This is a genomic window from Pirellulaceae bacterium (assembly GCA_029243025.1).
In the GTDB taxonomy this organism is placed as follows: Bacteria; Planctomycetota; Planctomycetia; order Pirellulales; family Pirellulaceae.
Window position 1 is genome coordinate 1 of the sequence record JAQWSU010000036.1, and the last position, 57671, is coordinate 57671.

Consider the following 57671-nt stretch of genomic DNA (forward strand, 5'->3'; position numbering starts at 1 on the left):
GCTGACACCGTGCTGACACCGTGCTGACACCGTGCTGACACCGTGCTGACACCGTGCTGACACCGTGCTGACACCGTGCTGACACCGTGCTGACACCGTGCTGACACCGTGCTGACACCGTGCTGACACCGTGCGAACGTCTGGCAATTCGGCAAGACGGTTTTCGTCCCAACGATGGTGGCCTGGTCACCTTGAAGACCGCCGACGGTCAGGAGTTTTTCGATGCACATCGTGTTGCGGATCGAATAGTAGGTCGGTCGGCGCGGCACGATGGACGCTGGTTGTATGCCAGCGAACCAACTCCTGGAACGGAGAACCTGTTTCAGTGGCAAGACGATATTGTGATCAACGAAATCATGTTTCACGCGGCGGACACACCAACCAATCACAGTCTGCCGGAAACGGTGGAACGTCACAGCGTACTGGATTTTGACAGGGATCAGTGGCTCTACAACCAGTCGGGCGATGGCCTGGAAGCAGGTTGGTGGGACACTCGATACATACCCGATGGCGAGAAATGGTTTCAGCGACAGGGCCTGATCGGTTTCGACACGACCCCATTGGCCATGTTCATCAACACGGAACTAAATAACCCCCGTGATACGGCGCCGCAGGTTGTCACCTATTACTTCCAAACCGCCTTTGAAATGACGGTGGACCAATTGCGGGAGGGGAACGAATTTGAGCTGTTACACTTCATCGAATCCGGCGCGGCGTTTTATCTCAATGATCAGGAGTTTCACCGTTTTAATCTCAGCCAAGACGCCGATTCACAAACACTTGCTCTTCCCAGTGTCAACAACGCCATAGCCAATGGACCCTATAAGATCCCGACCGAAAGGTTCAACGATGTGACGGAGGAGTCCCTTCAGATTCGCCTTAGAGCTGCCCCAATTGAACCGACGGGAAAGACCGTTTTGTCGGCGGAACAACTGAACGCTGGTGATCGGGTTATTGTAAATTGGAAAGAATCATGGTGGCGAGGGAAGGCGTTGGAAGTTTTTGCGAATGACATGGTGAAGGTTCACTACATTGGTTGGTCCGACAATTGGGACGAGGTCGTTCAAGTAGCACGAATTCAGCTTCCAGCGGAAGGCAATTAGCAACAACCTTCATACGTTGAGTCGACGCACTATGGAAATTGCCTTTTGACACTCTTTTTATTCGCGGGGCGCGTTGGCAGAGGCCGTGGTCAGTTTCGATATTTGTGCAGGGCTCTCGACCGATTTATTGTGCCGCATCCGTATGACGACTTCGTTCGGTGAGGCAAGCTGACTGGTTCGCGTGAGAAAGGTTTCAACCAGCACTCATGGTCTTTGTGACGGGGTAGGGCGCTGTTTTCGATCGTCTGATTCATCAAACACGCGTTCCAAGCTTTGGAGGTCGAGCGTTATTTTCTTGCTCGCTCTGTCCGTTTCAATCGTGACATCGGTTTTGCCGCTTTCCTTCCACTGGTCGGAGGACTGTAGAGGTGAACGTTCAGATACGAAATAGAGTTGATCAATGGCGGCGACCGTTGACGTCGGCAGTATTTTGACTGCTGCAAGGGCTTGGTCGACGTAGCCGCCAATCGTAAATGCTAGTACCAAGTCAGACGTTGTGAAATCACCGTCGCCATTCCAATCACCTTCGGCGAACGTTGAATTGCCGGCAATGTCATCTTCAAATTCTCCCGCCTGCAGGATGGCGATCAAGTCGTTTGAGTCGAAGCTTCCATCGCTATTTGCATCACCTGGACGACCTGTAGCCACACCGGGTGAACCGCCCGGGATACCGCTGGGACTCCATGCATCGGGTTGGTTCCACATTGCGAGATCGGCGTCTGGGTCGATGATGACAAGTGATTGGCCGCCGCCGTCGCTGGCTGGGTACCAGGCATCCTCGAAGGCGAACTGCTGAATTGTTTGCAAACCGGCTCGCAACGTAATCGCTTCACCCGCATTGCTGAGCTGGCCGTTCCACTGACCAGCCACGGGCAGATCGTCGCCATATCTTGTGCGGAAAGCGAGTGAATCTTCGACCACCAAAACGCTTTCGCCCGGAGCCAATTCGGTGACCGCGCTCGTCGCGAAATCAAAATCAACTCCCATGCCGTCAACGGTGACCAACCGAGCGTCCGTCAGTTGAATCGTGTCAGGCCCCGTGTTCAGCAGTTCCAAGTACTCGAAATCGTCGTTGTTGTTATGACCGTTCGTAAGCTCACTGGTAGTGGGATCGGCCGGGTTGTACATGATCTCGGTGACCCGTAAATATTGCTCGAGCGGACGGTCGGTTACCGTACTTGTTACGTTGATCGTACTGGCACCGACCAGCTCGCCACGCAGGTTGGTGGCTTCCAATATCAGGTCGGTTGGACCGGCGGGCACCGGCAAAGTCAGCTTCCAAATCGTATTGTCATGCCAGACGACGTTTAACGGTTCTTCGGCACCCCGGACGCGAATGTCCCGGACGTCGATCCAGCCGCTCCCCGTCAGCGTTACGAACGCGTCATCCGTCGTGATAGGTCCCACCGTGTCGATGGCAAAGTCGACAGAATCTGGCAGTCGATCTAGCACAAATGCACGACGTTTTTCGATGTAGTCCCTGATTTCTACTGTGGCATCGAGACGCACGAATTCCGAGTAGTGTTCGATCCACGGGCCTAAGTAATCGACGTTGTAAGTCGTTGACATGATGTCGTGCAAATGGCCAAAATAATGATGTCGGTTATTGGGGATCCGGATGATTTTTGCGAAATTGCTACCGCTACCCAGCGGGTTCAGCCGCGGCGAATGGTGAAACGTCAAGTCTTGATCCCAAGGCATCGCGACGACTCGCTGATCTTCCGGTCGCACGAATAACATGAGGTTGTGGGGTAAACCTTGATGGTAAGTATCGTTGACGCCACCCAATGATGAATATGCGAAATTTCGCAGCCATTGGTCAACGTCCATTGTTTGTTGCGACTTGATATCGATTTCGCTACCGTTTCCACCATTGGGAAGGTCAAATGTTTTTCCGAGCTCGATGATCTGTGAGTAGTCGTCTCGCTGCCGGTGGTTTTTGATTAAAAGGTTCCAGCGGTATGCCTCCTTGTTGGGTCCCATATCCTCGATGTCAACACCGAGCACTGCATTGGGGGTTAGCTTGAGACCTTCTACGCTGCCATCGACCGTACGATTAGTGTGATAGATCAATTCCAATTCGAACCGCGTTCCATCGCTACCGTTTGCGAATGAGGCATCTAGAAATTCGCTGTCGTAGCGCGCCATTTGTAACTGCGCGGGACCGGTAAATGAATTGTCCGGCGGTATGACATAGATGAGGTCGTCGTACATGCCGTGGATTCCGCCGGCGGCTGTCGCGATATGCTTGAGCACAATTTCGCGATGACTTGCGCCTGCACCAAATTGATTGTCCTTGCGGTCGATCGCGATCGTTTCGTGCACACCACGGAAGAGTTGATCTGGATGGAACTGAATATTGTAGCCTCGAGTTGATCCTGTTCGCCCGAATCCGCTTCCCTTAAGTCGAACGGCAACATCATAATAGGCCTTGCCATCGGTGATAATTGTCGCGCCCAAACGATGATTTGATAAAAGATTGGTGTTTTTATTTTGCAAGGCGACATCGGCAGCTGTCATGACCAAACGAAAACTGTGTTGACTTGTCGAACGATCACGACCGTCATTGACAACGAACATCGACCGCGACTCGGGCCCCTGTGGCGGAAAGGTGGAACGCGCGTCGCGGCCGTCGGTGCCTTCCGCATAAAACTGTACGACCGTTGCTGATGAATGCGGTGGGATCACGGCTGCATACTCGCCTCCATCTTTCGCTGACATGGCGACTCGGTGCCACTTGCCTCCATCTGCCGCGTACCACAAAGACATTGATGCAACAGTGTCCGGGTCTGCAGCTCGGAGTGAAACTGTTACTTCGTCCGTCTTACTTGGTATGAGCGGAGTGTGCTTTAAGTCCGAGTAGGTAGGGCCTTGGTTGGATACGATCTTGGAGTTTTGTGCGCCCGGCGTACCGTTTGCCTTCGGTACGTCCAACACAGAAGTCCGTGCGAGTTTATTAAAATAGAGTCGGGTGTTGACTTGGCTCGAACCGGCTAGCCAGCGTGCTCGGTAGGAGATTTCGTAGTCCAATCCAGGTTGGATCGTTGTGTTGTCCACGAATGTGGTCTCGACATGGTTCGACATATGCTCGGTGGCGCCGGTCGCGACTAGATGCAAAACAGGATTGTCGGGATCATCCGGATCGGCAACGACTCGCGACAACCCATGGGCTCCATGGTTCCCGACCAATCGATAGTGCTCTAAACCGTTGTCAAAAGTACCATTCTGCATCATCTGGCGTGCGTGGCCGTCCGGATCCTCAATGACGGAAATGTCATCGATCATTATCTCACCCGCCTCAAGCAGGCCGAAAATGAGCTCGTTCCAGATGTGAGGGTCGTTTGTTTCGGGGAAATCTCGTGTTGAACCTTGGTAAGTAATTTCTTGCCAATCGGATTTATCGCTCTCATCACTGGCGGTCCATGATTGGGCTCGCGCGTTTTCCGCATGGGGGTCGCGTAGTTCTAATGTCGAGCCATTTCCATCGGCCATTGATGACCAGTATCCACCGTCGAAATACGGAACTTCGTCCGCGACATTTTGTTGGTTGTCCAACAGCACAATGAGGTCGGACGAATTGCCCAGGCTGCCCTCATATCCCCCCGTCACGTGGGTCAATTGAGGATGGCTTTGCCGAAAAGCATTTACGTCTTTTGCAACGACCAGATAATCGCTAGGTCGGATTATCGTTCCGGGTTCAAACTCGAATCGTACTGCTTCATTCAAATTCCAGCCTGTCAAATCAACCATCTGATCGCTGCGATTGTATAACTCGATCCATTCTTCATTCGATTCCACATACGGTTCGCCGGGGATCACATCGGTGAGCGGTTCGGCAATTGACAGCTGGGCTCCGAGTACCATATCGAAGCTTGAAAGGGTCCGCTGGTGCAATTCCACGGACAGCACATTTTGGCCGATCTGGAGCGCATCCGTCGGGATAATTACGGGGCCGATCGTTTCCACCTGACCCACGTTGGTATCTGCCAACACCTGGTAATCGAGCGGACCTTCGGGAAGATGATGCCGTTTGATTTCGATACCGTTCAAATAAAATGCCGCTCCATCGTCAATCAGATGCGAGAGTTCAAGTTGCAGCTCAGGCCGGCTAAGATCACCAGTGAAATCAAATTGGGTCTGAAAATAAAACGTCGCCACGCGAGGGTCATTTGACTTCGGGTCGTTCAACTGCGTTTTAATTAGTTTGCCCGTTGTACCTCGACCGAAACCAAGCGGTGCTGGACCGGAAAACCAGTTGATATTGTCCTCTTCAAACGTCGTCGTAAACCAGTTCGCGCCTAAGTCTCGACCCGATTCATCGTACAACCAGGTTGCGTCGAATGAGACTAATCTCTTTCTGGAAAACGTGGCCGGAGTTGCAGGTTTTTCGACTGTCGGGCGGGCATGGTATTGAATTTCATTGATGACAATCTCGTCGTGAAATGCGAATTGATTGGTTGCTCCGGGTGTTGCTTTGGATGGATTCATCCATCGTCCCGCGTGCTGCGCTGATCGTCCCTTGAGTTGATTGGCAACGACCTGGCCATCAATGACGGATGTTTCGCCGAAGTTGTACAAGAAAAGATGATCGCCGACGCTTGGTTGAAAGCCTAGATCCGTTGCTTCGATTTTCAGAAACTGTCCAGCTGCAAGCTCATGTGCCGATAAGGTGTGCTTTGAGTTGTCTGCTGAACTTTGAATCACGAATCCTTCTAGATTGACTTCATGATCACCGAGGTTGATGAGTTCGACCCAGAATTCGGGATCGGTAGCGGCAGCCATTTCGTTGATGCGTATTTGTGGTGGTGTCGTAAGAATCGGCGTTTCCAGAATGGTTAATTTCGCGTCAAATTGTATGTCGTCCTGGTCGCCGTTTGCTCTGTGAACTTCGACGGCTAAGACGTTTGTGCCAAGTTGAAGATTCTCAGCCATGATTTCGAACGGACCGACTGGCATGGCATTCGCGATTTCACGAGTCGCACGTGTCGCGAAGTCGATTTCACCGTCCGGCATGTTGTGTCGATAGACTTCTTGTCCGTTTAAGTAGAAAACGGCGCCGTCGTCAACCAGCGCGCTGAGTTCCAATGCAAGCTCTGTGTTCGGCGTGCTGTCGTAGTCGAAAGTCTGGCGGAAATAGTAGCTGTTCGTATGGTCTTGCAAACGTGAGTTCGTCGCCAGCGGGAAAGCTGTGCCTTCTAATTGGACGCGTAGTCCAGACGGGTTGGGATCGACACCACCATTGGTGAACATGAATTCGAGGTTGTTTAGGTTTTTCAGGAATCCGTGGTTCACCGTAAAGGGGCCTTGAAATCTGGTGAAGCCGGATGCTTTGATGTCTAAGCTTTTACCATTCAAAAGCACATCATCCAGTCGGTCGTCAGCGGCCACCTGAATCGTGATGGAAGCGGTGGATGCGTCCCATTTGCTCAGGTCGAATTCATGGCGAAAGGAGTAGGAGCCGGAGGCGACGGATTGAGTTCCTTGACCGACAAGTCCGATCCAATTGGACTCGGCGTTGTTGGAAATCCACGCTGGATGACCGAGCATGGTTAGCAACGCTTCGCCATTCTCATTGTTTCGCCAATGATCATCTGGTTCACCTGGATCGAGAGGTTTACCAAGATCGTTCATGCCTGTGCTAAAAAGCGTGGTGATTGCAGCCGGTTGGGCATTGTCGATCACGTCGCGACCGGCGACGAATGCGGCCTGGTCGATTGACCACTGACTGTCATCAAAATTAGACTGTCGCCATTCCGATCCAAACTCGGTTCCACGGTCATCAAAACGCCACGTCGAGCCGAGTGGAATTGGAGTCGTGCGAATAGTAGAAGGGTCAAATTCGAGAAAATTCTTTTTGCCCGGCGTTCCAAAGAGCTGGCTGCTTCCGATCCAATTGATGGGTTGCGCGCTCCCGGTCATCGGGAATTGTTTCGCAAGCGTGACTCCTGACCCGTCCGGTACCACTGGCCAAGGATACTGGTCATCGTATTCCAGTCGATCCATTGTTCGATTGCTGTTGTTTCGCAGTTCGATCGTTTCGCCACCGTTCGAGAGTTTTCCATTAAACGGGCCCAGCACGTTGTCAGGCCCGTCCGGCTGTTGAAACTTGTTCGGTTCGGCGGCAATCACCAAGTATCCACCGCCTGGGATTCGAGTTCCGGATGGAAACGTGAAGTTGACCCCTTCGGCGAGTTTCCAACCCGAAAGGTCAACGTCGACGGCTAACTGATTAAATAATTCGATCCATTCCTGCCCGCTCGTTTCGTTGGGCGGATGATACATGACCTCGTTAAAAACGACGGTGCTGTCAAGGAGATGTCTCGGTTCTAGGTATTCGATGAAACTGCGATTTGGTCGGTGCGTTCTCGCTTGCGATCGACGCGGACGTGTTCGAAACGTCGAAACGAATTTTCGGCTGAAAAACTTCATGAATTCGGCCCATGCTCCAGATTTGGCAGTTTGAGTTAACTATCCGCATTTCGCAGCATTGAACAAAACAGCACGATGAAGTTAACCTTCATCGTGCTGCGGTTCGGTCACCTTGTGCGGGGCCCATGCTATGATCGAATTGATCGAAAACGTAAGACGGCGAGTAAACCAATTCCAGCGATAATTATGGCGGATGGTTCCGGTACTGCAGCTGGCGACTTCAGACCTTTTTCGTATCCACCATCGGAAAATGCGGCGACCATATCACCCGAATTGAATACGCGGTCGGCGGTCCAATCACCTTCATCCCAAGTGGCCGGACCATCTGTCTCGTATTTACCGCCACTAAACACTCTGACCAGGTCAGACGAGTTGAACTCACCATCCAAATTGGCGTCGCCGATCCAGGTGTTTAACTTACTGCTGTCACCAATAAAGAAGTTCAGATCGTCTCGGTCGACGCGTGAATCGTCGTTCACATCGAACTTGCTATCGGTGTCTCCGGCGAAAATGGCAGCGGAAAGAATGTTGACGTCACCCAATCCCAGCGAACCATCGCCATCATAATCGCATGGATCGCCAATCTGAGGCACCAATGTCATTTGATTCCATGTCGTCAGATCGCCAATCGTGTTCACGCCTTCGCCTGCATCCCACAGGAGCGTTGGGTCACTGCCAAACTCTTCGCCAATCATCAAGAATCCATAACCATGCTCGTCACCCACTTGAGGGATGTAGGCTGGATTAACGTCATCCATGGCGATCGACCAAGGTAGTGCGAGCTCCAACGTGTACCCGATCTGATCGCCGTTTGCATCGACCTGAATCGTGCCAGCCAGCCCGCCATCAAGGATTTGATCACGCTGACCGTCTTTGAAGAGAGCACCATGTCGATAGATGTCTGGCCCAAATTCATCCCGGGTTTCCACGGCAACGTCATAGATCGCTCCGGGACCACCTCCCGGGTCGGGAGGGAAAAAGGCATCGTGATCATTATTGGGATTGAACATGGGCTGAATGATGTCATTCGCATTCATTGGACCGCCGGAATCGCAGCAGTCATAGTATGGTGTGTTGTCCAATGCGACGGCCGAGATATAAAGATTGGTTTCATCCCAGGAAGTGTAGAATGTCGCACTGACATTCTCGTGCTCGGTTCCCGATTGCGCGACAACTAGCGTACCACCCGTTTCCTCAATTTCGGGATACCCAATAAAGGTTGGTAACTGTCGCGACATTTCCTCAGCGGTGACGATCCCATCGATCGTCGGTGTGTGAAATGGAACCTCGTAGTTAATTTGCCCGAAGGTGACGGCTGTGCAAGCGAGTGTAGCAAATGCAGCGGAAAAAAAAACAAGCATCTTCATCCTACTACTCCCATATCTAATGTGAAAGTGAAACGACAAAACGGCTGAGCGCTCTCATATTGAACATCTCTTCCGCAGCGTTGGTATGAATTATGCAGAGTTGTGAGTTACCGAGATCTTAGCTAGTGCTGAATCAATTCACAACTTTTTTTGCCAGTTTATTGCCATGCGTACCGGTTTTAGGGGGGCAAGGAAATCGCTCCCAAGAAGATGGACTCAGATCCGGAATTTTAAACGCCCTCTGGCAGCAGCAGTCGAGAGTATTAGGAAGTGCAATTTCGTTCAGGATCCGGGAACGCAATGCCGTTACTCCGACGTCGGATATTGTCGGGCGGATCGCTACAACGTTAGACGATATGGCTGTGTTCGATCAGATTCATCGGAATGATGGCATGTCGGATGAAAGCGAATCCTTTCTAAGGCTTTTGTTATCGAGATGCGGCGATCACACACATCGAAAGCGCGTTGGAAGTTCTATGGGCTGAGATCGTTTCGGGGAATTGTTTCAGAGTCCGGCTTGGTTAGAGTGTTGATCGGTACGGCTGATATGTTAATTTTCGAGTTGTCGGGGGAAATCGACCGATTGTCGTATGGAATTAACAAGCGAAAATTTGCATGGAACGAAACGCTAAGATCCTCGTTCTTGCTGGGGAAACGTGAGCACATCATGGACAAGATCAATAAACGTGAATTTATCAAGACCACGGCTATGATTGGATCGGCAGCCTTTGTTCCAGCCGCATCGCTTGCGGCAGCCGAAGAGGTGGACGATCCGGCGATGATCGCGACCTAGTTGACGAGCATTTCGCATCCGCCACAGGTCGTCATTTCGGATCGCAGCTGATTCATCACGGTGAGCAGGACGGCTACCAGGTAACGCCCATCAGCCAGGATAAGGCTGCACCCGGCTACCAGCGGCCGGGCAATCTCCGCAATCCGACCGTGTCAGCGTTGTTACGCAAAGTCATGGAAATCGAAGGGAGCGAGGCGGCGATTGGAGGGCCTTGCGGAATGGGGATCATTTCGCAGACCTATATGGCGTTGCTCAAACCGGGCGATCGTGTGGTGGCTCACCGCTGCAACTACGACTGGGTGATGACGTTATTCCGCGATTACTTGCCGGGTTGGGGCATCGAGATTGAGTTTGTGAACCTGACCGATCCCGAGAACCTCGTGAAATCGCTGAAGGCGAAGCCTGCTAAATTTGTCCATTGGGAACCCTATGTGAATCCAACGATGGAGGTTTTGGATACGCCGTCTTTGATTAAGATAGCCAAAGAAGCCGGCGCGATGGTGGTCGTGGACAACACTTGGTTGACGCCCTACCTGTTGCAGCCCTTCCGAATTGATGCCGACCTGGTGATTCACAGCGTCACGAATTACATGGGCGGTCATGGAAACGCTATGGGAGGCGTAATCTCTGGCCAGAAATCCCTTGTGAATAAGATCGGAAAATCGCAAAACTGGTTGGGTGGCTTGATGCGGCCGATGGATGCCTTTCTTGTTACGCAAGGAATAAAGACTCTGCCTCTGCGAATGCAACAACACTGCCGCAGCGCTCAGGTCGTCGCTGAGTTTCTCGAGTCGCATCCGGCAGTTGTTCAGGTACGTTATGGAGGTTTACCCGCTCGGAACCGACAGGCGGAATCGAGCTCTCTCAAGGGGTTCGGCGGCATGCTGGGCGTTGAATGGAAGATGGATGCGGTACATCGAAACTTGGGCAAGCACGTTAAGTTGATTCTGAATGCCACGAGCTTGGATGATCCGGTTACAAGGATCACGCCGCGCAAAGAGGAAAAGTCGCGCGGTATCTCCCCGCCGTTCACTCGTGTGTCGATCGGGCCGGAAGAGCCGGAAGATTTGATTGTCGACTTCCAGCAAGCGATTCAGAAATGCAGTTAGGTATAAAAATGAAAACAGAACTTGATCGTCGTAAATTCAACAAAATCTGGTCTGCAAGCACGCTTAGTACGCTGACGTATGGGTTATCGAATGCGCTTACCGCTGCAGCCGCTGAACCTCCATCCGCAAAACCGTCTTACGATTGCATTGTGCTGGGGCTGGGGGCAATGGGATCGGCCTGCGTTTATCAACTGGCCAAACGTGGCGCGAGTGTGTTGGGTCTGGAACAGTTTGACATTGCGCACGTCCTCGGCAGCAGTGGTGGCATCTCGCGACAAACGAAAGTGATGCCGTATCTGGGAGGCTGATACGAGCCGCTTATACGACGGGCAAACGAAAATTGGCGGACCCTTGAAGAGGATTGTAAACAGCAGGTGTTTCATCAATGCGGTTACCTGTAACTTGGACCAAGCCAGCGTCTGCCTAAGAACGAAGGGACCAAGATTGAATTGCTCGATGAGTCGGCGCTTGCCACTCGTTTCCCTCAGTTCCAGCAACTGCCCACCCGGATGCAAAGTAGCGAAGCACTGGGACGGGGATCCGACCCATCCGGACAAGGTCGACCGCGACACGAATGAGGCAGACGAAAAGCTTGTGCGAGACTACCTTGGCGTCCACCTTCCCTCGGCGAATGGTTCCGTTCTCGCCTTCAAGGTGTGTATGTACACGCACGGTGGACCGTGGCTTGGCCCGCTGCCCGGCGAAAAACGGGTGTCATTCATTGCCGCATGCAACGGAGGCGGATTCAAGTTTTCGAGCGCAGACGGCGAAGCCTTGGCCGATCTCGCCACGGAAGGAAAAACTGATTTGCAAGTCGAGCTCATGGCTTTGGGTTGACATCGTGCAGCAGTGATTTGCACCGCTGCAGGGGTGCTGTCCTGAAGCTGCTGGCATCAGAGCAGAATTCAAAAAGCGATTCGGAGGTTGTTGAATCGCTTGCTGAATTTGGATTCGATCAATCAGCTCTCTTCGCTTGCGTGAATGAAATTACTGATGTCGGCTGGGTGTTCTTCTTTGCCCTTGAGGAACTGTTCCACGAAAGGCCAACGACGCTCGCACAAAATGTGCGAGCCGTTTCGCGAGCCAATCAGCGTTCATCGAAGCCCTGATAAATCGTTGCAGCCGGCAGGTCAACTGACGATCGACACTGGTCCGTGATCATCGCAGTGATCGCCGTGTGGATGGTGAAGATGTCCGTCGACCAGATAGTCGATGTGGTCGCCGTGAGGCACTGCTTCATGTCCGCAGTCAGGACCGTGTACATGGTCGGGATCGTGTCCCCCGCAAGTGTGCTCCGGTGTGCAGAGAGACGGGTTAGTATCGCTGATCTCGACTGTATGTTCTTCGATCTGGCCATCCTCGCAGACGTGATGCAAGTGACCGTCGTGGAGGTAGTCGACATGGTCGTCGTGTTGGATGCCAGTGTGCTCGCAATCCGAGCTGTGTTGGTGGTCGTGGTTGGCATGCAAATCTGACATCTCAAGATTCCTTATTCGGGTTGGATTCTTTTATCGCGTGGATGACACATGGGTGGGAGCAGTCGACGCGAAATATGCCCGTCGCTTTCGCACTGCAGAGTATCGTTAGATGCTCGGCTGTTGCTGGAAACTGTCTGACATCCGCGAGTCAATTTAACAGTTGCATATAAATGCAAGTCTGCATTTGTTCGTGGTTTTGTCAAGTAAAAGCATTGGGTGAGTGAAGGTGTTGAGCTTGATATTCTTGTTGGTTGATGCGTTCTTGCCGCCAAACTAAAAAATTGTTTTTCCTCCCCTCAGGCTACTTTGGGTCGTGCTTGCCGTGTTCGGAATTCGTGTTTGCCAGAAACTCTTATGTGTATTTCGGTTTTCCGAACTGTATCGATTAGGCACCATCGACGACGCACCGGCCGCCTGCACTTCCGGGCTTTTCATCAGTGCTTAGGTTGGATAATCCGGAGTGAGATCGATGCGTCTCAGACTGGCTGAGCTGGAAGACACCAAAGCATGTTTGGGCGATTTTGAGCGGCAGTTAATCTACGATGTCTCTAGCCGAACTCACTTGCCAGCTGATCATGCTACGCAATCGGACCGACCAATCCGACACGCTGAGGCCCGACACAAGCTGCCGGGCGGCGAAACAGTCGATTGACGCGATTATCCACACCATAAAAGACGGTGTCGTTATGCTGTGAAGGCTGCCATCTCTGCCTTCGTTAATTCTCGATTGGTTCAAAATCCATCGCGATTCCCATTTCAAGATGTGGGATGATTTTTGGTACGAGCTTCCGATGTTCCGGATGACGCTCAAAGACCTCGAGGTCTTCTTTGTTGTCAAACACCGCAATTTCGCCGTATTGGAAACCGTGCCCGTTTCGAGCCACGTTTTTACCGACCATAAACTCTTGGAGGACGGGTATGTGTTCCTTCGAATGCGCAAGTTCCTGCATCAGTCCAGCGACCTCTTCTTCAGGAGCATCATTTTTGAATTTGAAGCAAAAGGCATGAATAAACTTTTGTTTGGGGCTTTTTGGTTTCTCTTCACTCGCATCGGATGCGGTCGAGATGTGATCTTCGGCCAATGCATCACCATCAATCGGTACAAAATCCATCGAGACTCCGTGGACTAGTTTTGGCAGGATTTTGCGGACGAGCTTTTGATGTTCGGGATGGCGTTCAAAGATTTTCAGGTCTGCTTTCTTTTCGAAAATCGCGATCTCTCCATATTGAAAACCGTGTGTTCGACGAGCTACATTTTTACCGACCATGAATTCTTTGACGACCGGTATTTTTTTCGTCGAATTCACGAGTTCTTTCATCAGTTCAGCGATTTCTTCATCAGGAACATCTTCTTTGAACTTGAAATAGAAGAGGTGGACAAATTTTCCGCGTTCCTCTTTCAGATTTTTTGCTTTGGTTTCGGTGACTGCATCGCCTTTTTCAGTAGCCGATACGGCGCCAGTCAAAGCGAACGCCAACAGACCGAGCGACATGAGACTTGCAAGTCGCAAATCATTCCGACGAGCTTTCTTCATCTTTCTCTCCAATTTGTTTCTTGCGTGGATGTGAGTGGAAGGTCAAGAGTTTGCGGACTTTTCCGCGGTGCTTGCATCTTGATCAAAATGTGCCGAACCCAAACAGCACACGCTACCAGATGTTGTCTTGGATGTGAATATCTTGAGATTGTATGGATGCGAGAGTAGGTTCGAGCAATTGTCCTTCATCTTAGCCAGGGAAGCGTCGCCTGTTTGCACTGACTGAGTACGCTTCATCGTTCGCGTAATTCGATCGTGACAAACGAGAAACGGCTAGTGGCAAATATATGCGACGAGCTGTTTTGAGTTAAAGATAGGGCAACTGGATTGAAACCCGTGATTTCTGCGTCCCTCACCTCAACGTCCTCACCTCAACGTCCTCACCGCGAAGGCCCGTCAAAACCAAGGCCTTCAACGTCTTACGTCACGGCTCCATGAATCTCCTACCGCGGAACGGTTTGTTGTTTCGCGATGCGCAGGCGACTATGCTGTTTGTTGCTGTGACCGATTGAAGCTATATTGTTGGGACCGTAAGCGGTCCATTCTTGGCGAGGGCAGACTTGATGCTGACAATCCTTGGTCAACAAAGCAGGTATTGTGACGGCTTATCACGCCGCAGTTTCTTACGAATCGGCAGTCTTGGGCTAGGGGGAGCGTCCTTGACTCAGCTGTTACGTGCGGAGCAAAGGCAGGGGATTGACCGTTCGCACAAGTCGGTCATTATGATCCTTTTGCCCGGTGGCCCACCGCAGCTGGATATGTTTGACATGAAGCCAGCCGCGCCGGTTGAGATTCGTGGTGAGTTCAAGCCGATTCGTACAAACGTGTCTGGAATCCAGATCACCGAACTCATGCCGCGGACTGCCGCGCTGATGGACAAGTTTGTCGTTGTTCGATCTCTACACGGCGCTCGCGATGATCACAATCTTCATCAGTGTCTTACCGGTTGGGAAACTCATCCACTCCAAGGAGATTCACAGCCCTTTGGGCAGTTTCCGCAGGGAGGTTGGCCTTCGATTGGGGCGGCCGTTTCCAAGATTCAGGGGTCGGTGACTCCAGCGGTGCCGTCCTTTGTTAGCCTGTCGCCAAAGAATGCGGAATCGACAACGCGAGCTTCGCTGAACCAAGCAGGTTTTCTCGGCATTGGGCACGCGGGGTTTGAACCCAACCGGCGACGGCGAACCGATGTTATTTACAAGTCCGGAGTGAGCGGCGACGCGTTACGTAAGCAACAAGAATCGTCTGCGGATATCGTACTCAACGATATTTCGCTAAGTCGACTGGCGGATCGTCAAAAACTTCATCGCAGCATCGACAAACTTCGACGTGACTTGGATAGTAGTGGGGCGTTGGAGGGGATGGATGCTGTTCAGTCGCAGGCGTTTTCGATATTGACCTCAAGTAGGCTGGGAGCTGCTCTCGATTGGCGACGGGAAGAGCACTCGCTCCGCCGAGAATACGGAATCAGTGATTCGGAGATTCCGGTCAACGGGGGTCCTGAATTGCTGAAACAGTTTATTGTGGCTCGCCGTTTGGTGGAAGCAGGAGTCCGCTGCGTCACCCTTGCGTTTAGCCCGTGGCCGCTTGAACGGGAAAGTCGCGGTGGCCACAACTGGGATTGGCACCAGGGTAACTTTGCGAAGGCTCGATTTACGATACCCATGCTCGATATGGGCCTGAGCGCCTTGGTTCGTGACCTCGACAATCGTGGGATGTTGGACGATGTGTCGATTGTGGTCTGGGGAGAATTTGGACGGAGTCCGCGAATCAACAAGGACGCGGGTCGCGACCACTGGCCTCAAGCTGCATCGGCCCTGCTCGCCGGTGGCGGCATGCAAACTGGCCAGGTTATCGGTTCCACCGATGCGCATGCGAGTGAACCCAAGGAGCGCCCCGTCCACTATCGAGAGGTCTTCGCAACTCTCTACCAGAACCTGGGCATTCCACCAAGCAGTCTGGTTTTGCAAGATCGTGATGGGAGACCGCATCAAATCGTCGGCGGTGCAAAACCGATTGGCGAAATTATTTAATGACATCGAATTCTTCTTTCGTTTTTGAACGAACACGAATCAACATGTTTTCGGAGCGCAACGATGTTGGATCGAAGATCTTTTTTGGCCGCAATGGGTGCATTCTCGACGGGTGCTTACGCGTGGTCTGCAGAGAGTTCGGAGCGTAAACGACTCGCAATCATTACGACAGAATGGCGATATCATTCGCACGCCTGGCATATGGGCGAGCGTTTTCTTGTCGGCTATCCGAGAGAAGGTCGCTGGCACCGGCCGCCTTTTGACGTCGTTTCTGCCTACGTCGATCAGCAGCCTGAAAACGATTTGAGTAAGAGGCGCGCAAAGGAATTCGGCTTTCCCATTTATTCTACTATTCCGGAAACGCTACGCTGCGGCGGAGACCGGCTTGCGGTTGATGCAGTACTGGTGATTGGAGAACACGGAAAGTATCCGCGAAACGAATTCGAGCAAACGCTTTATCCTCGGTATGAGTTCTTCAAGGAAGTGGTCAAGGTCTATCGAGAAGACGGTAAGACCGCTCCTATGTTTAACGACAAACATCTGTCCTGGAAATGGTCGTGGGCCAAGGAGATGGTTGACACCTCGCACGAGCTGAACTTTCCGTACGCGGCGGGGTCGTCGCTCCCGGTAACCTGGCGCATGCCTGCGGTTGACATGCCTTATGATGCCAATGTTGACGAAGTTATGTGCGTTGCGATTGGTGGTATCGATAGCTATGACTTCCATGCATTGGAAGTCATTCAATGTATGGCGGAACGTCGCTCCGGTGGCGAGTCGGGTGTGAAGTGGGTTGAGGCGCTCCGGGGAGACTCAGTTTGGCGAGCGATGAAGTCCGGTTCGTGGCAGTTGGGTGGATGGAGTCCCGATTTGTTTAAGTCCTGTCTTAGCCGTAGCCAGACTCTTGTTCAGCCCGAAAGTTTTAGCCATCGCTATCCGACAATCGAGCAAATGCAGGAGTGGGTCAAAGATCCAATCGTTTATCGCTTTCAATACAATGATGGACTGAAAGGCACGATGCTTTTGATGAACGGGCTGGTTGGCGATTTCACGTTTGCCGCGCGGTTGAAAGATCAAGAAGAACCATTGTCGACCTTGTTTTATTTGCCGCCTAATCCAAATGTGACCTATTCCGCGGCTCTCATGTCGAAGGCGGAAGAGACTTTTGTTACGGGCAAAGCACCCTATCCTGTTGAGCGAACTTTGCTCACGGGTGGTTTAGTCGAAGCCGGCGTGCAATCGCTGGCGAAAGGTAAACGAATGCCTACGCCGTATATGAAGGTTCGATATCGTGTTCCTCGTGAATCGACATTTGTTCGCAGTTAGCTTGCGTGACTGCCTTCGCTTTCGACGTTGATGACTTCCCATTCCAAAGATTTTCTGAACGAGCACTGCCATGGCCAATCCGAATGTGCCTCGAAAACGCCGTGTCGAATCGTTAGAAGAAAAGGTGCAGATGCTCCGTCGTGCCTATGCTTCGAATCGTTTCGATTTGGTCGAATCGCTTGCGGACTCGATTAAGGATTCGATTCAATTCGATCGGCAGAGTGCAGTCTCTTCTGTCGAGACAAAACCTTGGGTGCGGAAATCCATGCCGACGAGCGCGCTGACGAAACCCTGGGCCGAGTGGGCCGAAGGATGGATGCGCTGCAAGCCGATCAGGTTGTTTGAAACGGTGGGGATCGAACGTCCACGCGAACCTGTCGAGTTGTTTCTCGGCTTCGACGATGATGAAATCACCGATCCACATCGTGAAATTCGAATTGCTCGTGTTGAACAAAACTCGACGCTAAGCGAAGTGCCGTCTCAAATATTGGAGGACGTTCGACTGTCAGATGGGGGACGCGGCTGCAAATTGGCCTTTCTCGCGAACGTCGACTGTCACAGTGAAGCGACTTACTTGATTTTTTACGGAAATCCATATGCTGAACTCCCTAACTACGTAACCGATTTGGAGACTCGGGGCGAACAGTGGAAGCTGGATATCGAAAACGAGTTTTTCGTTGCTCAAATGTCGAGTCAGATGGGGCAACTCGAACGACTTATTTCAAAACGTCAACACGGACTGGAACTCTACGCTGGCGGAAAAGGGCATGGGGAGCCACCCACGATCGACTGGGCTCACGATTATGTCGAGGAGGGTGGTTATCAAAAACTGCGAATGAAGAATTGGTCTGAGTGCCGTAACTTTCACGTCATTCGAGGACCCGTGTGTACACAAATTCGCCGCTGGGGTTTTCCTTGGAGCCCAATCCATCCGCTGATCAGCCCGGCTCGATTCCACATGGATGTGACCTATTCGTTTTGGTCTGGATTGCCGACGTTTTTCAAAGAATCGAGTATGGAAGCGTTGGTTGACTTTCGCATTGAAGCGATGCGAGATGATGAATGGGTTTTCTCAGGGTACTCGTATACGAAGTCGCTTTGGATCGACGCAGCTGGGAAATTGCATGAAGGGCCTGTCCCGAGTGAGCATCAAAGAAATCTTTGGGGTGTCGGTTTCGCTAACGAAACAAGCCGCGATGCATTCATCGCTTTGTGGTTAGAGCACCAAGTGGAAGGGCGGGAGCAGATCAGTCATGGAGGGACTCCCACACTTCAATACGACGGACACGGACAGCTCTGGTCACGGTATCCAGCCGAAAAGACAGATCTGTCGGCTGGCACAACGTTTACACAGCGAAATGCATACACGCTGTTCTCATGGGAAGACAATGCCCATCGCCAAGTGGAACAAGAACGTCATCGCTGGATGAATCCTCTCCAAGTCAGTACCGACATGTTCCAGCCTGTTCAACGAGCAGCGAGCCACGGGCGGCTTGCCCGCGATGGCGAAACATCAGCGACCGCTGGCCCGAAAGATCGAATTTGGAAAGCGTTAAAAGAAGTTAAAGACGATCAGCTCTACGGCGTTGATGGCAACATCGTCGATCTCGGCTACGTCTACGATGTTCGATTTCGAGCAGGAGTTGCTTCCGTTATCGTGACGATGCCCCACCGTGGAAGACCCGTTCATGACTTCCTGGTCACTCAAGGTGGAGGACGCGTCACGGAAGGAATACAAGAGCGATTGATGCGCGTGCCAGGCGTGAAGTCTGTTGCCGTATCACTTGAGTGGAACCCAGCATGGTCGGTCGCCAGGCTGACCGCCGACGGACGCAAAGCGGTTGGTTGGAATGAGTAGTTCTGCAAGCTTCTGTCGTATCCGCCAATCGGGATTTTCGCAATGCTGCGAGTGATTGTTCGATGATGCAACCCTTGCTCTCTGAAATGAAAATTTCAGCGATCTGCTTGCGATGAATTCAAAATCGAGAACCGTGGAGTCAGGGCGGTTCGTAGTCTCCTCGACGATGAAACGCATGCGGCACTCCAGCAGAAGGGACTGCCGGCCGAATTCTCGTATCAGCCGCGACGCTTCAGCCTGATAGGAATGGCTACGATCCTTGCTCGTCGATTCAAGAATCAAACAACCGGCCTGACTCTTCTGTTCGTTTTCTGGCGTTCGGCCACGGGCATTTGGTGAGAGATTTGCGTTGGACTGGACGAGTCATCAAAATGGAGCGTCTCGTCGCTCGGACGGACCAAGGCCACGGTTTGCGTTGTTTTGTGGAAAGAAGTATCAAACATGAGAATCATCTGGTCGCTGTTGGCGATGTTGTTGCTGACGATTAACGCCACTGCGGAACCCTGGGAACGGCACACCATCGATCGATCGTCGATAGGTGCGGATGGCGTGCGTCTCATGGATGTCAACGGTGATGGCTTGTTTGACGTGGCCACCGGTTGGGAGGAAGGCGGCGTGGTGCGTGCCTATCTCAACCCCGGTCCGAAAGAGTCCAAAGCTGAATGGCCGTCGGTAACCGTTGGCAGGGTGAAGAACGCCGAGGACGCTGTTTTTTTCGATGTCGACAATGACGGAGCGATCGACATTGTCAGCTGTTGCGAGGGCAAAACCAAAACGATTTTTGTGCACTGGGCCCCGAAGGACAAAACCAACTATCTGGACGAGTCGGCCTGGAAGACGGAAGCCTTTCCGGTGACCGCGAACAAAGCATCGTGGATGTTTGCTATGCCAATGCAGATGGACGGCAAGGGGGGCGTGGATTTGGTCGTCGCCTCCAAGGGGAAAGTGGGTAGCGGTGTTGTTGGCTGGCTTGAGGCGCCGAAGAATCTGCGGGATTCGAAGGCCTGGAAGTTTCATCACTTGGCTCAGGCCAGCTGGATCATGAGTTTGCGCAAGACGGATATGGACGGAGACGGGGATCTGGATATCCTGGCGTCGGACCGCAAGGGCGAGAACTCGCGCGTCTTCTGGTTGGAGAACCCGAACGCTGTCGACAAGTGGAAGGAGCATGTGATCGGTGCGGTAGGCGAGCAGGTAATGTTTCTTGACATTGCCGATCTCAACGGCGACGGGCGTCGCGAGATTGTGGTGCCGGTACCGAAGCGGGATTTTATTATTCTGTCACCGCCCAAGGATCTTAGGGAGAAATGGCAGGAGCGTCGAATCAGCTTCCCTACGAGATACGGCACCTCCAAGGCGGCTCGCATCGTGGATGTGGATGGCGATGGGAAGATGGATATCGTTGGCACTTGCGAGCATGCCGACAACGAACTCTCGGGCGTGTTCTGGTTAAGTCATTCCCAATCCTCAACGGACAAGCAGTGGACGGACCATGACATTGGTGGACCGCTCGGGATAAAATACGACCGGATCGAAATGATTGACGTCGACGGTGACGGCGACCTTGATCTGATGAGTTGCGAGGAACGCGATCAATTAGGCGTCTTCTGGTACGAGAACCCAACGAAATGAATTTAATGCGTTTCAACACTTTCGCACTTTTGATTTTGAAATTTTTACTTTGCTTTGGAGCGGCAGGCGATGCATTGGCCGTCGATCGTAAGCCTGCCTCGCCACGGCGGGCGAACATCGTGCTGATCATGGCAGATGATCTGGGCTACGAATGCCTGGGCAGCTATGGCGGCACTTCCTACAGGACCCCGAACCTTGACGCGCTGGCCGTGTCGGGGATGCGATTCACCAACTGTTTCTCCACTCCGAAATGCAGTCCCTCGCGGGTGACGCTCATGACCGGGCGTTACACACTGCGTACGACCACGACCTGGGGCCTGCTACCTAGGAACGAAATCACCTTTGGCCGTGTGTTGCACGAGGCAGGCTACGCCACGGCGCTGGCGGGCAAGTGGCAAATGATCTTGCAAAAGACGGATCCCGGGCATGTGCGCCGCTTCGGTTTTCAGGAGAGCGCGGTCTGGGCCTGGCACGAGGGACCGCGCTACTACGAACCGATGCTCTATCACAACGACACGATCATGCAGAATACAAAGGATAAGTACGGGCCGGATTTGTACTGCGATTTTCTCATCGATTTCATCGAAACCAACCAGGAACAGCCCTTCTTGGCCTACTACCCTATGGCCTTGACCCACTGGCCCAAGAAAGATGAGCCGGCCGGCCCCAACGGGAAGCATCTGAACTTCAAGGGAATGGTGGAAGAGATGGATCGGCAAGTCGGCAAGCTGACGGCAGTCCTCGACCGCTTGGGGCTGCGTGAGAACACCCTGATTCTTTTTACGGGTGACAACGGGACGCCGACGAATGTGACCTCCATTGTGAATGGCAAGAAGCTGAAAGGCGGCAAAGGCAAGTTGACGGATGCCGGCACCCGTGTGCCGTTGCTCGCGAGCTGGCCGGGCACGATTAAGGCTGGGTCGCTGAACACGGATCTGGTTGACTTCACGGATTTCATGCCGACTCTGGCGGAACTAGCAGGGACGGCGGTGCCTCAAGACAGAGTGATCGACGGGCAGAGTTTCGTGGCGGCCTTGAAAGGGAAGAATCTGACGCCGCGTCAGTGGGTCTACACCTGGTGGAGCGGCAAGGAATGGCTGCGCGACAACGACTGGAAGCTCTACGCCGACGGCCGTCTCTTTCACATGAAAGAGGATTCGGATGAGGCGGGTCCGATTAACGTGAATGGCGATGACGTAGCCGCGAATGCGGCACGCGAAAAATTGGCGAGGCTAATGGCCGATCTGAAAAAAAGTGCTGTCGACGAGCGGCAATAAGCTGTTGATGCCAAGCCTGATGGCGCGCAGCGAATGGTGCTGACTAAGAACGGCTCTGCGAGCGTTGTTGCCGACGTGTATCAGTGATGATCAAAAGCTGGCCAGGAAGGTATCGATATCGACGTAGGCCAGCTCCTGCGATGGATCGGCTTGGTCTGGTGATCCAATCGAGCAATTCGAGTGGGCGCCATCCAACTCGAGGATCTAGCCTTTCACCTCAGGTGGTGCCTTCTTTGTTGACCACTGCCACAATCTACAGCACTTCAAGATATCTTCGATCACGTCTGCCTGAGGCGGTTCGATGAACGACACTACTTTCATCTCGCCGCCACATTCGTGGCACGACATCGTCCCGACCGAGCAGCCGTTGTGCCTTGGCCCTGAGACACCGCCAAGCACAAGAGGCAAGTTCGCCCACCAGCTGACGATCGAAGCGCGTGTGCAGCCGAAGACGCTTGGGAATGGTCAAAACGACTTGCCGATGTGCGACGGGCGAACAGACCTCTTCGGCAACATGAATCGCGGTCAGCAACGTCCGCTTCTGGTGGCACGATGGGCATGCGCATCGCGGCTTGCAGGAGAAGGCGACCTCTGTACGTTCTGTGACGTGTATGCCGCGATGAAATTCGTCCAAATCAACGATGTGCGATTAGTTGTGAATCCGCAACATCGATTATCTAATCAGGTAAAACCCGAATGCTCAGCCAATCTCTGACTGGTCAAAATATCGGCCAATGTAAATCTTGATTTTTCTCGTCGAATCCACGTTTAGCCTCGCGTGCCCGACTTTCACATTATCGATCAGGATCATGTCATCCGATCTCCACCGAAAAATCGATACATTCTTAAAGTATGCATTCGTCAAAATATCCTTCTCCCGCTTCGACAGACTTGCCCCGACGAGGCGAGCAACCCATAGACAGTCGCGGGCATCGATGCGATTGATCTTCATCTTAATATTTCGATGCAAATCTCGAAGAGATAGGTTCAAATAATGTAGCCATCCCATCCTCGGTCGAATGTAATTTTTGATCATAAAGTTTCGGTTATTGTTCGAAGGATACAAGATTCCCCTGAAGCAACGCTCACCTGTCTTCGGATGCGTTGAGATCAACTTGACATGTACGCCTACAAATAAGGATCCGCTCGCTTCCCATTTGAATTCGACATCGTCACGGTTCAGAATCGCTTCCACAATCGATCGATCTTCTGTGCCAAACGCTCTCTGCCAGGTGTTTTTCTTTTGCCATCCCGAATTATTTGAACTGATCGACGATGGGCCTGAAGAAAACCTGAATTCCATCAAAATCTTCTTGTCTTTTAGTTTATTTAACAATTCATCCGGAATGTCCCGTAGGATTTCAACACAGTTGAACAGTGGTGTCTCTCCATACCTGCAGTTCGTCTCCTCACAGAAGAAAGAAATGTATTTGGGTTGTTTGAACCAATAGAATGCTTCCGTGTGCGGAATGATTACGGACGAATTGGACGAAAAAGTGACATCCATAACGCCCTTTACAGCCCCTAAATTATCTCGCATCACTTCCCCGTAATATTCATGATTATCACAGGGAGATATGTCGAGCATTTCTAGAATGCGGACAAAATTCTCATGACTTTTGATATTGCAATTTCTAAATAGAAGAGCGCCACTCTCGTGTAGTGAGGTAAGTAACTCAATTTTTCGATCAGCGATTTCTTTCGCTGTGTTTTCGAATGATTGATTGTCTTCGGGGCACATCACGACTGGAAACTTTTTCACTTCAGAGACACATTCACTCTTCGTTAAGAATCTGTTCTTTAACATCTTCATAATCCAGTTAAAAGCTGATTCGGGCATGCTTCGAAAAAGTTCGAGAAGTTGCTCCACCATTGGGGCTGGCAACGAAATATTGGTTCGGACGAATCCTTTTTTTGTTGATTTCTTCTGGGAAAAGTTTCGTTCATGGTCATGCTTTCCGAGGAAGCCACTCCACCAGCTGCCGTGGATCTTAACCCATTAATCGCATTTTCGCGACGATGCGTCTCCGGCAGAAATGGCTCCCGTCCCCGTTGTCGCGAACGGGTCTCGGCCAGCGGGCTGTGGTTCGACTGGGAGACGATATCATGATAATAAGTGTTTTGATTTTGTTCGATTAGGTCTGACATCGGAAATCAAATCTTCATTCCGTCTTTTATCGATCGGACAGATGAAAGAATGACGGGAGGCGATCCGAGTGGAGCAGGGTAGATTGCTCGACGACAGACGCCGTGTACCGATTCAAATATCGTAACTTCAAAATGTGGGCTGTTAGCTGAATTCCTCACGGCAGCGCGAACCCTTCAAAAGTGATATGTATATGACGACAAAACTAGTCATGATCTTTTGCGGATTACTTGGGGCTACGCTGTCAGTCTCGGCAGCCGAGCGTCCGAACATTTTGTTTGTCATCACCGAACAGAATTACGCGGATGTGATGAGCTGTGTGATGGGTGATCGCTATGTCAAAACGCCGCACCTGGATGCATTGGCAAAACGAGGGATGCGTTTTGATTGTGCCTACGTGTCGAACCCAATTTGTGTGCCCTCGCGAAACTCAATCTTCAGCGGTTACTACCCATTTGAAACCGGCCTGCAATCCAACGCTAAAAAACCGTTGCCAGCGCAGATGGTTTGCATGGGAAAACATTTCAAGGATGCTGGATATGACACGGGCTATTTTGGTAATCTGAGCAATTCTTGTGTTATTTCAAGAATTCTTGAAATCGTGTTCCTTCGAGCCGTTTACTAAACTCGCTGAAATTCTTTACGACATCAGAGATATTTTTTGTCCGAACTTTTTTCCGGCTCGAACTCAAATTTGTCGCACTGATACCGAGAAACGGAAACACGTTACGCATGCATTCATCAATATTTCCTGCAAGGTCTTCATAGTAGATTACTTCAGTCTCGCATTGAGTCGCATGGTGCTTTAGTGCCGCATTTTCATTTTCATAGAAGCCTAGCCTTTTCATAGAATTGTTCAAATTCAAAATCAACTGACCACTAGCATCCAATCTGGCAAACCTATAGCGATTAATGAGGCGATAAACCTTTTCTTTTGCAGTCACACCATGTGGAGGCTCTCTTGTTGAAAAAAGCGCGTGAGAGATGAGCCGATCGACCAAATTGCGTCGCAGCAATAGAATGACTTTCACATCCTGATGACGCAGGTACTCTACCACATCAGGGAATTGATTAATGTCATCAAGCATGAGTTTGAAGCCCAGCGCCGAGCTGTCATCATAAGAGGCGTAGAACCAATCGAGATATTCAAATAGTACACGGTGTTTATTCCGCTTAAGTATTTTGCGTTTCCCTGGACGCTCCGCCAGGTAATAGCCCAAGGAAGATTCCTTGTGATACGTGATCAGCTTGCATTGACGGAGCTTTTGATGCAGCATTTCACCAGCACACGTGATCTGTTCGTGGCTATCTAGGAGCGACACCAACCATGTTGTTCCAGATCGCATTGTTGACATGACAACGAACTTTTGCGTCATTTTCTACCCCACAGCCTTGACTGACATAGTCGCAATATCAATTGCGAACTTCCTTAACTAAAATAAGTCGACTATAACTGTTGGCCGTCCCTTTCACTTATTTTTGTCTAACCTCGAGGAGTTGCTCTATTGGGACTTGACTCTTCATATCTTCCTTAGATCGGATAGCGCTGAAAGACTTGTCGAGTCAGCTGAACTGCTACTGACAGTAATTTGCTTTTCAATCCAGTCTACGAGAAAGAAGCACTAATTCAAGTGATGCAGTCGTGTAACGGGATCGATGGCTCCCTTTACACGACTGTATCCCCAGCTGTCTTTGTGATGTGGTGCGAAGCTCGGGCCTATGTGAGCATGAAATGCAAGGCAATGAACGCAAGATGAGCCTCGTTCGCGCATCTTTGACACCGGGTCTCGGCCAGCGCGGTATGGTTCGACTGGGAGACGATATCACGATCATGAGTGCTTTGATTTTGTTCACTATAGGTCTGACGTCGGAAATGGTCTGACGTCGGAAGTCAAATTGTCATTCCGTCTTTTATCGATCGGACAGATGATGGAATGACGAGAGGCGATCCGAACAGAGCAGGGCAGATCGCTCGACGACAGGCGCCTTGAAACGATTCAAATATCGCAACTTCAAGATGTGGGCTGTTAGCTGAATTCCTCACGGCAGCGCGAACCCTTCAAAAGTGATATGTATATGCCGACAAAACTAGTCATGATCTTTTGCGGATTACTTGGGCCTACGCTGTCAGTCTCGGCAGCCGAGCGTCCGAATATTTTGTTTGTCATCACCGAACAGAATTACGCGGATGTGATGAGCTGTGTGATGGGTGATCGCTATGTCAAAACGCCGCACCTGGATGCGTTAGCAAAACGAGGGATGCGTTTTGATTGTGCCTACGTGTCGAACCCAATTTGTGTGCCCTCGCGAAACTCAATCTTTAGCGGTTACTACCCGTTTGAAACCGGCCTGCAATCCAACGCTAAAAAACCGTTGCCAGCGCAGATGGTTTGCATGGGAAAACATTTTAAGGATGCTGGATATGACACGGGCTATTTTGGTAAATGGCATTTAAATATCAAAAAGAGCGACAAGGCACGTCATGGTTTTGATCAAACGGGCGTGCTCCAGGGCAATGGTGCCGATCATGCTATCCCCGCACGAGCAATTGCCTTTCTCAATCAGAAACGAGACAAACCGTTTTTTCTTGTGACCTCTTTCACCAGTCCGCACGACATCTGTCAACTGGTGCGAGGCCAGAAGATTCCTGGTGGACCGATTGGTGATTTTCCTGAGCCTGAGGATTGTCCACCTGTGCCTGTCAACTTTGCGCCACCGATCGATGAAACGGACAGCATGACTTTAATGCGCAGAAGTTATCAAGCGACAGAAATGACACCGATTGCTGATTTCGACGCTGATAAATGGCGTCAAATGCGATGGGGATATTATCGTCTGATTGAACGAGCTGATCGCGAGATTGGAAAAGTGCTGACGGCTTTAAGCCAATCCGGACTCGAGCAGGACACGTTGGTCATATTCACTGCTGATCACGGCGATTGCACCGGTGCACATCAGTTCGCTCAGAAGACGGTATTCTACGAAGAATCGGCACGTGTTCCTTTGATTGTTGCGTACCCAGGACATGTTGACACCGGCATCACACGTAAGCTTGTGAATGTGGGTATCGACACATTACCCACCATGATGGACTTCGCGGGGATCAAGAGTCCCAACTCGCTCAAAGGTCTTTCTTTGAAACCCATTTGTGAAAATTCCAGTGTGGCGAAGTGGCGCGATTACCTTGTTGTTTCGAATCATATGGTACAGGGTGCCGTGCCCAGAGGTGAAAAAGAGGTACCACAATGTCGGGGACGAATGCTTCGGACAGTCGATTATAAATATGCGGTTTACGATCTGGGTGAACATCGTGAATCCTTGGTGGATCTGCAGAAAGATCCGCATGAAATGCGGAATCTGTCGCGTGATCCGTCACACCAACGAGTACTGAAGCGACATCAGGATTTACTGCGTCAATACGCAGCCGACACTGGCGATTACGAAGCCGTTGAGATCCTGCTTGGACTGCAGTGAGACAAAAACGAAACAGTATCTTTCAACGCAAGGCGACGCATGCACACAATGCACCGAAGAGATGCTCGTAGTCAACTCACCCGAATGATTTTCCAAGCCTAGCTTGTCGATCGGGAAATAGCGAAATACCTCGACTGATCGCTCGACAACGTAAACATTGCTCTCTGAAATGTGAAAGGCGTTCGACTTGCTTGCTCAATCGACTTGCTTGCTCAATCGGCTTGCTTGCTCAATCGGCTTGTGCAAGAGCCCACTCGTGAATGGCAATCCTCTCTCCGATAGAAACTGACGACGCAGAAATCTGAGCGGTTGCTTTAACTTTCCATATGCCGTAAGCGCAAGCGAAATTCGGCGATGCGACTTCAGCGAGTGATGGACGCCGGGCGCGACCAATCAGCTTATTTCGGGTGGATGACTGTACGAACGTGAGCACGATTGAATCTCGTACCTGGCAGGCTAATTCCTCGATCTGATTCCCGGCAGTGACGACAATTGCAAATCGTACTCGACCGAATCCGGGGAATGCCATCGCAGTCCTTTGCTCGCGATGTGTTCGACCAAGAATCGAAAGAATACACCGCTGACTTGACGAGGACCTTGACGAGAATCAGGCACACAGACACCAAATCGAAGTTGACCTAGAAATGCGAGATCATCAAGATAGCTGGCACTCGGGTCGAACTATGCCTAATATCGCAAAAAGAATCATTTTTCTGTTGGTCGTCACGCATGCAGCCGATGTGTGGGCCTGCGCATTTTGCTCCGAAATAATCGATACGCTGACCAACGAACTGAAAAACGCGAAAGTCGCCGTCAAGGCGGTAAGTACGGGCCCAACGCCTCAGTTGGATGACCAGGAAGCATCGAACCAGGAGTTTCAAGTTACTGAGTCGATCAAAGGGGACTGCCCGCCTGGATTTCGATTGCGGACGCGCTGTTGGAATGAGGTTCAGCAAGGCGAAACCTACCTGATCAAATCCTTTGGAGGTGACCCGTACCGTTGGGAGTCACCAACGCTTCTCACGACCGAAGCGGTCGCGTTTTTGGAAGGCCTGAAAAAGGTTCCGGCAATGGGACGCGAGCGACTACTGTTTTTTCTGCCGTATCTCGATAGCGACGACAGCTTAATCGCCAATGACGCATACAACGAGTTTGCGCGGGCCTCGTTTGCGGAAACTGCCGAGTTGCGTAATGATCTTTCACCGGATTGGGTCGTCCAGCAAATACGGGATGGGAATGTCTCCGTGCGGCGTCGACGACTGTACTGGACACTGCTCAGCATCTGCGGAACGCAAAATGACATCGGACTTTTCGATGAGCTGCTCGTACGTCATCGGGTGGATGATACTTTCCGTATCGGTTTGGACGCCGCCATTGCCTGTATCTTGTCGCTTGGCGGAGAGCAGGCTCTACAGAGAATCGAGCGGCAGTATCTTGGCAATCCCGATGCCGAGTATGGCGAGAGGTACGCTGCAATCATGGCTGTTCGCGCTCACGATGCACAATGGGAGCAGTTTTCACGCTCGAGGCTCGCACAAGCTCTCCGTCATGTGCTGGTGACACCCGAACTGGCTGACTTGGTCATTCCTGATCTAGTAAAGTGGCAGGATTGGTCGGTCATTCCCCGGTTAGTCGAATTGTTCGAGAACGCCAACGAAAAGACGCAGTTCGTACGTGTGCCTGTTTTGAAGTATCTGATCAAATGCCCCGAACCCCATGCGGCGGATGCACTTGCCCAGCTCAGCGTGCAAGATCCTGAGGCTGTTCGGCTGGCAAGAGAGCAAATCGCTTTGGCCGAGACCGCCGAGCAGGGCCCGACATCAGCCGTCCCTCTGCCGCCGACGGTGCCCGAGTCTCCGAAGGAAAATGATCAGGTCGTCAGCGATGAATCCTCAACGGCTTCCCTTGAAGCATCCGCGGTGACTGGCACAGCCGGTTTCTCTTGGATTTGGATGGGGGGCCTCGTCGCGGTCGGTTTCGCAACAGCCGGATATTTCGTCAGATTGCGAGTTTTGCGATCATGGAAGTGATCATCTGTTTGCCTCTCGTACCAAGTAGAGCAGATCCATGTCAGTTCTCAGCCCCACCCTTATCCTCCGACCACGGTAGTCCCGCTAGGTTCCAGATGGTTCGCGCTCGTCTTTCAGTATCCAGCCCTTGTCCTCGAAGCGGAATCAGTCTTTCTGGGCTTTTGACATGAGCTCGCATGGCTGCCACAGCTACACTTAGCTGGCCTCACCTTCCACGTGGTCCAAAACATTCACAGTCTGACGATGACAATCTCTCCTGCGCTAATCGATCGCACCGCTTGAGTTAACTTATCGTTCTCGTGGTGATGATCGTCAGCGATCATCTGATGGGGCCAATGAACCGTGGCGGCGATCGCCATTGATGAAAGCGAATGAGGAATCGCACTTGATATCCCCACGATCAACGGGTGCATCAGACTTCCGCGTTCGCTGGCAAAATAGGCCAACATGACCGTCTTTCCATGCCTGGCGACTAAGCGCAATGAGTCGTCACAATAAAAAACGATATTTGCAAGTGCATTGCATCTGTGGCCGGTTCGCGATTCTAGATTTTTGAGATGAAAACTCGACGGACCAGATAAAAACTGTCCGGAGTGTTCGTCTGCTTGCAAAGACGTCGTCGATTCGCTAGAACATGCAAACCAATTGCATGTGGGTTTATGTTGCATAAGTGGCGGTGTAGTAACGCGTTTACGAAGACGAGTAATCAGTGCACGAAGGCTTCCCCGGCGCATCGAGTTTAATTCCCGCGTGGAAAAGAACTTTAGGATGCTCGGTGAAAAAGTGCTCTGCGGGCCATATCAAGGTGGGTGGACGATGCCCCAAGATCAATCGCGGGATTTTCTATGCTGAAATTACGAAGTGCAGCGACGCTCTTTTGCGTCGGCGTTGCTTTAGTAGCGTACTGGTCTGCCAGCGCTCGGAACGCAATGGCGCAATCTCCCAAAGCTTTGGTCGTCGTCACCCATACATTGGATGAGGACTTTGTCAAACGAATCGGAGACGAGTTTGTTGAGGTGGAAGTTCTTTTTGCAGCCGAGGCCGATCTGGAAACGGTGAGTTATGAAGCGTGCAACAATCGAGTCCACGACCTCCAGGAGTTTCGAATTCTCTTTTTTCGAGGCGACAAGGAGTGTCCGATCGAACGATTCTGGCGGGATCGGATGTCGGCAAGGAATCCCAAAGGAGAAGTACGTTGCTTACCACAATCACGATATCGAGTCGAAATCGAATGCAGGATTCAACGAGCGAAAGAAATTCATGCCGCACTGACATTGCTGCTTCCCGATCATCATGAGCAACTTAACGCAAACCTGCAATTAGAGCTTCAGCGACTTTGCAAACCCAGGATATTCCGATTGCAACTCGCCCTGCACGAGTGATACGGCAGTCCCACTTAAGAAGGAAATGTGAGCAAGATGTTTGCCAGCGAAATGCCCTTGAACATTCTATTACCCCGTCGTACCTGGGCTGATTGGGCCGGGATGATCGCTTCCATCGGCTGTGCAATCCATTGCGCAGCCATGCCTTTGGTGTTGGTCTATTTGCCGACACTTGGTCTTAGCTGGCTGGCTGATGAAGTATTCCACAAGTGGATGGCAGTGCTTTGCTTTGGGCTCGCCGCGGCCGCATTTGTACCGGGTTGGAGAAGCCATCGGAGTTTCCTACCCGCGATTTGGGCAGCAGCTGGATTGCTGCTTTTGACGACGGCTGCCTTTGGATTGGAAGGAACTTGTTGTGCTTCTTGCTCGAGCGATGAGCCTTCTGCTGCCATGGCAACGGCGGGTGGTGATTGCTCGACATGCCAGGCGAGTGAAACGATCGCACCGACGTCGGCATCTGGAATCGTTCTCGCTTGGATCCCCCTTCTCATCACACCCGTTGGTGGGCTGCTGCTTGTCGTCGGCCATGCCCTTAATCACATGAAGAAGTGCAAATGTCGGGGTAGCAGTTGCTGCCTGACGGATGGCGACTCTCGGAGTACCTTAGAGCGAGGGTCGAAGGGTGACTGATGCAAAGGACGATAACCTCGAGGAATCTACTTCGACGGAAGAAGAAACAACGATGGCCAGCGAATCGGCCTCGCTAGCATTGCCTTTCCTGATGTCGTTGCCCGTGCCCGAAGAAGCCCAAGAACCGATTCCAGTGACCGTTTTTTCGGGTTTTCTCGGGGCCGGCAAGACGACTCTGCTGAATCACGTTCTCAATAATCGTCAGGGTTTGCGGGGCGCGTTAATTGTTAACGATATGAGCGAGATCAATATCGACTCCCAGCTCTTAAAGGGCGGTGACGCGACTTTGAATCGATCAGAAGAAAAAATGATCGAGCTGTCCAATGGTTGCATCTGTTGCACGCTTCGTGAAGACCTGCTTCGGGAAGTGGGACGTCTCGCGGTCGAGGGACAATTTGATTACCTGCTGATTGAGTCGACTGGGATCTCCGAACCGCTTCCAGTGGCGGAGACATTCATCTTTGAAGACGAGGACGGTCGAAGCTTGGGCAACGTCGCGAAGCTCGACACGATGGTAACGTTGGTCGATGGCTACAATTTCCTCGAAGACTTTCAATCGATTGATGAACTACGGGATCGTAGTATCGGCTTCACCGAAGAAGATGATCGTGACATCGCTCAACTGCTGGTTAACCAGATTGAGTTCGCGAACGTCATCATCATCAACAAGGTAGACCTGCTGACCGACAAGCAGCTCGCGATGTTGCGTGGGATAATCGGCAGTCTAAATCCACAGGCTCGACTCCTGGAGACATCATTTGGGCAGATTGACCTGACCGAGATTCTGAATACCGGCCTATTTACGGAAGAGTGGGCCGAGACGCAGCCGGACTGGTTGGAGAAACCAAGCGAAGGATGGGGCATCGATGCCGAAAAATACGGTTTCGAGTCGTTTGCTTATCAGACCCGACGTCCGTTTCATCCCGCTCGGTTCTACGAGTTCTTCACGGGGGGCGGTTTGGAAGACGTCGTCCGTTCGAAAGGGCACGTCTGGCTGGCGACACGCATGGAGCTCGCCGGTCTATGGCAACAAGCCGGCCTCGTCGGAAAGCTTGAATGTGCAGGTTTTTGGTGGAGTGCCACCCCGTCGGAAGAATGGCCAGACGACCCGGAATTCAAAAACGACATGAGTCAAATCTCAAAGCCACCCTATGGCGATCGGCGTCAAGAACTGGTTGTCATCGGTCATGACCTGGACGAAGCAGACTTCCGGCATCGGCTCGATCAATGTCTGCTGTCGGACGAAGAATTCAAAGCCGGTCCCATCGCTTGGGCTAACTACGAAGATCCCATTTCCGAATGGGAATTAATGGATCACGACCACGACCATCTTTCCTCGCACTAGTGCCCCGGGCGCTGGTCGCCTGTCGGGCCGCTTGCTGCTTGATAAGGGCGGGAAGTTGGCGGGATGCTGCGAGTGCTCGCTCGAGGGCGTAAACCTTGCTCTCCGCAATGAGAAAGCCCTTCGATGTGCTTGCCAAAGGCTTGATTTCGAAAGAAAGACGCGGTTAAAACCTTTTTTGTCGGGGCAGCGTCGGTCAGTACGGTACCGCTCACTTGGGCGGTTTTTGGTTCGCCAACAAGTAAGCGATCAGATCGACGATTTCGTCCTTGCTGAAGTAATCCAACAAGCCACTGGGCATGGCTGACACCGGTGAGGTTTGCCGTTGCACCACGTCAGACTTGGCGATCTTCATGGTCTTCGTCGGCTCCAAAAAACTGGTGACGATTTCCAAGTCTGACGAGCGATCGTCACCGGATACAACCCGGCCAGTTCGAGCGAGGCCATTCGCAAGTATCAATGTTTCAGCAGCGTATTTCTTGTCGATCACTCGCGAGGGTTCGATGATTGACGTCAGAATATCGCGTGGTGAAAATGGACGAGCGAGCGAGGTGAGATCGGGACCGTTCAGTCCTCCGGTTCCTTCCGTTCCGTGGCAAACGACGCAGCGCGCGGTCGCGAATATTGTTTTTCCGCAAACGGGGTCGCCCGTATCTTTCAACGTGCTCCACGCGTCGGCAGCTTCATCCACCGTCCACTTCCGCACGAATACGGTCTTAGCAGGGGGAAGCTCTCCGTCGCCTGGGCTGGTAGCAGCCTGATAGGATTGAAGCCATGTCGCAATATCGGCGATGTCTTGAGCCTCCAGGCTAAGGGCCGCGGCGTCGTACATCAGGGAACGTTTGAAGTCGTTCTTTTTGTTGATGCGGTCTTTAGGAATGAGTTGGATGCTGCCGGCGGCCGACTGGATGACGAGTGGCCGTGCATCTTTCAACCAGAGATCGCTGTTGTTGAATGCGATGTCGTGGATGACGCCGCCGTCCTTGAGCAGAACCTCGGTGCCTTCGTAGACGAGCGAGATCTCGGCGGAGAGCTCCGCAATGACACGCACGACGAGTTCCCGCGTCTGGTTCGGGCCCCAGCCTGCCTCGACCTGACTGACGGCCAGTTGAAACGGCCAGATGACTGCGTGTGTGGAACAGCGGCAGGTCCAACAGCACGTCGAACGTTTGCCATTAGATCCTCTCGCCGAATTGCAGCCCTCTTGAAGTTCATTCAAAAGGTCTGATGTATTTCAAGTTTCAGTTGTTCTCCATTCGTCTATTCCATTGCTTCCAGGCCTGCGACAATTGCCGTGTAATCTCCGGATACTTGTCCGCCACGTTGTTGGTTTCGGTGCGGTCGGACTGCATATCGTAAAGTTCCCATTGCATCTCGCTGTTAGAGTTTCGCTTCGAGTTGTCTCCGTTGTCCTTGAAAAAATCGATGCCTGTTCTTGGGTTTGTGTCGGCGGAAATCAGTTTCCATTTTCCTTTTCTGACGGCACCGCTGCCGCCAAACCGCCAATGGAAAAATTCAGAGTTCTGGCGTTGCTCGCCCTGGAAGATCGGCAAGAGGCTTCTGCCTTCGAGAGACTGGATTTGGTGGCTATTGCTGTAGACTGGTGAGCGAACGCCGGCAACGTTTAAGCAGGTAACCATAATGTCCATGATGTGGCCTATTTGGTGAGAGATTCTCCCGCCGTCTTGGATTACATCAGGCCAGTAGGCGATCAACGGCGTGGAGACGCCGCCTTCGTGGTTCCACCATTTATATTTTCGGAAAGGAGTGTTACTTGCGTTGGCCCAGGCAACTCCCAACGTGCGGTATGACTCCATCGGCCCAGGCGGTACTTCGTTGGCCGTGGCATCGAAGGCCTTGTAGTCTTCTGCGCACGATCCGTTATCTGACAGAAAAAGCAAAAGCGTGTTTTCTTCAATGCCGAGCTGCCGAACTTTGGCCATGATGCGTCCGATGCCCTGGTCCATGCGATCTATCATCGCGGCATAGACAGCCATTTCTAGGTCACGACTATCCTTGTCCTTAACGTCATCCCACTTCGGAACATGGCGGTCGCGTGGTGGCAGTTTCCATTGTCTGTCGATGATGCCCATTTCGAGAAGGCGATTGTAACGCTGTTGTCGAATCGCGTCCCAGCCGATCTTATATCTACCGCGATACTTGGCAATGTCCTTCGGCCAAGCCTGAAGTGGAAAATGGGGAGCCGTGTACGAAACATAAAGGAAGAATGGATCGTCATCTTTGCCGTACTGATCCAGATACCTAACGGCAGCATCGGTAAATGCGTCCGTGGCATAGAAGTTTCGATCTTCCGGTGTGAATGGCTGAATGATCCTATTGTCGATGGCCCATGAACGTTGTTCATTAGGGTGTTTTCTGCCGGGTTCCTTTTCACCCGAACGTTTCAGCCCTGGATTAAAATAGTTGCTCGCGCCATCGTTGAGACCGTAGAAGCGGTCGAAGCCGCCGTCCGTCGGCAGACTCGCAATGCCGCCATCATTCTTTCCTGTCATCAGTGTTCGATAACCGACGGTCTTGAGAACCTGTGCGACATTTACAACGCTTCTCATTTCGCCTTCTTTTACCTGTCGAGGATACAATCCCGTTAGCAACGTTTTTCGAGAAGGCGTACACTTGGCGTTGTTGTAGAATTGTGTGAATCGCAGACCTTCATCCGCTAAACGATCAAGGTTGGGAGTTTCAATCTCAGAGCCATAGCAACCCAGATCGGAATACCCCAGATCGTCCGCCATGATCAATACAATGTTGGGTCGATCGTCGGCTGACGCGACCGTAACGAGGAGCAGCAACACCAACACCGCGGAGCGACACAGCAAACGATGGTTCTTTGGATTCACTTGGGAGTCTCCTTGGCACGAACGCTGCTTAGACAAATGATTCAAACGAACAATCTGTAACATGTTACCATGTGAAATCGGTCTGCAGAAATTGGTGGCGTCTGACGTCGGTTGAGGCGGGTTGACAATTATTCGCGCACCCGTGGTCAGCATGAAGGCAAAAGAAACAGCTCGCCGCAATTCACTGCGATGATCTGTTTTGATTTCAAGTCGGGGTGACAGGACGGCTATTTAACCTTTTAGACGAGGCGTCATCGAACTGCAAACGCTCCATCTCCCTACTTGGGAATCGATTGCATCGATTTTGGCCTGGTTGGGATAGGAGGCGGGTTTCAGACTCGCCATTCGGAATGCCGGTCAATCCCCAGTCATGGGCCAATTGGGGCTTTCGTACAGCGGGTCGTTTCACCTCGGCGCACTACGTAGTCCGCCAAATTGCGGAGGATGGTCCAGCCGCACTCAATTAGATTTCTTGCAAATTGCGTTCGGTTTGACCGCCGCGGAACTTGCATTCGATGCCTAGGTCGTCAATAAACTTTGAAGGGCGTACCAAAAACTAGATGAATTGACACAGAGGCCGATTGTGGCCATTATCGACCGTGTCATGCCAGCTACCCGCGTCTTGCCAGCCATCAATACGTCTGTCAATTGATTGCCTCAACGACCTGGGTAATGAAGTCGGTCTCATTCCGTGTACGTGGCCCCGAACCCACTCGTGCAACAACCAGATCAAGAGATGAAATGATGTAACATCGATTTGAGTTGTAACCTTCCATGGCAAACATATCGTTCGGTAGGCCGGGCCAACGCGTCCCCTGACTATTCACCCAAAAAGCATAGCCGTAATTGGGATTCAACTCTTGCGAAGACTGAGTTGCCAGTTTTAACCACGCGCGGGGAATCAGCAGTTTGCTGTCCCAGCAACCTTGGCGAATTGCTAGGTAGCCAATCCGAGCAAGTTCGCGTGCTGATATGTGCATGCCAACGTGGGCGCTGGTATGAGGACCGATGGAACCGGTGCCACCGATCACGTCCCAACTCGCTTGTGCGAATCCGATCGGATTGAATAATCGATTTTGCATGTATTCATGCATCTCTTATCCAGCAATATTCGCGAAGATGAGCGACAGAAGAGCCATCGCGGGGTCGCTATAGTCCCACTTCGTCCCCGGCTTGGTAGCCAATTGATCGACTGATTTGCCGTACCGATTTGGGCAACGTCCAAGTGCATGTTCAAAGGGGCAACTTCCCGTTGTCGTGGGGATGCCGTAGACTCCCATTGACTCGCCAGCAATCCCCGATGTCATGGTAAGAAGGTGTCGGATCGTGATCCACTCCTTTTGCAGATCGGACGGCGGATACGCTTCGGGTATTAATGAACAAGCGGGAGTGTCAAGATCGACGATTTGTCCGCTGTCATGGGTTTGACGATCATTTTCGAAATCGTCCAAAAGCAGCCCCCATGCGAGCCCCGTTAGCGACTTCGTGCAGGACCAAATGTCATATCGGCTGGTCGCCAAACTCATAAAGGTATGGTGTTCGCAAACTAGGTAGCCATTCCGAATGATCACGATGCCTGCGGGGAAATTTCCGAATAAGAACGTCTGCAGCTTGAACAGTTGAGCCAGCTTGTCGGCATCCATCCCTGCCTGTTTACGAACATCGTTCGCTGAGTCCAACCAACGCCAACCGCCTCGCGACTCGGCGAGCGGGTAATACGCTTGGGGTTCTATTGAATGTTGGTTTGATTTTGTAATCGATTTCGTCGAACCTGTAAGTGACATTTGACCAGCCAATTTCTCTTTCGTAAAACTCAAACGCGAATCAACAAGTGATAGACGCAGGCTTCCTTGGCGTCAACCGTAAGCGTCGTTGTGACGATTGACATTCCGGCAATCCATCAGGGAAGTGCTCTGCCAGTGACAAAAAATGCCGGCGACGTTTTTCATCCCAGCGACTGAATAGGAAATCGAGTTTAAGTGAAATAGAGAAGTAAGTAACGATGGTGATCCAGTCGATACGACGATCAATCACGTGACGTCAACGCACTGTTAACGTGTGTGACGCCTTTGAAACCCCAGACGATCGACGCACGCTGGTCTGCCGTAGAGGTCGAATTCTATGACGCCACTTCGCGGATGAGTGGCCTGATTACGGTTGGCATTAACGATATCGGCGATGGGCGACTAATCCGAGTAAACCAACGATCACCATGACGAATGATGCAGGTTCCGGCACTGCGTTGACGGCAGCACGCGGTCCTTGTTCATACCCGCCACCGGTGAATGCTGCAACAAAGTCGCCGCTATCGAAAACCATGTCACCGTTCCAGTCGCCTTCGGCGTAGCCAGCCACGTTTCCCGTTTCGTATTTGGCAGTACCGAAAACCAAGACAAAGTCACTACTGCTAAATTCGCCGTCGAAATTCGAATCGGCTAACCACAAATTCTGGAGTTGTTCTGTCCACGCAACTCTGTCTGCCGTATCTGTTTTTCCGTCTGCGTTGACATCACCAGCCAGATCATTCTCTTTAATGTACTGTGAGTGCACATCAAGATCCCCCGCATCGAGCTCGCCATTGCCATTGTAATCGCCTGTCAGTCCGGTATCTCCCCCGACGAACCGAAGCTCGCCGTGGCCTTCACCGGCTGCACCGTTCCCGTGTGAGGCAAAGAATTGGCTGCTTGTCCAATTCCACGGTGGCAAAAAATTGGCGGCATCTGTCGATTGTCGCGTGACATTGAAAAACCAAACATCATTTTCGCTTGGCGCGAAAGGATGGTTCAAACCCGTTGCCTCGCCTGTTTTATTGGCCTCGGCCGGTGCATCAAATTCCTCCCAGGGAATCAACATCTCGATCACCGCGCCATTTTCACCCGCATCGCAACTGATGTGGGTTCGACGCAGATGCTCCCAGTCGGTATCGTTGTTGAATAATCCATCTGCATGAGCAGCTGTCAGGCTGCCAAACGTCGAGCCTGTCACGCTGACGCCGTCCGACGGTAGTTCACCGTCCGCGGGATCTTGCGTACAGTCATCGGCCGTGTCTGGTATGAGGTCGCCACCGCAATTGCCTGCACCAGCATAGAGATTAAAGCCGATCTAATAATTATCGACTTCATTGTCGAATTGACCGATGTTATCTGCTTCAAGCGTATTGGGATCTAAGAAGACATTGAAAAAATCACCAGCAAAGTCACTTCCGGCTGGGTTTTGCCCCATGAAGTCATCGCCCCATTCTCCGTAGTCTGACTCTCCCAAGATGTATCGTCCTTCTTGGTTCCAAAGTGCTCGGAAGCGGTTGTTTTCCTCATTCGGCTCGCCGCCATCAAGAGTTCGCAAGAGAGTCCAAGTTTCGCCACCGCTCGCCGCAGCATCCCATTCGTTCGGTGCGATCGTACCGTCGATCGTCGGGCCGACGGCAACGAAGTGGGCGTCGTATGTCCGCACTTGTCCGTGACTGGTCGCCATCGGCACCAAGCGTGCCAAACTAAAACCAGCGACGATAGTGAAAAGTCGACGTGAAAGAATTTTCGTACTCATCGGTTGCATTTCTCCCGGAAATGTGGCGTGCAAATGCTCGGCTTAAGCGATGTCAGGCAGCGTCATCGCAATTTCATTCGGCTCAATAATCAACCCCGATTTTATGGTGGCCTTAGCGGGATGTCATTGAGAACTCGCGTTCATTGATCGAGAATGCTTGTCATTCGTGTGTTGACTATTTTGTATGTGTGAAACCAGTGTTTCTGGTGTTGGCAAGTCTTTGGGTTTAATTTTTTTGTCACGCAGGGCCGGCTCGTTTTTCCCTTCGGTAAAAGACTGTTGGTAGCAAAATGTCCAAATTGCGTGTGGCGTTGCTTGTCGGAAATTCTAGCGGTTATGGGCGATCGATATTGGCTGGCATCTCGCGATACCTTCGTGCTCGCTGCGATTGGTCTGTGTTTTTCGCCCAACGGGACTTGGCCGCGGGATTGCCAAGTTGGGTGCATGCTTGGCAAGGAGATGGCGTAATTGCCAAAGACATGCCACACGCATTGGTTGACTCTCTTAATGCTCGAGCAATATCTTTGGTCGATTTGCTAGGGCTCGCCAAGCCCTACGAATGTACAACGATCGTGGCAGACGATGCACTGATCGCTCAGAAAGCGGCCGAGCACTTTCTCGATCGCGGTTACACAAGATTTGCTTTCTGCGGCTACCAGAATGCCTATTGGTCCGAGCAACGATGCCATGCGTTTATTGACTATCTGCGTTAACGCGGACATACTCACGGCGAAACGTTCATCACACTGTGGCCAGAATTCGGCGTCCTCGCCGTTCATGACGAATTGCAACGACTTTCAAATTGGATTCAAAGACTTCCCAAGCCATTCAGATTGTTGGCGGCAAATGATACTCTTGGGCACTACGTCGATGCCGCGTGTTCACATAGTGGGGTGGCCGTTCCCGAAGAGGTTCCGTGATCGGAGTCGACAATGACGCAACGATCTGTAACTTGTGTTCAACGTCTCTTTCGAGTGTCATGTCTGACATTGAAACGATCGGCTATCGAGCCGCTGAGTCGCTAGCAAGGCTAATGGATGGCGCCGATGACGTGCTGCCGCTGACCGTGGTCCCGCCACGTGGCGTAAAGACGCGACAATCAACCGACATTCACGCTACGGAAGATCGTGCAATCATGGAGACGCTACGATTCATAAGAGCGAATGCATGTAACGGAGCCACCGTGACAGATGTCGCGAAGCAGGTCGCAATGTCTCGTAGTACACTCGAACGTCGCATGCGAGAGGCTATCAATCGGACGCCGAAACAACAGCTTCGCTACATTCAAATATCCAAAGCGCGCGGATTGCTAAGCGATACTAGCGAATCGCTAACGGAGATCGCAACGATTTGTGGGTTCGAACATCCGGAGTACATGCACGTGGTGTTCAAACGCGAAGTTGGCGTTACGCCTGGAGAATATCGTCGGTCAGCTTCGCAGCATTGAAACTTGCTTCGTCGCGAGTTTGCCCTTTTTTATGCCTGAATAGCATTCAACGGCGTAGATTTTGGAGCTGCGGGATCTCGGTTCCTGTAAATTCGAATGCCTAATACACAATTTCTTTTGGTATAGCTTTTATGGCATAGCGCACTTGCGAATCTGGTTCGCTCGAAGTCGCGTTGGTGTGAACAGTCTGATTTCAAGAATTCTTTCGAGGCATCGGATAGATCACCCTCAGGAGATTGCATTGGTCCTAATTCGCGGCGGTGAATCCGGCCTCGATTGCGACGAGATTTGTACTTGCTCGACGCCCACCAACCGGAGCAGTGTAGGAACTGGGTTCCGCGGTTGATGGGGCTTGCTGAGTTAGCGCTCTTTCCTGATCGCTCAAGGCTGCTCTCTTGCTCGAACTCGATGTTGTCGACGTGGATTGAGTTTAAATCTGCGTCTCGCTTGACGTGTGCGACAAGATGTCGTACGTTGGTGTGCATCTGTCGTACATGTCTGAAGGAGTTGAGTGAATGGGGGTCGAATCGCTTGCCAATGCTGAACTTGCGGTCATGGAACTGCTTTGGGAGGCTGACCGCCTAACCGCCCGGCAGATCCGCGACCAGCTCTATCCGGGAGAGTCCCGTTCTGCCAATGGAACGGTTCAACGATTGCTGCAACGACTCGAGGCGAAGAGCTTTATTGAACGAGATCGTGATCTTCCGGTTCACCTGTTTTCTGCCTTGATCGGTCGTGAAGCATACGCGGGAAACCAATTGAAGTCGCTGGCGGATCAACTCACCGGAGGATCGCTGGTTCCCGCCATCACGCATCTGCTCGATGAGAATCAACTTTCACGCGCCGAAATCACCCGATTGCGCGAGATTCTCAAGGGAGGCAAGTCATGACCAGCCTTCTTCTCCAATTCGCAATCAGCAATCTCCTACTGTCAGTTCCGCTTGCACTCATTGCCTATGCTGTTCACCGGAGCCAGCGGTCGCCGACAGTCGCACATCTGCTGTGGGTGCTCGTGCTTGCGAAGCTGGTTACGCCGCCGATCTTCTCAGTTTCACTTGACTTTTTGCCGAACATCAGCACTCAGGCAGCTTCAGCCATCGCCCAAGGAACAAAGGCTCCATTGGAGTTCGAAACCGATTTGGCGCTCGTTAAAAGCAACGCCTCGATCGAATCCGGACGGGTAGCATGGTCGGACGGATTGAACCATTCATGGATTGCGTTTTCCAAAACCTGTGTCTTCGCGCTGTGGATTTCAGGCGGTCTGTTTGTACTCTTGCACTCATTGAATTCGGTTTTTAGATTCAACCGGCGACTTCGGGTCGCATGCCGACAAGTTGACCCGGATTTGCAGCGACTCGCCACCGAAGTCGCGGAACAACTGGGGCTCCGCTGGAGTCCCAAAATCTATTCTGTTCCAGCGGAAATTTCACCGCTCGTTTGGTGGATAGGCGGTCGTGTAAGAGTCGTTATTCCGGGAAGGGTTAGGCAACAGTTTGCACCGGATGAAATAAAGTTGATCCTTGCCCACGAATTGGCACACATCAAGCGATGCGATCACCTGGTCCGTTGGCTCGAGTGGTTGGCATGCGTCGTATTCTGGTGGAATCCGGTTGTATGGTGGTCCCGTCGCTGTCTTCGGGTCAATGAGGAGTTGTGTTGTGATGCCATGGTGTTGCGTGCCTTGCATCCCGAGCCACAACGTTACGGCTTTTTACTACTAACGATTATTGAGCTTCTTTCCTCCCCGGAGATCCGCCCACCGGCAGAGGCATGCGCAATTGATAGCGGCGGTTCCCTTGAAAGGAGATTTCGAATGATTGTTTCGATGAACACTGTCGCACCGATACCACGTTGGTTGAGTGGAGGTATGTTGGCCTTGGCGATGGGTTTGCTTCCCCTCGGTATCGCTTATGCGCAGGACTTCGATGCATTCGAACGGCGACTCGGGGCTGCCGTATCCGATGGTGAAATCAATTTGTCCCAGGCCCAAGCGATGATGCGTGCATTGCGGGCAACCAGTGGAAATCATCAACTTGAGAAGTTAAAGGCAGGTATCGAACAAAGATTGCGGCACGTCGGAGAGGAGCTTCGCAAGCGAGTCGCGGCGGGTGAAATCACTCAGAAGCAAATGGAGGGGGAATACGAAGCTGCGGAACGGAAGATGTGGACGCATTACCGCGAGGCCGAATTGAAACACCACCGTCAAGAACGAAACCACGTTGAAAACGAAGACCTTGAGAAGCTAAAGGCAGGTATCGAACAAAGATTGCGGCACGTCGGAGAGGAGCTTCGCAAGCGAGTCGCGGCGGGTGAAATCACTCAGAAGCAAATGGAGGGGGAATACGAAGTTGCGGAACGGAAGATGTGGACGTATTACCGCAAGGCCAAGATGCAAGGCGATCGCGGCAAAGACGAGCACGTCGAGAACCAAGACGCGCTGCGTGAAAGGTACATGTATCGCATTCGTGAGATCGAAGAGGCTATGAAGTCCGGCGAGATCTCGCCGGAGGAGGGCGCTCGAGCTATCGAAGAAACAAAACGAGGCATGGAAAAGGCCGTTCGTGATCGTAAAGAAACTTCCAGCAGTTCATCAAGCAAAGACGACGCGCGTCAGAACTTAAAGACAAAAGATGTGGAGCCAAGGTTCGTGCCAGAGGAGGAATACACCCGCGTTGAGGCGGAGCTTAAAGAGCAAGTTACCGCCGGAAAAAACAGTGAGAAAGAGGTGTCGCGAGAGCTCACCCAATTGCAGAACGCCAACAATATGGCTCACATCGAGAAGTCTGTCCGCGAAGGTGAAATGACTCGTGCCGAAGCCGATGAGCTTTACGCGAAGCTTGGGATCAAGTAGCCGCGACTGGCAGGTTCAGAGCTTTGCTGTGACGTCTTCGGACATTGCCCTCGTCTGGTTGCCGATGGCAACCGGACAGTTTGAACGATTTACAAGCTGTTGAGCAGAAACAGCTTGCGAGGTGGTCGCGTCTGAAAAAGATCGGGGCAAAAGATGCGATTAGCACTTCTTTTCTGCGGCATCGGAGAGGGATGAACGTTCCATCGCCCCAGGTGAACGCAGATGCTTTCGATGCTGGTCTGATGCGGCGACAAATAGTTTTTCATTGATGACGACCTTTACGGTATAGCAGTTGATTCCTTACGGTTCGCAACGGGCAACTTAAGGTTGGGGCAGCCGGTTGGTTCCGCCTCCGTGCGCCGTTCCGATCACCAGATCGCTGAGCGTTGTTCATCGTCAGCCGTTTCGAACTTCCAACGATGAAGACCAGAACGTACCCCTCTGTGTAGCGTAATGTGTACCCCCCTGCAGAATCGCGAGCTGTCGTTTGCGGATGAGGTTGTGAGCTCCACCTGAAGTGAACGAGATGGGGTTTTCTGCGTTTGAATTGTCGCTCTCGAGTCGATTGCGAAAAGTTTTGGCAACTTTCGGAAGTATTTCGCGACCGGTTATGACCGGAACGTCGTTCAAAGAACAGTATTGACACATGCGTGTCTATCCCAGGACAACGGTTTAGGGTAACTCGCAACCTGTATCGTCAGTCAGGGATCGATCCTTCGTTTGTACCTGTACGTTACTGGATCCGAAAAAACGAGTGACGTTTCTGGTGCTGCCCGAAGCTCATGTGACGGACTGATGTTGAGGCCATGATATCGGGGAGGGATTTCCAATGAACTTGACTTCGAAACGTCGGAGCCAGCGCCGTATTTTCAGCAGCGAAACTTTGGAGCCAAAGATCTTGTTGGCCGGGGATCTCACTGCCAATGCGATCGAATCCAATACGGCCGATCGTGTCACCAACACTGAAATGATTTTGCGAGATCGTTCTTTCCTTGGCATCTCTGAAGACACAGCCGACGGTGTGGGTACCATTCTTACGGGGGAGGTTGATGGTCCGATAGGTGAGCTGCGAGAGCTAGACGTTGTTCATCTTGGCGGGACACCAAACGGTCGGCTGGGATCTTACCTGGTTGCGGGCGTCGGCACGGGGTCGGCAGCTCAATTTTCTTCATGGTCAGTAACCGAAGATTCACCAGCTCCAACTCATTTGAGCGATACAGACCCCATTCCAGGTCGCGACTTCAAAGTCCATGTTTTGACACCGCTGGAGAATCTGGAACTGGCACGTCGCCCATTCATCATTAGTCGCGTTGGTCCCGACAAGAATCTCTGGTTGAATTCATTTCACCTTTCGATTTCTGGTGATTTCGTCGCGGACGATGTTCGCGGATTCGATCAGTTGGAGGTTATCTCGCACGCGATTGCGCATCGCCCCGCTGAAGATCGTGCTGCGTGGGCACAGGTGGTTACTCCTGTGATTGGTCGTAACCCAGGAGGCCAGCTGGAGCTGCGCGTCGTCACTTGGCGCGTTAATGAACAGACGCAACAGATTCAAGGCTTGTACGCCTCTGATCCATTAGACGTTACGGGGCTAAGCGATTCACAGAGTGAGCTGTCAATCCACCATACTGGGTTTAGCAATTACACGATCAACTTAAAGAATAATTCTAACCGTGTTGTCACACGTTACGTCTCTGTCGGGGACGAGGGACAAGTTTTCGATGCGGGTGGTGGCGCATCGGGCAGGGACTATCAGGGCGGATCCACCAGTGACTGGACTGATAACCTCGCGGCAGCCCCGCTCAATGCCGACGCATCTGTTGCGTTTACCGACTTGAATGGCCAGCAGGAACTGACTGTTTGGGAGCGACGCACTGACGAGTGTTTCCTGTTCATCTGTACGGTCGCCCCATATCGGCTCGGCAGTAGCGATGACGACCAGAATCCGAACCATCCTGGCATCACGATTGACGTTCCCAATTTGACTCATGCCTATGCACCGTCGCCGGAATCGAACGAGTTCTTTGGGACGTCGGTGGCTGTCGGCGACTTCAACGGTGACGGCTTCAATGATGTAGCCGCCGGGGCTTCGGGACAATCGATTAACGGTCAGGCTAACGCGGGAGCAGTAACCGTTCTCTATGGATCCGAGAATGGAATTTACAATTCGCCGCTTAACAATACTTGGTCGCAGGATTCCCCTGGCATCACGGGTGTTCCTGACGAGGGCGATCGTTTTGGTGCTGCGTTGGTCGCCGGCGACTTTGATGGTGACGGCAAAGACGATCTCGCGGTGGGTGTGCCCGGCGAATCGATCGAAGCAGATGGGTTGGCTGAAGTCGGTGTGGTTCAGATTCTCTATGGCAGCTCACAGGGCATCACCGCTGCAGGCGACCAGCTATTCCGCCAAGGAGCAGGCGGAGTCGCCGGACTTTCTGAGGCGTACGACCATTTTGCCGCCTCCTTGGCCGTTGGCGACTTCAACAATGATGGGCGTGAAGATTTGGCAGTCGGGATTCCCGATGAAGACCACAACCAGCAGGGCCTGGTTGACGCTGGGGCAGTCCACGTCTTTTACGGTGCGAACGGCGGTTTGGACGGAAATGGAAATGATGTCACCTTTCACCAGAATTCCCCAGGGTTTTTGAGTAGTGCTGCATCCGGCGACCAGTTCGGCTTTGCCCTCACCGCCGGAGATTTTAACAACGATGGAAATGATGACTTAGCGATCGGGGTTCCAGGAAAACGGGCGTTTGGGATGAGTGACACCGGCGCGGTTCATATTGTGAGGGGATCGGGGATTGGCATCACCGCCAACGATCAGTTCATCACTCAGGACGGGATCGTTGCTAATAACAACGTCAGTGGTGGAGACATCAGCGACGCGACAGAATCCGGAGATCGTTTTGGTGAAGCCTTAGCGGCGGGTGATTTCAATGCGGATGGTTTTGTTGACTTGGCGATTGCTGCGCCCATGGAAGACGCCAACGGCTTCGTCAACAGTGGTCGAGTGCACGCGTTGCTCGGATCCAATAGCGGCATCACTCGTGTGGGTGAGGAAATCTTCGACCAGGCGACACCGGGAGTTCTCAGCGATCCGGAGCTTGGCAGTCGATTCGGGGCCACGCTTGCCGCCGGCGATGTGGATGGTGATGGCCCACAGGATCTGTTGGTGGGCGTTCCTTATCAAGACCATCAGGAAACCGATCAGATCACTTATGCGAATACCGGAATTGCCGTGCTAATACGCGGAGATCAGAACTCAGCGCTCACTGGATTTGGCGGCGAGATGCTGAAACAGGGCGTCAACGGAATCCAAAATTCACCGAATCCGGGAGATCGTTTTAGCGCAGCAGCCCTGCTTGCCGACCTGAATAACGACGGCTTTGCAGATGCCGTCATCGGCGTTCCGAACGAAAAGCAAAGTCGCTTTAGCTCGGAACATAAGAATGCGGGTGCTGTCCAGATGGTTGACGGTGGCGCCAACGGTTTTACCTCCAACGATGTTCTTTGGGGCCAGGGAGTGGCACGTCATATCCGCGCCATGGCGGCTAATGGAAATTGGGAGCAGCAGTACGGCACAGGGAATGGGACTCTGTATGAACTCATGCCGTCCGGGGAACCGTTAGCGGTTCATGCAGCGAGCGTCACGAAAGCGACAACGCTCTTGGTGACGGTCTTGGCGTTGGAACTACCCAACTCGCCCATCGCACTCACCGATCAGGTCACGATTAGTGAAAGAGCGGCGGATACAGGCGGCAGCAAGATGTCTGGCACCCAGGACGGGGAAGACGCATTGCTTGAGGAAGGCGATATCCTCACGCTCGAATCTTTGATGTATGGCATGATGATCCACTCCGGCAACCGCGCTTCGGTTGCCATCGCCGAACACGTTGCCATGAACGTTCTGAATGCGGGTGCTAATCAAGCCATGGAACGCTTTGTCGACGAGATGAACGACCTGGGCAGTCTGCTTAATCTCGATGATACTCGGTACGGACACCCGGCAGGCGGCAGTGTGACAACGCCACAGGATCTGATCACGATGTGGCGTGCTGGTTGGCAACATCCTCTCTTCCGACAATTTTCTAGCTCCGAAAACAGCATTGAGGCGGCCACGTTGAACTTGGATCCGCCCAAGATCTTCCAGCTCGATCGCACCAATGGATACGTGGGACAAGACGGATGGAAAGCTGGACACGGCCGAGTCGGCGACGTTTATGACGAGCAAGGGCAACTGATCGAAGTGCCGATCTGCACACAGTGCCACGTGGGACAGGCGCGGCGCGGCGGACACACAGTCGTGGTTGGAATTCAGCAGTCAAAGGAGGATATGTCCAATGCGAGGGAGCTGTATGACTTCAGTTTCCAAAAACTGTTTACGCCTGATCGACGTGGTCGGTCGGCACCGCCGTCTGGCGGTCCGGGGGGGATTGTCGGGCCGGGGCCTCAGATGGGCGATATTCATTCCCTCGCAGTCGATCATCTCACGGACTCGTGGATCGTCACGGCTGCCATCGACGACGCGCAACACCTTCAGTTGATCACTTGGGCTGTAAACGTCAATGGCGGCAATCTTACGCCCCTTGGCGGCGCCATCGACACCGTTGATAACTTGCCGCAAGGCAATGAAATCGCCAGCCAAGCGACCGACATGGTCCGTCTTCCGGAAGGACCACGCGTTCAGGGTGACTATGTGACGGCTTCCATCGAAAGCGGGAATCTGCGCCTAGATGTCTGGCGAGTGGGAGCCGAAGTCGTTGATCCTCCCGAGCCTCCCGGTTCAAATATCGCTGACTTTACAGATGACCAAACGGTGGATGTTGACGACATCACACGCTTGTGCAAGGAAATCAACGCCCCACGTCGAAACCTCGCTTTTGATTTGAACAACGACAACCGAGTCGATCGAGGGGACTTGGATACTCTGGTGCACGATATCTTGGAAACTAGCTATGGTGACGCGAATCTGGACGGCCAATTCGATTCCAAAGATATCGTCGATGTCTTCGTTGAAGCTCGCTACCTAGTCCCGTCTCGTGTCCCCACAACCTGGGATCAGGGCGATTGGAATTGCGATGGCAGCTTCGATCAAAGCGACTTCGTGGATGCGTTCACCGACGGCGGTTACGTGGGGGCCTCGCCGGCCAAGTCAGCCAGCATCGTATCGGATATCAGGGAGGTGGGCGCCGCGATCGATCACAACGACAAACCCAAGCTGCAGTGGGTAACTCCTGCGTTCCAGCCACGTTTGCAGCAGCTTGTCGAACGACGCGCAGCCACTCTCGAATCGCTCAGTCGTGACAGGTTGTTCGCAGATGACGCAAGCTTGGACGACCTGGGTGACCCGACAAACCGCGCTCAAGAGGTTGCCCAAGTTGATCTGCTTCTTGCCGATTTGGACGTGTCAACATTGCGTTTGCTTACCAAAGAACGGCTTTGGCCCACGGAATAGAAATCCCTTTCAGCAAAACGAAGTTGCTGGAAGGTATGGGGCCCGCTTTTGTGACTTGGTCGTGCTTTGAAAATAGCGACTTGCCTTGTCTTTGGGCTCACACGCTTTTATGGCATCGCGCATTTGCGAATCAGGTTCGCTGATTGGCCTACACACAGCGGGCTCGTCTCCGTGACCGCACCGCTGCAACGGATGAAAATTTGAAACGGAGGGAGGTGTCCAAACCGTTGGGTTTGGCGGAATTCGGCTATCCTTTGAGGATGACCAAACCGCTGTCTCAAAAGACTTTCCGAAATTGCAGGAGGTGTCATTTGTGCATGAACACCTCCGAGCTTCGCCGGAAAGAACAACACCGGTGCGTGATCCGATTAGGCGTGTCGGACGGTACGTTCGCTCCAGTGCCAGGAATTCAGTTCTGCTATTTTATTTTACTTCCGTTGTTAATTCTTCACGAGTCTTAGCACCGTATTTGCGAAGGAATTCAGCAGTCTTGTTCCGCCCATTCGCCAATGCTTCATCCAGTGGAGTTTGGCCTTTTCCATTCAACTCATTTGCCCTTGCTCCGTTGGCAATAAGTAGTTCACAAACCTCAGAAGCATGCTTTTCTGAATAACTTCGCGCCACTTCATGTAAAGTTGTTTCCCCCGGTTTAGCACGGTACGGTTCATCGTCGTTGATCATACTTCCCGATTTGAGTTTCACATTGACATCCGCCCCTTTGTCTATCAGCATTTTCGTCAATTCCAAATACATTTCATGACTTTTTGGATGACCTTGAGCCGCCCCCCACGCCGCTGAATGCAATAAAGTCTCCCCCGTACGCTGCGTCTTGGCATTTACATCTGCCCCGGCGTCAATGAGCAATTGAGCAGCTTCCTTATTACTCGCCAAATGCAATGGTGTATGGTGGGTGTCATCGATCACTTTTACATTAGCTCCCCGATCAATCAGCAGCTTGATCATGGTCAGGTGACTCCCTTTCCAATCGGCGTTTACGGCATGGTGCAAGGGAGTCATGCCGGGTTCATCTTGCAAGTTTACGTTTCCGCCTTGATCAAGGAACTTTTTGACTGCCGCAAGGTTTCCAGCGGACACGTTATTCAGCAGGCGCGCCTCACCACGGCCTAAATAGACCGAATCTACATGAGGATTGCAGCCAAGCAAAAGAATGGACGTCAATAAAGTGGAAAGGATTGGTCGCAACGGTTGCTCCTTGGATGTTCGATGAGAAATGCGGAAGGATACCCGTCTCTATCTGGAAAAGCTTCGTGAATTCTGGCCAACTCTGGCTATTGTGGGATCCTCGCTGGATTGCTTTGCATTGCAAAGTAAGTGACTTTCAACGATTTGTCAAACTCAATCGAGACCCGCAACGGAATTCAAGTTACATTACCGTCGGTAAGTTTTGGTGCGATGACAACGTGTCGCATTTCGACAGGAAAGATCATCTCGGAGGTAGAAATTTGAAAATCGCTCGATTCTGTTTGATCTATTTAGCCGTCCTAAATGTTTTCGTGGCCAACCCGTCTCTCAAAGCAGATGATCCCGTGCCGACGACGTGGCGGAAGCATACGATTAATGACCGGTCGCCGTTTGAAGCCGTTGGAGTGGCCGACTTCAATGACGATGGCAAACTGGATGTGTTTAGCGGCGATTCCTGGTATGCGTCTCCAAACTGGGTGCGGCATCAAGTACGAGATGTTAAGCCGGGAACGAATCCGCACTACCATGAAGACTTCGCCGACGCGCCGATCGATGTGAACGGCGACGGTCGGATCGACATCGTGACGTGTGCGTACTTCAGCCGTCGCATCGCTTGGGTTGAACAACCCAAGGATCCAACCCAACCCTGGACCGAACATCTGATCGATACTCCAGGGTCAATGGAGACCAGCTATTTGGTCGATCTGTATGGCGATGGCACACCTGTCTATTTGCCCAATGTTGGCGGACAGGTCGTCTGGTACGAGCTGACATCGGCCATGCCGAAAGTGGAATGGAAGCAGCGTCGATTATCGCCGGAAGGAGCCGGACACGGTATCGGTCATGGAGACATCAACAGCGACGGTCGGATCGACATCATCACTCCGAAAGGCTGGTACGAACAGCCGGCCGATCGAAATGCCGACTGGAAGTTTCATGCTGAATTTGAACTGGAGGCGGCCAGTATTGAAATCATCGGACATGACTTTGACGGTGATGGAGATACCGATGTCGTCTGGGGAATGGGGCACCAATTCGGTCTGTACTGGCTGAAGCAATCGAAAGACGCGAGTGGAAAACGCATCTGGACGAAAGAAGATATTGATAGCGGTTTTTCGCAGGTTCACACGCTCCATCTGGCCGACTTCGACGGCGATGGCGAACAGGAGTTTGTCACGGGGAAACGCATTTATGCCCACGCGAGTGAACCCGGAGCCACTGCCCATCCGTGCATTTTTATCTACCGCTTTGATCGGAAGGCGTTGAAGTGGATGAAGACCATTGTCTACAAAGGTTACCCGGCTTCAAACGCTCCGGCAAATGCCAAACAGCGGGATGCTCTTAAAGATTTCCCACGCGGTTCCGCCGGGACAGGGCTGCAGATGGCGGTAAAGGATATGGACAACGATGGCGACATCGACATCGTTGCGCCTGGCAAGTCGGGCCTTTATTGGTTCGAGAACTTGCGGATCACGAAGTAAGCGGATTATCAAAATTCTTGAAGCGTGAACCGTGGCTCAATCGCTACACAATCCTTCCAGGAGTCGGTTTTTAACAACCGCGGCCACAGCCGCCGGCAGCGACCGATCTCGCAAGTCCTTAGCGAATTACTCTCCGCCGTCTGCATTCGGGGCCGTCTGCATTCGGGTTTGCACCCAGGGAAATTGGTGCAAACCGCTGTGAATTGTGGGTAATTGGGACGCCTCACCCAAGGCGAGGCGTGTTTCACGTTCTCCGCCGCCCTCAAGCTACAGGCTACAGCAATCGATCCAGGATCAGATTTGTGGATTCGGTGATCCGTTGGTCACGCGGACGCAGATCCGGATTGAAGGACTCGCCGGTGAGGTGCTGCAACCCCTGGATGTAGCGGACAGCGATTTCGTTTGCCTGTTCTTCGGTGAATTGCTGACCCTTCTCCTTGACCATGCCACGCGCGAATTCCTTGGAAAAGGAGACAGGCTTACCGTCGCGGGTGGAGACGTTCCCTGCTTCGTCGAGCCTCCAGAAACGCGACGAGTCCATGGTGTATAGTTCATCCGCAGATACGATGCGTCCTTCCGCATTGATCCCGTGCTCGGTCTTGGTATCAACTAGCACCATCCCCCTTTCGGCCAGGCACTGTGTCACGATACCAAACGCCATCAGAGAGGCATTGCGCATTTGGGCGTACTGGCCCTCGGTGCAGACGCCACTTTCGATGAGGTAGGCGACATCTGTGGTGCGGTCGACCTTCTCCTTAGTGCTTGGAGTGTCCATGAGGTACGGAAGCCGACCATTGGGTTCGAGAGTGGCGACGTCTAACTCGTGGCCGGCATACTGCATGATGTTCTTTCCCTCCTCCTTCGCGATCAGCCAATGTTGATAGAGCGAGGTGGAGGTCGAACTCTCTGCCATGAAAAGCCTGAGCACGTTTTCGACCATCAATAGTTTCAGGTTCTCGGCTGGGATCACGGTGGAAGCAGGCGAAAGGCCGTCGACTTCGAACTGCGAGGAGCCGAGCACTGGCTTCACCAGTCGGTGCATGTGATCGTGATTAAAGGCCAATACCTGGTCCTTAAAAGGAATCGCACCGCGGTTCACATCGTGGGTCGAGATGCGGTTATTTCGGAACATTAGGCGTATGGGCTTTCCGCACGACGTTTTTAGGTCGTCGCCAAACACGGAGTCGGACACCTTGCCTTCCAGCACCGTGCAGCCGCTGAGTCGCGGCAGTTCGCCATCGGCAATCAGTTTTTTGACCGGTCGGCCTTCATTTACCGCGGCCCCGTGGGCCGCTACCAGTTCGCGAATTTCCCGTTCATTTAGCATAGCAAAACCTGGACTGCTGAAGTTACATTTGGATTGGTTCGTTGGGACGCGGAATCGACAGATTTTTCACGTTCGTTCGCGCTGCGCACAGGGAACGTCAGGTGGTCGACTCGCGACAGCGACATGGCTGCCGGGACAACACTTGAACGTCCGGAAAAGTGCGGCCAACGAGATGAGGACATCGAGCTCCCAGCTCAGTGTCCCGGTCGGATTTTAGACGATGTTCTCCTCGAACAACAGGATCCCTGGAAGGGGGCCGCGAGGATTTCTTGCCGGATCTGGCCGCAGAAAAATCAGAAGGATAGGTCTGACCTGCCTCGCGTTCATTTTCCTGGCGAAAACTTAAGTCCCCGGTCGGCGGCTATTGCAAAGTCGGAGGCAGTAAGGAAATCGAATTGGGCAGACTTTTTCACGGCGGTGGAGATAAATCACTGGTCGAACATGACTGGCGGAACATGACGGGCTGGATGTTACGGGCTGGATGTTACGGGCAACGCCGAATTAGCCGGCACAGTGCACGTCCAGTTGATTGACGGCTTTGAACTCGCGGAAGAAATGTTGTTCAACTTTCTACGAGTTGGCGGCACGCTCACCGGTAAGTACGATGGACGGGGCGAAGGTGATCGAGTCGGTAACTACGGCGGTGAAGATCCGTTTATTTCGTGCGCCGGTGGTGATGGCAACGACGTGACGCTGTTCACCGCTCCCGAGCCGACCATCGTGCTAACCTGGTCCATGCTCATCGGACTGGCAATCCTGGTGCGGCGACGGCGCTGAGTCCGCTTCATCGTGTCACCATCCCCGTGTCACCATCCCCGTGTCACCATCCCCGTGTCACCATCCCCGTGTCACCATCCCCGTGTCACCATCCCCGTGTCACCGTCCCCGTGTCACCGTCCCCGTGTCACCGTCCCCGTGTCACCGTCCCCGTTTTATCCTCTCATTGACGAGGGGAGCGTTAAGCAAACTGAACAGTGGTGGACCAAATAAAAAGGTGGCTCTACAGGGAAGGCGGGCGTCCGGCCCTTCTGACTGCGACGTTGCAGTTGGTGGAGCCGGAGTTTGGTGTCTTCGGTGACGAACTCGCCTCGGGTAATATGCCCGTGCTTTTATCGTCGCGTGTTCATTTATCCCTTTGACTTGCGCTGGCGTCGCAGTGATGATGTGTTTGTCACTTCTGTTGACAGCCAGCGTTTGCCGGCGGAGGATGGTGGTCTCCCTCTTGGCCCGATTTGAGATATTTTCTTGGGGATGTGATTATGAAACGCTGTTTTTTTCTATTGGTTTTGTTGTCCTTTGTTTGTTTGGTTTCGGAGCTGAGTGCCACCGTCACCACACGACATTACGACTTTGAGGAAGGCGCTGCCGATGCTGCAGCAACGGAGCTGATCGACATAACCGACGTGCCGCTTCATGAGAATTCGGACGATTTTTTTGGCTGGGGAGGTCACATTTGGATTGAAGTCTCAGGGGTTGAAGCACGGCCATTGCCTGCAGGAAGCCTTGATGATTCCGTGGAGGATGCAGCACTTGTTAATCCATCGCTTGAATTGATTGAAGGCAATGGGCTGTACGTCAGTGTTTCCGATGGCTCCGAATTTGATAGCCCCGCAATCGGGAGTCAATTGGCAATACAATTAGACGGCAAGACCCGCTACGATGACTTCGAAACGGGAGTCGGTTCTCGAGGCGTCTATGTGAATCCAACAGCTCTTGCGGCGGGTCAAGATGTAGATGGCAATGTCTCTGAGAGTTACAACTTGATGACACAGGCCTGGGTTTATCCGCAAGAAAACACCGGTGAGAAACAAACCGTATGGCAGGCGGGAAGGGAGCAGGGATCTGTAAACATCACAGAGGATGGTTTTTGGCAGTTTGAAGACTTAGGTTCAGTTGGCGTCCTGAATTGCTCACAAGCTGATGGCCCGGATGTACCTTATTCGTGCGAAGAAGGAGAAGAAGAATTTCCTGTCGCGTTTAACGAATGGACTCATCTTGGCATCTACCGAGGCGGCAATGGGGCCGAAGTTTATCTGAACGGCGAACGCGTCGCGGGCAGCATCTCCCCGGATCCCCCGAACCATTTTGGAACTTTTGCCAATCACATTACGATTGGTGGCCGCGACGATGGAAGTAACGGGTTTATCGGCCTGATCGATGACTTCAAGGTTCAAGGTGAAGTGTCACTTGGAGCCCATGATATGGACATCAACTTGATCCCGTCCGTTATCGGTGACTACAACGAAAGTGGTGCCCTTGACGCTGGTGACTTGGACTTTATTTCACAGGCAATCATCGACGGAGAAAATACTGCCGACGCCGATGGTAACGGCATGACGGACGCAGCTGATCGCGTATTCTGGATCAACGAGCTGCAAGGTTCGTACGTTGGTGACTCGAACTTCGATGGTGAGTTCGGCAGTGGTGACCTTGTCCAAGTGTTCTCGGAAGGTAGGTATGAGACGAACGAAGCGGCCGGCTACGCTCAAGGTGACTGGGATGGCAACTTGCTATTTGACAGCGGTGACATTGTTGCAGCCTTTTCCGCTGGCGGATACGAGCAAGGTCCTCGCGCTGCGACCGCAGTCGTTCCGGAGCCAGCTGCTGCAAGTCTGCTGATGCTGGCTGGCATGTCGCTGCTCGGCCTACGTCGCCGCAGATAAGTTCGATCGGTCTCGCGTCGCGCATCTGTGCGATGTTCAGATACCATAGATCTGTAAGAAAAACAGCGAGCGCCCTGGCAGATTTGCCGGGGCGTTTTGCGTTGTTGCCGGCATGCATCGATCAGCTTGAGGCGAGCGTAGAGTTGCTTCTTACAAATCGATCTGCGCGCAAAACGCGTGAGCTGTTTGGTCGAACTGCTAAGGTCAGACGCGGAGCGTTACCAATCCGCCGAATTACGGGGATTGGCTTCCTCATCGCTCCATGGATCCTTCTACTCTGACGCCAGATGCGAGCAGAAAAGACCGGAAAACCGAAAAGCAAGGCCGACCCCGACGAAAGCCTCGCCTTGACCATCAGGCGTCCCTGCTGCAGTTAGTTGAACTGGAGACGATCGACCGTGAACGGCGTTCCGCCGAGCGTCGACTCAAGGCAGCTAAGTTCCCCTGCTACAAAACGCTCGACGAGTTCGACTATGCGGCGGCCAAGGCAATCAACAAGCTCTTGGTACTGGAGCTGATGCGTGGCGACTCTCTTGTCGCGCGCGAGAATATTTTGCTAGTTGGCGACAAACGAATCTTCTACAAGCGGCAATTTTTTCGTTCGTTTCAAGCCGGTGCCGGCGGATTGAGCGATGGCACTTAGGCGCCGAGATGCTCGATACGTGGTTTCGGCTGGAGCTGAGGAGGACAGTATCATCTTCCAAGCAACGTAATTAGCGAGTTCTGCCGATGGCAAACTGTTTCCGAATCCACTCCATCTTCACCACTTCATGCTCGGGCGGCGTGCTGTGGCCAGCTTCGGGGTACACGCGATATTCTTTCGGTCCGCGAAGTTCGTTGTAGGCGGCGAAAGCGGCTGGCGCAGGGGCCGCTGTGTCCTGCAAGCCGACGCCCATCAGGACAGGACACTCGACCCATCCGGCGAGGTTCTTCGGATCAATGTAACTGAAGGTCGCGCTCGCTCGTTCCCAGGTGTTCTTGGGATCTCTGCCCAGCCAGTGCCGGACAACCATCCCCGGCCAAGCTGTCATCCTGAAAGCCTTCATGGAGTCGCCTACGAAGGGGATATCCGGCGCGCTGAGCGCGATTCGCTTGTCGAGTGCTGCCGTGGTGAATGAGAGCATGCCTCCTTGGCTGCCTCCGGTGATGGCGATGCGATTGAGATCGACATCCGGTCGCGACGTCAAGAAATCTACCGCGCGCAGGCAGTCCATAATGGCCCCGCGGTAGAAGAACTTCTGCGGATCGTCCAGCCCGCGTAGGAGATAGTCGCCAGGTCCCCACCATTCATACGCGGGCTCGTCGTCGGTGCTGTTGCCGTGGCCTCGGATATTGAGCGATAGCACTGCCATATCGGGTATCGACTGCGTGGGCCTCATCCCCTGGGTGTAGCCCGGCACCCTCAGCAGCACAGAATGCGGCCCGGCAGACTTCGGCAGCTCGAACCACCCACGAATCCGGACATCGCCGAGGCTGCGCATTTCCACGAGGAAGCAATCGGTCTGTTCCGTACTCCATTCCGGGCTCGGCTCAACTTTGTATTGAGGCGCGACGGTGGCGAGCTCCGCAATCGTATCATCCCAAAACGCGCGCAAATCCTTAGGCGGCTCGAGCGGCCGAACCATCTTCTCCGGTGCATAGGCGCGCATCTTTGATTGCGAGATGGGTGTGTTGTCACCGTCGCGTGTGAATGTGCAAGTGACTTGGTAGAAGCCGGCTGCCGGGGGCTCGAATTTCAGAGTCTCGGTGTGCGACTTCCCAGCTGACAGCAGTAGGGGCTGGGAGGTATCGGCGAAGGCTTCTCGTTCGTCGGTCAGCCAGGTGTCGCTCCCGACTTGGAACCGCACCGTGCCCTCAATGGGCTCAAACGTCGCGTTGCGTATCGTGACCGAGAGATCCATTGGC

General features: G+C 52.5%; 43 protein-coding genes (1 of these 43 running past the window's edge). 27 read left to right on the forward strand and 16 right to left on the reverse strand.

The window, feature by feature from the left end:
• Positions 1 to 119: 119 nt before the first annotated feature.
• A complete protein-coding gene (locus tag P8N76_17275; GenBank protein MDG2383426.1) occupies positions 120 to 1103 on the forward strand; it encodes a hypothetical protein in 984 nt (327 codons plus the stop codon).
• Positions 1104 to 1307: 204 nt separating this feature from the next.
• On the opposite strand, the gene P8N76_17280 is transcribed toward P8N76_17275, so the two are convergent.
• Together P8N76_17280 and P8N76_17285 are read right to left on the reverse strand one after the other, a co-directional pair.
• Positions 1308 to 7532 (reverse strand): lamin tail domain-containing protein, encoded by a 6225-nt coding sequence (locus tag P8N76_17280; protein ID MDG2383427.1) that lies wholly within the window; start codon positions 7530 to 7532, stop codon positions 1308 to 1310.
• A 128-nt stretch (positions 7533 to 7660) separates the two neighbouring features.
• Positions 7661 to 8899 carry a PEP-CTERM sorting domain-containing protein gene (locus tag P8N76_17285; protein ID MDG2383428.1) on the reverse strand — a complete coding sequence of 413 codons (1239 nt, stop codon included), beginning with the start codon at positions 8897 to 8899 and terminating at the stop codon, positions 7661 to 7663.
• A gap of 436 nt (positions 8900 to 9335) precedes the next feature.
• Between P8N76_17285 and P8N76_17290 the strand changes: the two genes are divergently transcribed.
• From P8N76_17290 to P8N76_17305, 4 genes are all read left to right on the forward strand, one after another.
• A complete protein-coding gene (locus P8N76_17290; GenBank protein MDG2383429.1) occupies positions 9336 to 9692 on the forward strand; it encodes a hypothetical protein in 357 nt (118 codons plus the stop codon).
• 89 nt (positions 9693 to 9781) lie between these two features.
• Positions 9782 to 10801 carry a PLP-dependent transferase gene (locus P8N76_17295; GenBank protein MDG2383430.1) on the forward strand — a complete coding sequence of 340 codons (1020 nt, stop codon included), beginning with the start codon at positions 9782 to 9784 and terminating at the stop codon, positions 10799 to 10801.
• A gap of 8 nt (positions 10802 to 10809) precedes the next feature.
• A complete protein-coding gene (locus P8N76_17300; GenBank protein ID MDG2383431.1) occupies positions 10810 to 11109 on the forward strand; it encodes a hypothetical protein in 300 nt (99 codons plus the stop codon).
• A gap of 148 nt (positions 11110 to 11257) precedes the next feature.
• Positions 11258 to 11638: a hypothetical protein gene (locus tag P8N76_17305; GenBank protein MDG2383432.1), complete on the forward strand. Its 381-nt coding sequence runs from the start codon at positions 11258 to 11260 to the stop codon at positions 11636 to 11638.
• A gap of 293 nt (positions 11639 to 11931) precedes the next feature.
• On the opposite strand, the gene P8N76_17310 is transcribed toward P8N76_17305, so the two are convergent.
• Positions 11932 to 12279, reverse strand: a complete 348-nt coding sequence (locus P8N76_17310; GenBank protein MDG2383433.1) for a hypothetical protein — start codon at positions 12277 to 12279, stop codon at positions 11932 to 11934.
• A 469-nt stretch (positions 12280 to 12748) separates the two neighbouring features.
• Here P8N76_17310 and P8N76_17315 point away from each other — a divergent pair, with 469 nt between their 5' ends.
• Positions 12749 to 12931, forward strand: a complete 183-nt coding sequence (locus tag P8N76_17315; protein MDG2383434.1) for a hypothetical protein — start codon at positions 12749 to 12751, stop codon at positions 12929 to 12931.
• 64 nt (positions 12932 to 12995) lie between these two features.
• On the opposite strand, the gene P8N76_17320 is transcribed toward P8N76_17315, so the two are convergent.
• Positions 12996 to 13814: a Dabb family protein gene (locus P8N76_17320; protein ID MDG2383435.1), complete on the reverse strand. Its 819-nt coding sequence runs from the start codon at positions 13812 to 13814 to the stop codon at positions 12996 to 12998.
• A 563-nt stretch (positions 13815 to 14377) separates the two neighbouring features.
• Between P8N76_17320 and P8N76_17325 the strand changes: the two genes are divergently transcribed.
• From P8N76_17325 to P8N76_17350, 6 genes are all read left to right on the forward strand, one after another.
• Positions 14378 to 15844 (forward strand): DUF1501 domain-containing protein, encoded by a 1467-nt coding sequence (locus P8N76_17325; protein ID MDG2383436.1) that lies wholly within the window; start codon positions 14378 to 14380, stop codon positions 15842 to 15844.
• Positions 15845 to 15907: 63 nt separating this feature from the next.
• Positions 15908 to 17167 (forward strand): hypothetical protein, encoded by a 1260-nt coding sequence (locus tag P8N76_17330; protein ID MDG2383437.1) that lies wholly within the window; start codon positions 15908 to 15910, stop codon positions 17165 to 17167.
• A 70-nt stretch (positions 17168 to 17237) separates the two neighbouring features.
• The gene (locus tag P8N76_17335; protein ID MDG2383438.1) at positions 17238 to 19025 is read left to right on the forward strand and encodes a metal-sulfur cluster assembly factor; all 1788 of its coding nucleotides are present in this window, start codon (positions 17238 to 17240) and stop codon (positions 19023 to 19025) included.
• A 441-nt stretch (positions 19026 to 19466) separates the two neighbouring features.
• Entirely contained in the window at positions 19467 to 20657 is a 1191-nt protein-coding gene (locus P8N76_17340; GenBank protein ID MDG2383439.1) for a VCBS repeat-containing protein, read from the forward strand.
• Complete coding sequence (locus tag P8N76_17345) at positions 20654 to 21934, forward strand: sulfatase-like hydrolase/transferase (protein ID MDG2383440.1); 1281 nt, start codon at positions 20654 to 20656, stop codon at positions 21932 to 21934. The genes P8N76_17340 and P8N76_17345 overlap by 4 nt, the downstream gene beginning before the upstream one ends.
• 301 nt (positions 21935 to 22235) lie before the next feature.
• The gene (locus P8N76_17350) at positions 22236 to 22649 is read left to right on the forward strand and encodes a hypothetical protein (GenBank protein MDG2383441.1); all 414 of its coding nucleotides are present in this window, start codon (positions 22236 to 22238) and stop codon (positions 22647 to 22649) included.
• On the opposite strand, the gene P8N76_17355 is transcribed toward P8N76_17350, so the two are convergent.
• Positions 22635 to 23741 carry a TauD/TfdA family dioxygenase gene (locus P8N76_17355; protein ID MDG2383442.1) on the reverse strand — a complete coding sequence of 369 codons (1107 nt, stop codon included), beginning with the start codon at positions 23739 to 23741 and terminating at the stop codon, positions 22635 to 22637. The two genes, P8N76_17350 and P8N76_17355, sit on opposite strands and share 15 nt — an antisense overlap.
• A gap of 532 nt (positions 23742 to 24273) precedes the next feature.
• Here P8N76_17355 and P8N76_17360 point away from each other — a divergent pair.
• Complete coding sequence (locus P8N76_17360) at positions 24274 to 24705, forward strand: sulfatase-like hydrolase/transferase (GenBank protein ID MDG2383443.1); 432 nt, start codon at positions 24274 to 24276, stop codon at positions 24703 to 24705.
• Here P8N76_17360 and P8N76_17365 read toward each other — a convergent pair.
• On the reverse strand, positions 24659 to 25456 hold the full coding sequence (locus P8N76_17365; protein MDG2383444.1) for a sulfotransferase: 798 nt from the start codon (positions 25454 to 25456) through the stop codon (positions 24659 to 24661). The two genes, P8N76_17360 and P8N76_17365, sit on opposite strands and share 47 nt — an antisense overlap.
• 700 nt (positions 25457 to 26156) lie before the next feature.
• On the opposite strand from P8N76_17365, the gene P8N76_17370 reads away from it, so the two are divergent.
• Both P8N76_17370 and P8N76_17375 read left to right on the forward strand, forming a co-directional pair.
• Entirely contained in the window at positions 26157 to 27554 is a 1398-nt protein-coding gene (locus tag P8N76_17370; GenBank protein ID MDG2383445.1) for a sulfatase-like hydrolase/transferase, read from the forward strand.
• Positions 27555 to 28237: 683 nt separating this feature from the next.
• Positions 28238 to 29584, forward strand: coding sequence for a hypothetical protein (locus P8N76_17375; GenBank protein ID MDG2383446.1), 1347 nt, complete (start codon positions 28238 to 28240; stop codon positions 29582 to 29584).
• Between the two features lie 230 nt (positions 29585 to 29814).
• On the opposite strand, the gene P8N76_17380 is transcribed toward P8N76_17375, so the two are convergent.
• Positions 29815 to 30033 carry a hypothetical protein gene (locus P8N76_17380; GenBank protein ID MDG2383447.1) on the reverse strand — a complete coding sequence of 73 codons (219 nt, stop codon included), beginning with the start codon at positions 30031 to 30033 and terminating at the stop codon, positions 29815 to 29817.
• A gap of 480 nt (positions 30034 to 30513) precedes the next feature.
• Between P8N76_17380 and P8N76_17385 the strand changes: the two genes are divergently transcribed.
• From P8N76_17385 to P8N76_17395, 3 genes are read left to right on the forward strand one after another with little or no spacing between them, the layout of a single operon-like run.
• Positions 30514 to 30966, forward strand: a complete 453-nt coding sequence (locus P8N76_17385; protein ID MDG2383448.1) for a hypothetical protein — start codon at positions 30514 to 30516, stop codon at positions 30964 to 30966.
• 36 nt (positions 30967 to 31002) lie between these two features.
• Positions 31003 to 31596: a MerC domain-containing protein gene (locus tag P8N76_17390; protein ID MDG2383449.1), complete on the forward strand. Its 594-nt coding sequence runs from the start codon at positions 31003 to 31005 to the stop codon at positions 31594 to 31596.
• Positions 31589 to 32941: a GTP-binding protein gene (locus P8N76_17395; GenBank protein ID MDG2383450.1), complete on the forward strand. Its 1353-nt coding sequence runs from the start codon at positions 31589 to 31591 to the stop codon at positions 32939 to 32941. Before P8N76_17390 ends, P8N76_17395 begins: the two co-directional genes overlap by 8 nt.
• 208 nt (positions 32942 to 33149) lie before the next feature.
• Here the strand turns inward: P8N76_17395 and P8N76_17400 are convergent, their stop codons facing one another.
• From P8N76_17400 to P8N76_17425, 6 genes are all read right to left on the reverse strand, one after another.
• The gene (locus tag P8N76_17400; GenBank protein MDG2383451.1) at positions 33150 to 33989 is read right to left on the reverse strand and encodes a c-type cytochrome; all 840 of its coding nucleotides are present in this window, start codon (positions 33987 to 33989) and stop codon (positions 33150 to 33152) included.
• Between the two features lie 190 nt (positions 33990 to 34179).
• Positions 34180 to 35796, reverse strand: coding sequence for an arylsulfatase (locus P8N76_17405; protein MDG2383452.1), 1617 nt, complete (start codon positions 35794 to 35796; stop codon positions 34180 to 34182).
• Positions 35797 to 36440: 644 nt separating this feature from the next.
• A complete protein-coding gene (locus tag P8N76_17410; protein MDG2383453.1) occupies positions 36441 to 36890 on the reverse strand; it encodes a hypothetical protein in 450 nt (149 codons plus the stop codon).
• A 3-nt stretch (positions 36891 to 36893) separates the two neighbouring features.
• Complete coding sequence (locus P8N76_17415; protein MDG2383454.1) at positions 36894 to 37580, reverse strand: serine hydrolase; 687 nt, start codon at positions 37578 to 37580, stop codon at positions 36894 to 36896.
• A 379-nt stretch (positions 37581 to 37959) separates the two neighbouring features.
• The gene (locus tag P8N76_17420; protein ID MDG2383455.1) at positions 37960 to 38781 is read right to left on the reverse strand and encodes a hypothetical protein; all 822 of its coding nucleotides are present in this window, start codon (positions 38779 to 38781) and stop codon (positions 37960 to 37962) included.
• A 117-nt stretch (positions 38782 to 38898) separates the two neighbouring features.
• Entirely contained in the window at positions 38899 to 39339 is a 441-nt protein-coding gene (locus tag P8N76_17425) for a hypothetical protein (GenBank protein ID MDG2383456.1), read from the reverse strand.
• A gap of 290 nt (positions 39340 to 39629) precedes the next feature.
• Between P8N76_17425 and P8N76_17430 the strand changes: the two genes are divergently transcribed.
• The 5 genes from P8N76_17430 (at position 39630) to P8N76_17450 (ending at position 49092) form a co-directional block, all read left to right on the forward strand.
• A complete protein-coding gene (locus tag P8N76_17430; protein MDG2383457.1) occupies positions 39630 to 40052 on the forward strand; it encodes a hypothetical protein in 423 nt (140 codons plus the stop codon).
• Between the two features lie 203 nt (positions 40053 to 40255).
• Positions 40256 to 40786 carry a helix-turn-helix domain-containing protein gene (locus P8N76_17435; protein ID MDG2383458.1) on the forward strand — a complete coding sequence of 177 codons (531 nt, stop codon included), beginning with the start codon at positions 40256 to 40258 and terminating at the stop codon, positions 40784 to 40786.
• Between the two features lie 515 nt (positions 40787 to 41301).
• Positions 41302 to 41676, forward strand: a complete 375-nt coding sequence (locus P8N76_17440; GenBank protein ID MDG2383459.1) for a BlaI/MecI/CopY family transcriptional regulator — start codon at positions 41302 to 41304, stop codon at positions 41674 to 41676.
• Positions 41673 to 43637, forward strand: coding sequence for a M56 family metallopeptidase (locus P8N76_17445; protein MDG2383460.1), 1965 nt, complete (start codon positions 41673 to 41675; stop codon positions 43635 to 43637). Before P8N76_17440 ends, P8N76_17445 begins: the two co-directional genes overlap by 4 nt.
• An 829-nt stretch (positions 43638 to 44466) precedes the next feature.
• Positions 44467 to 49092 carry an FG-GAP-like repeat-containing protein gene (locus P8N76_17450; protein ID MDG2383461.1) on the forward strand — a complete coding sequence of 1542 codons (4626 nt, stop codon included), beginning with the start codon at positions 44467 to 44469 and terminating at the stop codon, positions 49090 to 49092.
• 423 nt (positions 49093 to 49515) lie between these two features.
• Here P8N76_17450 and P8N76_17455 read toward each other — a convergent pair whose 3' ends face one another.
• Positions 49516 to 50295 (reverse strand): ankyrin repeat domain-containing protein, encoded by a 780-nt coding sequence (locus P8N76_17455; GenBank protein ID MDG2383462.1) that lies wholly within the window; start codon positions 50293 to 50295, stop codon positions 49516 to 49518.
• A gap of 65 nt (positions 50296 to 50360) precedes the next feature.
• Between P8N76_17455 and P8N76_17460 the strand changes: the two genes are divergently transcribed.
• Positions 50361 to 51776, forward strand: coding sequence for a VCBS repeat-containing protein (locus P8N76_17460; protein ID MDG2383463.1), 1416 nt, complete (start codon positions 50361 to 50363; stop codon positions 51774 to 51776).
• A gap of 274 nt (positions 51777 to 52050) precedes the next feature.
• Here the strand turns inward: P8N76_17460 and P8N76_17465 are convergent, their stop codons facing one another.
• A complete protein-coding gene (locus tag P8N76_17465; protein MDG2383464.1) occupies positions 52051 to 53103 on the reverse strand; it encodes a phosphoribosylaminoimidazolesuccinocarboxamide synthase in 1053 nt (350 codons plus the stop codon).
• A gap of 513 nt (positions 53104 to 53616) precedes the next feature.
• Here P8N76_17465 and P8N76_17470 point away from each other — a divergent pair.
• The 3 genes from P8N76_17470 to P8N76_17480 all read left to right on the forward strand — a co-directional run bounded on the left by P8N76_17470 (position 53617) and on the right by P8N76_17480 (position 56409).
• Complete coding sequence (locus P8N76_17470) at positions 53617 to 53880, forward strand: MYXO-CTERM domain-containing protein (GenBank protein ID MDG2383465.1); 264 nt, start codon at positions 53617 to 53619, stop codon at positions 53878 to 53880.
• Between the two features lie 482 nt (positions 53881 to 54362).
• Positions 54363 to 55766: a PEP-CTERM sorting domain-containing protein gene (locus P8N76_17475; protein MDG2383466.1), complete on the forward strand. Its 1404-nt coding sequence runs from the start codon at positions 54363 to 54365 to the stop codon at positions 55764 to 55766.
• 262 nt (positions 55767 to 56028) lie between these two features.
• Positions 56029 to 56409 carry an ATP-binding protein gene (locus P8N76_17480; protein MDG2383467.1) on the forward strand — a complete coding sequence of 127 codons (381 nt, stop codon included), beginning with the start codon at positions 56029 to 56031 and terminating at the stop codon, positions 56407 to 56409.
• A 70-nt stretch (positions 56410 to 56479) separates the two neighbouring features.
• Here the strand turns inward: P8N76_17480 and P8N76_17485 are convergent, their stop codons facing one another.
• Positions 56480 to 57671, reverse strand: partial view of an acetylxylan esterase gene (locus P8N76_17485; protein ID MDG2383468.1) — the 3' portion only. Its footprint extends 599 nt past the window's final position; the window shows 1192 of its 1791 coding nt (coding positions 600-1791); its start codon lies off the right edge, out of view — the gene reads right to left on this strand; its stop codon occupies positions 56480 to 56482.

Excerpts from the sequence above, each read along its gene's own strand:
- P8N76_17280 (MDG2383427.1), bottom strand. The coding sequence starts at position 7,532 with ATGAAGTTTTTCAGCCGAAAATTCGTTTCGACGTTTCGAACACGTCCG.
- P8N76_17285 (MDG2383428.1), bottom strand. The coding sequence starts at position 8,899 with ATGAAGATGCTTGTTTTTTTTTCCGCTGCATTTGCTACACTCGCTTGC.
- P8N76_17290 (MDG2383429.1), top strand. The coding sequence starts at position 9,336 with ATGCGGCGATCACACACATCGAAAGCGCGTTGGAAGTTCTATGGGCTG.
- P8N76_17300 (MDG2383431.1), top strand. The coding sequence starts at position 10,810 with ATGAAAACAGAACTTGATCGTCGTAAATTCAACAAAATCTGGTCTGCA.
- P8N76_17305 (MDG2383432.1), top strand. The coding sequence starts at position 11,258 with ATGAGTCGGCGCTTGCCACTCGTTTCCCTCAGTTCCAGCAACTGCCCA.
- P8N76_17310 (MDG2383433.1), bottom strand. The coding sequence starts at position 12,279 with ATGTCAGATTTGCATGCCAACCACGACCACCAACACAGCTCGGATTGC.
- P8N76_17315 (MDG2383434.1), top strand. The coding sequence starts at position 12,749 with ATGCGTCTCAGACTGGCTGAGCTGGAAGACACCAAAGCATGTTTGGGC.
- P8N76_17320 (MDG2383435.1), bottom strand. The coding sequence starts at position 13,814 with ATGAAGAAAGCTCGTCGGAATGATTTGCGACTTGCAAGTCTCATGTCG.
- P8N76_17325 (MDG2383436.1), top strand. The coding sequence starts at position 14,378 with ATGCTGACAATCCTTGGTCAACAAAGCAGGTATTGTGACGGCTTATCA.
- P8N76_17330 (MDG2383437.1), top strand. The coding sequence starts at position 15,908 with ATGTTGGATCGAAGATCTTTTTTGGCCGCAATGGGTGCATTCTCGACG.
- P8N76_17335 (MDG2383438.1), top strand. The coding sequence starts at position 17,238 with ATGGCCAATCCGAATGTGCCTCGAAAACGCCGTGTCGAATCGTTAGAA.
- P8N76_17340 (MDG2383439.1), top strand. The coding sequence starts at position 19,467 with ATGAGAATCATCTGGTCGCTGTTGGCGATGTTGTTGCTGACGATTAAC.
- P8N76_17345 (MDG2383440.1), top strand. The coding sequence starts at position 20,654 with ATGAATTTAATGCGTTTCAACACTTTCGCACTTTTGATTTTGAAATTT.
- P8N76_17350 (MDG2383441.1), top strand. The coding sequence starts at position 22,236 with ATGAACGACACTACTTTCATCTCGCCGCCACATTCGTGGCACGACATC.
- P8N76_17355 (MDG2383442.1), bottom strand. The coding sequence starts at position 23,741 with ATGTTAAAGAACAGATTCTTAACGAAGAGTGAATGTGTCTCTGAAGTG.
- P8N76_17360 (MDG2383443.1), top strand. The coding sequence starts at position 24,274 with ATGACGACAAAACTAGTCATGATCTTTTGCGGATTACTTGGGGCTACG.
- P8N76_17365 (MDG2383444.1), bottom strand. The coding sequence starts at position 25,456 with ATGACGCAAAAGTTCGTTGTCATGTCAACAATGCGATCTGGAACAACA.
- P8N76_17370 (MDG2383445.1), top strand. The coding sequence starts at position 26,157 with ATGCCGACAAAACTAGTCATGATCTTTTGCGGATTACTTGGGCCTACG.
- P8N76_17375 (MDG2383446.1), top strand. The coding sequence starts at position 28,238 with ATGCCTAATATCGCAAAAAGAATCATTTTTCTGTTGGTCGTCACGCAT.
- P8N76_17380 (MDG2383447.1), bottom strand. The coding sequence starts at position 30,033 with ATGTTGGCCTATTTTGCCAGCGAACGCGGAAGTCTGATGCACCCGTTG.
- P8N76_17385 (MDG2383448.1), top strand. The coding sequence starts at position 30,514 with ATGGCGCAATCTCCCAAAGCTTTGGTCGTCGTCACCCATACATTGGAT.
- P8N76_17390 (MDG2383449.1), top strand. The coding sequence starts at position 31,003 with ATGTTTGCCAGCGAAATGCCCTTGAACATTCTATTACCCCGTCGTACC.
- P8N76_17410 (MDG2383453.1), bottom strand. The coding sequence starts at position 36,890 with ATGCATGAATACATGCAAAATCGATTATTCAATCCGATCGGATTCGCA.
- P8N76_17415 (MDG2383454.1), bottom strand. The coding sequence starts at position 37,580 with ATGTCACTTACAGGTTCGACGAAATCGATTACAAAATCAAACCAACAT.
- P8N76_17425 (MDG2383456.1), bottom strand. The coding sequence starts at position 39,339 with ATGAGTACGAAAATTCTTTCACGTCGACTTTTCACTATCGTCGCTGGT.
- P8N76_17430 (MDG2383457.1), top strand. The coding sequence starts at position 39,630 with ATGTCCAAATTGCGTGTGGCGTTGCTTGTCGGAAATTCTAGCGGTTAT.
- P8N76_17440 (MDG2383459.1), top strand. The coding sequence starts at position 41,302 with ATGGGGGTCGAATCGCTTGCCAATGCTGAACTTGCGGTCATGGAACTG.
- P8N76_17445 (MDG2383460.1), top strand. The coding sequence starts at position 41,673 with ATGACCAGCCTTCTTCTCCAATTCGCAATCAGCAATCTCCTACTGTCA.
- P8N76_17450 (MDG2383461.1), top strand. The coding sequence starts at position 44,467 with ATGAACTTGACTTCGAAACGTCGGAGCCAGCGCCGTATTTTCAGCAGC.
- P8N76_17465 (MDG2383464.1), bottom strand. The coding sequence starts at position 53,103 with ATGCTAAATGAACGGGAAATTCGCGAACTGGTAGCGGCCCACGGGGCC.
- P8N76_17475 (MDG2383466.1), top strand. The coding sequence starts at position 54,363 with ATGAAACGCTGTTTTTTTCTATTGGTTTTGTTGTCCTTTGTTTGTTTG.
- P8N76_17480 (MDG2383467.1), top strand. The coding sequence starts at position 56,029 with ATGGATCCTTCTACTCTGACGCCAGATGCGAGCAGAAAAGACCGGAAA.